Origin of the sequence: Oceanobacillus picturae, assembly GCF_000612865.1 — a bacterium.
Taxonomy (GTDB): Bacteria; Bacillota; Bacilli; order Bacillales; family Amphibacillaceae; genus Oceanobacillus_B; species Oceanobacillus_B jordanicus.
Window position 1 is genome coordinate 230687 of the sequence record NZ_CCAX010000003.1, and the last position, 57506, is coordinate 288192.

General features: G+C 39.5%; 60 protein-coding genes and 1 riboswitch (2 of these 61 running past the window's edge). Of the genes, 23 read left to right on the forward strand and 37 right to left on the reverse strand.

Going from position 1 to position 57506, the window contains the following annotated elements; all coding sequences use genetic code 11:
* The 4 genes in view from BN988_RS15585 to gnd are tightly spaced (at most 45 nt apart) and all read left to right on the forward strand, a layout consistent with a single transcriptional unit that may run on beyond the window.
* On the forward strand, positions 1–112 hold the 3' portion of the coding sequence (locus BN988_RS15585) for a GntR family transcriptional regulator (protein ID WP_036577894.1). 623 nt of this gene lie to the left of the window's left edge; the window shows 112 of its 735 coding nt (coding positions 624–735); its start codon lies beyond the left edge, outside the window; it ends in the stop codon at positions 110–112.
* A gap of 4 nt (positions 113–116) precedes the next feature.
* On the forward strand, positions 117–1643 hold the full coding sequence (gntK, locus tag BN988_RS15590) for a gluconokinase (RefSeq protein ID WP_036578289.1): 1527 nt from the start codon (positions 117–119) through the stop codon (positions 1641–1643).
* Positions 1644–1688: 45 nt separating this feature from the next.
* Positions 1689–3047 (forward strand): gluconate:H+ symporter, encoded by a 1359-nt coding sequence (locus BN988_RS15595; protein ID WP_036578291.1) that lies wholly within the window; start codon positions 1689–1691, stop codon positions 3045–3047.
* Between the two features lie 15 nt (positions 3048–3062).
* Positions 3063–4463, forward strand: coding sequence for a decarboxylating NADP(+)-dependent phosphogluconate dehydrogenase (gene gnd / locus BN988_RS15600; RefSeq protein WP_390620615.1), 1401 nt, complete (start codon positions 3063–3065; stop codon positions 4461–4463).
* A gap of 203 nt (positions 4464–4666) precedes the next feature.
* Here gnd and BN988_RS18970 read toward each other — a convergent pair whose 3' ends face one another.
* Complete coding sequence (locus BN988_RS18970; protein ID WP_155988317.1) at positions 4667–4831, reverse strand: hypothetical protein; 165 nt, start codon at positions 4829–4831, stop codon at positions 4667–4669.
* Positions 4832–5426: 595 nt separating this feature from the next.
* Positions 5427–5567 (reverse strand): hypothetical protein, encoded by a 141-nt coding sequence (locus BN988_RS19450; protein ID WP_390620616.1) that lies wholly within the window; start codon positions 5565–5567, stop codon positions 5427–5429.
* A gap of 523 nt (positions 5568–6090) precedes the next feature.
* Between BN988_RS19450 and BN988_RS15610 the strand changes: the two genes are divergently transcribed.
* On the forward strand, positions 6091–7155 hold the full coding sequence (locus BN988_RS15610; protein ID WP_036577898.1) for an aldo/keto reductase: 1065 nt from the start codon (positions 6091–6093) through the stop codon (positions 7153–7155).
* Positions 7156–7202: 47 nt separating this feature from the next.
* Here the strand turns inward: BN988_RS15610 and BN988_RS15615 are convergent, their stop codons facing one another.
* On the reverse strand, positions 7203–7415 hold the full coding sequence (locus BN988_RS15615; RefSeq protein WP_036577900.1) for a hypothetical protein: 213 nt from the start codon (positions 7413–7415) through the stop codon (positions 7203–7205).
* 92 nt (positions 7416–7507) lie between these two features.
* Here BN988_RS15615 and BN988_RS15620 point away from each other — a divergent pair, with 92 nt between their 5' ends.
* Positions 7508–8179 carry an SIMPL domain-containing protein gene (locus BN988_RS15620; RefSeq protein WP_036577903.1) on the forward strand — a complete coding sequence of 224 codons (672 nt, stop codon included), beginning with the start codon at positions 7508–7510 and terminating at the stop codon, positions 8177–8179.
* Positions 8180–8215: 36 nt separating this feature from the next.
* Here the strand turns inward: BN988_RS15620 and BN988_RS19350 are convergent, their stop codons facing one another.
* Positions 8216–8341, reverse strand: a complete 126-nt coding sequence (locus tag BN988_RS19350) for a hypothetical protein (protein ID WP_261796583.1) — start codon at positions 8339–8341, stop codon at positions 8216–8218.
* 10 nt (positions 8342–8351) lie between these two features.
* Positions 8352–8693, reverse strand: a complete 342-nt coding sequence (locus tag BN988_RS15625; RefSeq protein WP_036577905.1) for a YfzA family protein — start codon at positions 8691–8693, stop codon at positions 8352–8354.
* 113 nt (positions 8694–8806) lie between these two features.
* Here BN988_RS15625 and BN988_RS15630 point away from each other — a divergent pair, with 113 nt between their 5' ends.
* Complete coding sequence (locus BN988_RS15630; RefSeq protein WP_036577906.1) at positions 8807–9127, forward strand: hypothetical protein; 321 nt, start codon at positions 8807–8809, stop codon at positions 9125–9127.
* A 212-nt stretch (positions 9128–9339) separates the two neighbouring features.
* On the opposite strand, the gene BN988_RS15635 is transcribed toward BN988_RS15630, so the two are convergent.
* Together BN988_RS15635 and BN988_RS15640 are read right to left on the reverse strand one after the other, a co-directional pair.
* Positions 9340–9762 carry a hypothetical protein gene (locus BN988_RS15635; protein WP_051558042.1) on the reverse strand — a complete coding sequence of 141 codons (423 nt, stop codon included), beginning with the start codon at positions 9760–9762 and terminating at the stop codon, positions 9340–9342.
* Entirely contained in the window at positions 9759–9968 is a 210-nt protein-coding gene (locus BN988_RS15640; RefSeq protein WP_036577908.1) for a helix-turn-helix transcriptional regulator, read from the reverse strand. The genes BN988_RS15635 and BN988_RS15640 overlap by 4 nt, the downstream gene beginning before the upstream one ends.
* Before the next feature lie 175 nt (positions 9969–10143).
* Between BN988_RS15640 and BN988_RS15645 the strand changes: the two genes are divergently transcribed.
* Positions 10144–10914 carry an SDR family NAD(P)-dependent oxidoreductase gene (locus tag BN988_RS15645; RefSeq protein WP_036577910.1) on the forward strand — a complete coding sequence of 257 codons (771 nt, stop codon included), beginning with the start codon at positions 10144–10146 and terminating at the stop codon, positions 10912–10914.
* Positions 10915–11014: 100 nt separating this feature from the next.
* On the opposite strand, the gene BN988_RS15650 is transcribed toward BN988_RS15645, so the two are convergent.
* The 7 genes from BN988_RS15650 to BN988_RS15680 form a co-directional block, all read right to left on the reverse strand.
* Positions 11015–13000 (reverse strand): iron ABC transporter permease, encoded by a 1986-nt coding sequence (locus tag BN988_RS15650; protein ID WP_036577911.1) that lies wholly within the window; start codon positions 12998–13000, stop codon positions 11015–11017.
* Positions 13001–13004: 4 nt separating this feature from the next.
* Positions 13005–13982, reverse strand: coding sequence for an ABC transporter substrate-binding protein (locus BN988_RS15655; RefSeq protein WP_036577912.1), 978 nt, complete (start codon positions 13980–13982; stop codon positions 13005–13007).
* Positions 13983–13985: 3 nt separating this feature from the next.
* Positions 13986–14993 (reverse strand): NAD(P)/FAD-dependent oxidoreductase, encoded by a 1008-nt coding sequence (locus BN988_RS15660; protein ID WP_036577914.1) that lies wholly within the window; start codon positions 14991–14993, stop codon positions 13986–13988.
* A gap of 3 nt (positions 14994–14996) precedes the next feature.
* Positions 14997–15779 (reverse strand): ABC transporter ATP-binding protein, encoded by a 783-nt coding sequence (locus BN988_RS15665; protein WP_036577916.1) that lies wholly within the window; start codon positions 15777–15779, stop codon positions 14997–14999.
* A 334-nt stretch (positions 15780–16113) separates the two neighbouring features.
* A complete protein-coding gene (locus tag BN988_RS15670) occupies positions 16114–17508 on the reverse strand; it encodes a right-handed parallel beta-helix repeat-containing protein (protein ID WP_036577919.1) in 1395 nt (464 codons plus the stop codon).
* Positions 17509–17670: 162 nt separating this feature from the next.
* On the reverse strand, positions 17671–18651 hold the full coding sequence (locus BN988_RS15675) for a Gfo/Idh/MocA family protein (protein WP_036577921.1): 981 nt from the start codon (positions 18649–18651) through the stop codon (positions 17671–17673).
* 168 nt (positions 18652–18819) lie between these two features.
* Entirely contained in the window at positions 18820–19908 is a 1089-nt protein-coding gene (locus BN988_RS15680; protein WP_036577923.1) for an NAD(P)-dependent alcohol dehydrogenase, read from the reverse strand.
* Between the two features lie 217 nt (positions 19909–20125).
* Between BN988_RS15680 and BN988_RS15685 the strand changes: the two genes are divergently transcribed.
* From BN988_RS15685 to BN988_RS15705, 5 genes are all read left to right on the forward strand, one after another.
* Positions 20126–21412, forward strand: coding sequence for an MFS transporter (locus BN988_RS15685; protein ID WP_231495260.1), 1287 nt, complete (start codon positions 20126–20128; stop codon positions 21410–21412).
* Between the two features lie 391 nt (positions 21413–21803).
* Positions 21804–22346 (forward strand): NADPH-dependent FMN reductase, encoded by a 543-nt coding sequence (locus BN988_RS15690; protein ID WP_036578296.1) that lies wholly within the window; start codon positions 21804–21806, stop codon positions 22344–22346.
* A 205-nt stretch (positions 22347–22551) separates the two neighbouring features.
* Entirely contained in the window at positions 22552–23754 is a 1203-nt protein-coding gene (locus BN988_RS15695; RefSeq protein WP_036577928.1) for an MFS transporter, read from the forward strand.
* A 46-nt stretch (positions 23755–23800) separates the two neighbouring features.
* The gene (gene rbsK / locus BN988_RS15700) at positions 23801–24679 is read left to right on the forward strand and encodes a ribokinase (protein ID WP_036577930.1); all 879 of its coding nucleotides are present in this window, start codon (positions 23801–23803) and stop codon (positions 24677–24679) included.
* Positions 24680–24812: 133 nt separating this feature from the next.
* Entirely contained in the window at positions 24813–25937 is a 1125-nt protein-coding gene (locus BN988_RS15705) for an NADH-dependent flavin oxidoreductase (RefSeq protein WP_036577932.1), read from the forward strand.
* A 48-nt stretch (positions 25938–25985) separates the two neighbouring features.
* Here BN988_RS15705 and yeiL read toward each other — a convergent pair whose 3' ends face one another.
* Positions 25986–26657 (reverse strand): transcriptional regulator YeiL, encoded by a 672-nt coding sequence (gene yeiL, locus BN988_RS15710; protein WP_036577934.1) that lies wholly within the window; start codon positions 26655–26657, stop codon positions 25986–25988.
* Between the two features lie 80 nt (positions 26658–26737).
* Here yeiL and BN988_RS15715 point away from each other — a divergent pair, with 80 nt between their 5' ends.
* Entirely contained in the window at positions 26738–27913 is a 1176-nt protein-coding gene (locus BN988_RS15715; protein WP_036577937.1) for an MFS transporter, read from the forward strand.
* Between the two features lie 49 nt (positions 27914–27962).
* Here the strand turns inward: BN988_RS15715 and BN988_RS15720 are convergent, their stop codons facing one another.
* Together BN988_RS15720 and BN988_RS15725 are read right to left on the reverse strand one after the other, a co-directional pair.
* Positions 27963–28598: a FusB/FusC family EF-G-binding protein gene (locus tag BN988_RS15720; RefSeq protein ID WP_036578297.1), complete on the reverse strand. Its 636-nt coding sequence runs from the start codon at positions 28596–28598 to the stop codon at positions 27963–27965.
* Between the two features lie 197 nt (positions 28599–28795).
* The gene (locus BN988_RS15725; protein WP_036577939.1) at positions 28796–29059 is read right to left on the reverse strand and encodes a CD3324 family protein; all 264 of its coding nucleotides are present in this window, start codon (positions 29057–29059) and stop codon (positions 28796–28798) included.
* A gap of 368 nt (positions 29060–29427) precedes the next feature.
* Here BN988_RS15725 and BN988_RS15730 point away from each other — a divergent pair, with 368 nt between their 5' ends.
* Complete coding sequence (locus BN988_RS15730) at positions 29428–31005, forward strand: Na+/H+ antiporter (RefSeq protein WP_036577941.1); 1578 nt, start codon at positions 29428–29430, stop codon at positions 31003–31005.
* Positions 31006–31129: 124 nt separating this feature from the next.
* Here BN988_RS15730 and BN988_RS15735 read toward each other — a convergent pair whose 3' ends face one another.
* The 9 genes from BN988_RS15735 to BN988_RS15775 all read right to left on the reverse strand — a co-directional run bounded on the left by BN988_RS15735 (position 31130) and on the right by BN988_RS15775 (position 39231).
* On the reverse strand, positions 31130–31561 hold the full coding sequence (locus BN988_RS15735; protein ID WP_390620623.1) for an SRPBCC family protein: 432 nt from the start codon (positions 31559–31561) through the stop codon (positions 31130–31132).
* A 163-nt stretch (positions 31562–31724) separates the two neighbouring features.
* A complete protein-coding gene (locus BN988_RS15740; protein ID WP_036577945.1) occupies positions 31725–31928 on the reverse strand; it encodes a hypothetical protein in 204 nt (67 codons plus the stop codon).
* A 70-nt stretch (positions 31929–31998) separates the two neighbouring features.
* A complete protein-coding gene (locus tag BN988_RS15745) occupies positions 31999–33270 on the reverse strand; it encodes a cytosine deaminase (RefSeq protein WP_036577947.1) in 1272 nt (423 codons plus the stop codon).
* Between the two features lie 79 nt (positions 33271–33349).
* Positions 33350–34612, reverse strand: coding sequence for a cytosine permease (gene codB / locus BN988_RS15750; RefSeq protein WP_036577948.1), 1263 nt, complete (start codon positions 34610–34612; stop codon positions 33350–33352).
* A gap of 281 nt (positions 34613–34893) precedes the next feature.
* Entirely contained in the window at positions 34894–35559 is a 666-nt protein-coding gene (locus tag BN988_RS15755; protein WP_036577950.1) for a DUF6320 domain-containing protein, read from the reverse strand.
* The gene (locus BN988_RS15760; RefSeq protein ID WP_036577952.1) at positions 35556–36836 is read right to left on the reverse strand and encodes an alcohol acetyltransferase; all 1281 of its coding nucleotides are present in this window, start codon (positions 36834–36836) and stop codon (positions 35556–35558) included. The genes BN988_RS15755 and BN988_RS15760 overlap by 4 nt, the downstream gene beginning before the upstream one ends.
* Positions 36837–37022: 186 nt before the next feature.
* Positions 37023–37421 carry a cytidine deaminase gene (locus BN988_RS15765; RefSeq protein WP_036577954.1) on the reverse strand — a complete coding sequence of 133 codons (399 nt, stop codon included), beginning with the start codon at positions 37419–37421 and terminating at the stop codon, positions 37023–37025.
* Between the two features lie 57 nt (positions 37422–37478).
* Positions 37479–38369, reverse strand: a complete 891-nt coding sequence (locus BN988_RS15770) for a LysR family transcriptional regulator (protein WP_036577955.1) — start codon at positions 38367–38369, stop codon at positions 37479–37481.
* Between the two features lie 82 nt (positions 38370–38451).
* Positions 38452–39231, reverse strand: a complete 780-nt coding sequence (locus BN988_RS15775) for a sulfite exporter TauE/SafE family protein (protein ID WP_231495268.1) — start codon at positions 39229–39231, stop codon at positions 38452–38454.
* Between BN988_RS15775 and BN988_RS19245 the strand changes: the two genes are divergently transcribed.
* A complete protein-coding gene (locus tag BN988_RS19245) occupies positions 39113–39520 on the forward strand; it encodes a hypothetical protein (RefSeq protein ID WP_231495261.1) in 408 nt (135 codons plus the stop codon). The genes BN988_RS15775 and BN988_RS19245 overlap by 119 nt on opposite strands.
* Positions 39513–40958 carry a DEAD/DEAH box helicase gene (locus BN988_RS15785; RefSeq protein ID WP_036577962.1) on the forward strand — a complete coding sequence of 482 codons (1446 nt, stop codon included), beginning with the start codon at positions 39513–39515 and terminating at the stop codon, positions 40956–40958. The genes BN988_RS19245 and BN988_RS15785 overlap by 8 nt, the downstream gene beginning before the upstream one ends.
* Before the next feature lie 279 nt (positions 40959–41237).
* On the opposite strand, the gene BN988_RS15795 is transcribed toward BN988_RS15785, so the two are convergent.
* The 5 genes from BN988_RS15795 to BN988_RS15815 form a co-directional block, all read right to left on the reverse strand.
* Entirely contained in the window at positions 41238–42254 is a 1017-nt protein-coding gene (locus BN988_RS15795) for a Gfo/Idh/MocA family oxidoreductase (protein ID WP_036577966.1), read from the reverse strand.
* A gap of 130 nt (positions 42255–42384) precedes the next feature.
* Positions 42385–43296, reverse strand: a complete 912-nt coding sequence (locus BN988_RS15800; protein WP_036577968.1) for a PTS system mannose/fructose/sorbose family transporter subunit IID — start codon at positions 43294–43296, stop codon at positions 42385–42387.
* An 18-nt stretch (positions 43297–43314) separates the two neighbouring features.
* Positions 43315–44121 (reverse strand): PTS mannose/fructose/sorbose transporter subunit IIC, encoded by an 807-nt coding sequence (locus BN988_RS15805; RefSeq protein ID WP_036577970.1) that lies wholly within the window; start codon positions 44119–44121, stop codon positions 43315–43317.
* Between the two features lie 35 nt (positions 44122–44156).
* Complete coding sequence (locus BN988_RS15810) at positions 44157–45125, reverse strand: mannose/fructose/sorbose PTS transporter subunit IIA (RefSeq protein WP_036577971.1); 969 nt, start codon at positions 45123–45125, stop codon at positions 44157–44159.
* Positions 45126–45583: 458 nt separating this feature from the next.
* Positions 45584–45955: a DUF956 family protein gene (locus tag BN988_RS15815; RefSeq protein ID WP_036577973.1), complete on the reverse strand. Its 372-nt coding sequence runs from the start codon at positions 45953–45955 to the stop codon at positions 45584–45586.
* Positions 45956–46188: 233 nt separating this feature from the next.
* Here BN988_RS15815 and BN988_RS15820 point away from each other — a divergent pair, with 233 nt between their 5' ends.
* Positions 46189–47223 carry a hypothetical protein gene (locus BN988_RS15820; RefSeq protein WP_036577975.1) on the forward strand — a complete coding sequence of 345 codons (1035 nt, stop codon included), beginning with the start codon at positions 46189–46191 and terminating at the stop codon, positions 47221–47223.
* A 174-nt stretch (positions 47224–47397) separates the two neighbouring features.
* Here BN988_RS15820 and BN988_RS15825 read toward each other — a convergent pair whose 3' ends face one another.
* Both BN988_RS15825 and BN988_RS15830 read right to left on the reverse strand, forming a co-directional pair.
* A complete protein-coding gene (locus BN988_RS15825; protein WP_036577977.1) occupies positions 47398–47892 on the reverse strand; it encodes a hypothetical protein in 495 nt (164 codons plus the stop codon).
* Positions 47889–48359 (reverse strand): hypothetical protein, encoded by a 471-nt coding sequence (locus BN988_RS15830; protein ID WP_036577979.1) that lies wholly within the window; start codon positions 48357–48359, stop codon positions 47889–47891. Before BN988_RS15830 ends, BN988_RS15825 begins: the two co-directional genes overlap by 4 nt.
* A gap of 237 nt (positions 48360–48596) precedes the next feature.
* Here BN988_RS15830 and BN988_RS15835 point away from each other — a divergent pair, with 237 nt between their 5' ends.
* Positions 48597–49391: a serine/threonine protein kinase gene (locus tag BN988_RS15835; protein WP_036577981.1), complete on the forward strand. Its 795-nt coding sequence runs from the start codon at positions 48597–48599 to the stop codon at positions 49389–49391.
* Between the two features lie 49 nt (positions 49392–49440).
* On the opposite strand, the gene BN988_RS15840 is transcribed toward BN988_RS15835, so the two are convergent.
* Positions 49441–49659: a hypothetical protein gene (locus BN988_RS15840; RefSeq protein ID WP_036577982.1), complete on the reverse strand. Its 219-nt coding sequence runs from the start codon at positions 49657–49659 to the stop codon at positions 49441–49443.
* Between the two features lie 581 nt (positions 49660–50240).
* A riboswitch (purine riboswitch) is annotated at positions 50241–50339 on the forward strand.
* A gap of 53 nt (positions 50340–50392) precedes the next feature.
* Here BN988_RS15840 and BN988_RS15850 point away from each other — a divergent pair.
* Both BN988_RS15850 and BN988_RS15855 read left to right on the forward strand, forming a co-directional pair.
* Positions 50393–51595 (forward strand): MFS transporter, encoded by a 1203-nt coding sequence (locus BN988_RS15850; protein ID WP_051558043.1) that lies wholly within the window; start codon positions 50393–50395, stop codon positions 51593–51595.
* Positions 51596–51719: 124 nt separating this feature from the next.
* A complete protein-coding gene (locus BN988_RS15855; RefSeq protein ID WP_036577986.1) occupies positions 51720–52832 on the forward strand; it encodes a hypothetical protein in 1113 nt (370 codons plus the stop codon).
* Between the two features lie 103 nt (positions 52833–52935).
* Here the strand turns inward: BN988_RS15855 and BN988_RS15860 are convergent, their stop codons facing one another.
* Positions 52936–53883: an SDR family oxidoreductase gene (locus BN988_RS15860; protein WP_036577988.1), complete on the reverse strand. Its 948-nt coding sequence runs from the start codon at positions 53881–53883 to the stop codon at positions 52936–52938.
* 371 nt (positions 53884–54254) lie between these two features.
* Positions 54255–54773, reverse strand: a complete 519-nt coding sequence (locus tag BN988_RS15865; RefSeq protein ID WP_036577990.1) for a TetR/AcrR family transcriptional regulator — start codon at positions 54771–54773, stop codon at positions 54255–54257.
* A gap of 330 nt (positions 54774–55103) precedes the next feature.
* Here BN988_RS15865 and BN988_RS15870 point away from each other — a divergent pair, with 330 nt between their 5' ends.
* Both BN988_RS15870 and BN988_RS15875 read left to right on the forward strand, forming a co-directional pair.
* Positions 55104–55913 (forward strand): DeoR/GlpR family DNA-binding transcription regulator, encoded by an 810-nt coding sequence (locus BN988_RS15870; RefSeq protein WP_197027433.1) that lies wholly within the window; start codon positions 55104–55106, stop codon positions 55911–55913.
* 14 nt (positions 55914–55927) lie between these two features.
* Entirely contained in the window at positions 55928–57310 is a 1383-nt protein-coding gene (locus BN988_RS15875; RefSeq protein WP_036577992.1) for a M24 family metallopeptidase, read from the forward strand.
* 63 nt (positions 57311–57373) lie between these two features.
* Here the strand turns inward: BN988_RS15875 and BN988_RS15880 are convergent, their stop codons facing one another.
* A protein-coding gene (locus tag BN988_RS15880) for an LURP-one-related/scramblase family protein (protein ID WP_036577994.1) crosses the window boundary here: on the reverse strand, positions 57374–57506 show its 3' end. 362 nt of this gene lie beyond the right edge of the window; the window shows 133 of its 495 coding nt (coding positions 363–495); its start codon lies off the right edge, out of view; it ends in the stop codon at positions 57374–57376.

Here is a 57506-nt window from a genome sequence, read left to right on the forward strand (position 1 = left end):
GATTAATCAAGCATTTTATAAAAACTTTAATGATGTCCAGAATAAAGTAGAACAGTTATGGAGTAATGAAGAAATGATGAAGATTGCGAGGGAGAGTATTGAATTCAAATAAATATATGCTTGGGGTCGATATTGGGACAACCAGCACAAAAGCAGTATTGTATCGTGAGACGGGCGAAATTGTGGCACAGGAGAACAATGGTTATGAGCTAAGCACACCAGATGTTTCAACAGCTGAGCAAAGTCCGGAAGAAATATTTTTAGCTGTCCGCCTATCTATTAAAAATGTTATGAACCATTCAGGCATTGATCCTGATAACCTATCGTTTATATCGTTCAGCAGTGCGATGCATAGTGTGATTGCCATGGACGAAAAAAATCAGCCTCTGACCCGTTGTATTACATGGGCAGATAACCGTAGTGCCCATTGGGCTAAGAAAATCAAATCAGAGTTGAATGGGCATGACGCTTATTTAAGAACAGGCACACCAATTCATCCAATGTCGCCATTGAGTAAAATTACATGGATACAGCACGATAAGCCGGAAATTGCGCAGAAAGCCAAAAAATACATTGGCATTAAAGAATACGTCTTCTATCAATTGTTTGGCGACTATGTAGTAGATCACTCCATTGCATCAGCAACCGGGATGATGAATCTTAAGTCATTGGAGTGGGATAAGGAAGCCTTGGAAATTGCAGGGATTTCTGCAGACAAATTATCGCGTCTTGCTTCCACAACAGAGATAATAACTGGATGTGACCCTGATTTAGCTCGTGAGATGGGCATTAAAACGAATACGCGCTTTGTTATCGGTGCTAGTGACGGCGTTCTTTCTAACATTGGTGTAAACGCCATCAAGGAAGGGGAAGTTGCTGTCACCATTGGGACAAGTGGTGCCATTCGTACCGTGATCCCTGAGCCAAGAACAGATGCAAAGGGCAGAATTTTTTGCTATGCCTTAACTGAAGATCATTGGGTTATTGGTGGTCCAGTCAATAATGGTGGCATGGTGTTGCGCTGGATTCGTGATGAATTTGCAGCAAGTGAAGTGGAAACGGCAAAACGCTTAGGTGTCGATCCTTATGAGGTTCTAACGAGGATTGCTAGTCGTGTTGAACCAGGCGCAAACGGGTTACTCTTCCATCCATTCTTAGCTGGAGAGCGTGCACCGCTATGGAATGCAAATGTTCGCGGTTCCTTTATTGGATTAACCTTAAATCATAAAAAAGAACATATGGTACGTGCAGCATTAGAAGGTGTCATCTTTAATTTATACTCTGTCTTTCTAGCATTGGTAGAGGTCATGGATACCGATGTAACGGCCATAAAAGCAACAGGCGGATTTGCCAGATCAGAGTTATGGCGCCAAATGATGGCAGATATCTTTGATCAGGATGTTATCATCCCGAAAAGCCATGAGTCATCTTGTCTTGGTGCCTGTCTATTGGGCCTATATGCCGAAGGAAAAATTGACTCCTTTGACGTGGCAGAAGACTTAATCGGCTATACAAACAAACATGAGCCAGATAACGCACACGCAGAATCTTATCGTGAATTGATGGCTATTTTCATACGCATCTCTAGATCCTTGGAAGATGAGTACGAGCAAATCGCTAAGTATCAAGAAAAATTAAAATAACAATAACACTTACTAACTAGATTGGAGCTGAATGCTGTGTCTGTAATGGAAAATCTCACACCCCTTTTTATCGTAGCTTTAGGGGTTGTCGTCTTATTACTATTAATTATGAAATTAAATTTAAATACGTTTATTTCCCTAATCGTTGTCTCGTTTCTAGTGGCTTTAGCATTAGGGATGCCACTTCATGAAATTGTTGGTTCAATTGAAGGCGGGATGGGCAATACACTTGGAGACATTGCTCTAATCTTTGGGTTTGGTGCCATTTTAGGTAAACTTATTTCTGACGCGGGTGGCGCCCAACGTATCGCGCTTACATTAATTAATAAATTTGGAGAAAAAAATATCCAATGGGCCGTTGTAATTGCCTCCTTTATTATTGGTATTGCACTATTTTTCGAGGTTGGTCTAGTATTGCTAGTTCCAATCGTTTATCAAATTGCAAAACAGCTAAAAGTTTCTACCCTTTATTTAGGAATTCCGATGATTGCTGCGTTATCTGTGACTCATGGATTTTTACCACCACATCCAGGGCCAACAGTTATCGCCCAACAATACGGAGCAAATATTGGAATGGTCTTAATTTATGGTTTAATCATTGCACTCCCAACCGTGGTTATAGCGGGTCCGCTATTTACCATAGTTGCAAAAAAACTTGTGCCGGATGCCTTCCAGAAAACCGGGGATATTAAATCATTAGGTGAAGTAAAACAATTTGAAATAGAAGACACACCAGGTTTTGGGATCAGCGTATTTACGGCTATCTTCCCAGTTATTCTTATGGCGTTCGCGACGATTATTGATTTACTGCAAGATGTCTGGGGCGTTTCAGACAATCTATTTTTTGAAATTGTGCACCTGATTGGGGAACCAACGCCTGCATTGCTTTTATCAGTATTGCTAGCTATATACACAATGGGCATTGCACGAAGCATTCCAATGAAAGATGTCATGAAATCGGCAGAAGAATCCATTCGTTCCATTAGTATGATGCTACTCATTATTGGTGGTGGCGGTGTCCTTAAACAAGTGCTTATTGATGGTGGTGTTGGCGATTCTGTGGCAGAATTATTTGAGGGTAGTAGTATGTCACCAATTCTATTGGCATGGATCATCGCTGCTATCTTAAGAATTTCCCTAGGCTCAGCCACAGTAGCCGCATTAACAACAGCAGGACTCGTGATTCCGTTAATGGAAGGAACAGATGTCAATTTAGCATTAATGGTTTTAGCAACAGGGGCCGGTAGCGTAATCGCCTCACACGTTAATGATGCAGGATTTTGGATGTTTAAGGAATTCTTTGGTTTAACCATGAAAGAAACCTTTTCCACATGGACCTTACTAGAAACCGTGATTTCCGTTGTGGGTCTAGGCTTCATTTTACTACTAAGTATATTTGTTTAAAGGATGTGTCATAAATTGAATTCAATAGGTGTATTTGGGCTCGGTGTAATGGGAGCAAACCTTGCAAAAAATATGGTGAATCACCAAGAGAAGGTTGCTGTTTATAATTACACGCCGGATCTAACAGAAAATTTCATTGCCGAATTTCCAAATGAAAATGCGGAGGCACATTACGAGCTTGAAAGCTTTATCGCTTCTTTAGAGAAGCCAAGAAAAATTTTCATGATGGTGACAGCAGGTCCTGTTGTAGACTCTGTTATTAAATCAATGATCCCTTTACTCGAAAAAGGGGATATCATCATGGATGGTGGTAATTCCAACTTTCAAGATTCCAACAGAAGATACCATGAACTTAAACGTGCAGGACTTCACTTTTTAAGCGTTGGTGTTTCTGGCGGTGAAGAAGGTGCGCTTAACGGACCAGCGCTCATGCCAAGTGGCGACCCGGCAGCATACAAACAGGTTGCTCCAATCTTGGAGGGTATTGCTGCACAGGTTGATGGGAAGCCTTGTTGCACCTATTTAGGGAATGAAGGATCAGGTCACTACGTAAAAATGGTTCATAATGGGATTGAATATGCGGACATGCAATTAATTACCGAGGCCTACCAATTCTTACGAGAAAAGCTAGGACTTACAGTAAACGAAATTGCTGATGTATTTAAATCATGGAATGAATCAGAGCTGGAAAGCTATCTGATCGAGATTACAAGCGAAATCCTCACCCATGTGGATGAGGAGACGAAGCAGCCAATGATTGACGTCATTCTAGATAAATCCGGCTCAAAAGGTACTGGTAAATGGACAAGTCAAAATGCTTTAGATGTCGGTGTACCACTCTCCATCATCACAGAGTCTGTATTTGCTAGATACCTTTCCGGACTAAAAGACGAGCGCGTTTTAGCGGAATCTGAATTAACAGGTCCATCTATTATAGATGAGGAAATCGACAAAGAGACATGGCTCAACCTAGTCAAGGAAGCACTTTTCATGGGAAAAATTGCGGCATACGCGCAAGGCTTCCATCAATACAAACAAGCATCTGACCACTATGGATGGGAATTGAAACTCGATGAGATCGCGTTGATTTTCAGAGGCGGCTGTATTATTCGAGCTGATATCCTTAATCCGATTAGTGAAGCCTTTAAGGCAGATCCTAACTTACCAAACCTATTGCTTTCCCCTTACTTCAAGGAAAAAGCAGGTAAGTATCAAGCGTCACTTCGTCAGGTTACGATGAAGGGTATGGAAAACGGCATGTCCTTACCGTGCTTTAGCGCGGCGTTATCCTACTATGATGGCTATCGTTCCGCACAAAGTGGAGCCAATATGATTCAGGCACAGCGTGATTATTTTGGAGCCCATACGTACGAACGGAAAGACAAAGATGGAATTTTCCATACGGAATGGTATTAGGTGATTAAAAACTATACCTGATTGCTAGTAACCGCTAAGAATGTAAAGAGTAATAAAAAAAGCCAAGAGTCTATAATCAAACTAGCTCTTGGCTTTTTTGTACTCTTCATTTCCATGATTTTAGTAGTAAACTGAAATTTATATATAGGTTAAACCATACTCGTCTCCGAGAATGTAATATCCACCTCTTGCCTTTTGCTCAATTAGCCTTTCCCCGATTGAAAAAACAATATGAAAAGCATGTTTGTACTTATCCACCAATCGATAACTTCATTGTCATTCATTCTTCTATTTCCATTAGCTTCTTTTCTTAGATTTTCTAAACGGTCGTTTGTGATACTTCTATAAATATCTAAATGATAACACATGATGATTCCCCCCTTACGTTGTTTTACCTGTTTCTCAACAACTGGGAAGGCTTCAGGTCGGCATGGTGACAGACATATCCCCGAAATTAACTCACTTATAAAAGCAAGCATACTTTCAGGTGGTAATACCAATTATTTCAACTTCTGTTTATAGGGTGTGTGTTCAAAAAAATTTTACCGGACTTTTTGAACAACCTATACTAAAATCACCTTATTTAACGCATTCATCATAATGCAGCCTCCTTTCACCATTAGCTATCGCTTCATATTCATTAACTCACGAAACAACCTTACCAAACAAGGGAAAGAATGGTTATAACCATTCTTTACACCCTCTATCCTTTAGAAAAAATATGGGGTTACTATAAGCAACATGAAAAAGCGTGATGAAAAGATGCCACTTTTTCACCACGCTTTCCTTAATTCAACTCGGCTTTTCCTATGAACGCTTTTACGTTTCTCCGCAAATATTACGCGTTTTATATATGATCTTTCGAATACTGTCTATAGACAAATTGTACATCTGCTCTAGCTCTTCAAGGGAGGTTCCCTCTCTAGACATCTTAAAAATCTCTTCATTTCTCTGGGCAATAATCTACCGTGAACCGTTTACTTCTCCCCATCCCGCCCGTTGACTTTTTTTCTTGGGGATGTAAATCAGTTCTCCCTGAATATATTTCTGCATTTCTTTCAAAAGGTTAGGGGGAAGAACCTCTTTTCCATTTTTGTATTGCACGGTTTACGTCCTCCTTCAAAAGGTCTCCATTGCTACGGTGTTCAAACAGATTCCAATTAATCATCAAACTTCATCTCCTTTCTTCCAGTTTTTTTATTTCTACTTCTTTGTCTTTAAGTATAATCGACTTTTTCAGTTACGGAAAGATGCTAATTTTCCGAATAATAATGAGATAATAAATGGGGTCGCATAATGCGACCCCAAACGTTGAGATTCCCGCTATGCGGAAATCACCTCAAATTCTGCGTAAATCATAATCAGCCTCCTTTCACAAGAGTCTGTCGGTCCGACACCCTTATTAACTCATAGGATATGCTATATGGGCAAGGGAAAGAATGATTATAATTGTTTTTTGCCATCAATACTCATGGCGTAAAATAGAAATCTGAGATGTTTTTCTCAAACCTTGTTTGGTCATTTTATCATCTTTCATTTCCTTATGTTCACTGAACCCTAACGTTTACCCTCCCTTCCAATCAGCGTACTTCTATAATAAAGCGTCATAAATACATGGAGGGATACAATGGAATATATTAATCTAGGAAACTCCGGTCTTCGTGTACCGAAGTATATACTTGGGACCATTCCATTTAGTGGTACAAACGGTTTTGAACCTGCTGGAGATGTAAAAGAAGAAGAGGCCCGCAAGATGGTAGATATTGCATTGGATGCTGGCATCAATATGTTTGATACAGCAAACCTTTATTCTCGCGGTGATGCTGAACGGGTATTAGGTGCAGCAATCAAAGGGCGCCGAGATGAAGTGATATTAACCTCAAAAACAGGCTTCCCACTCAGCGATGATCCGAACGCTCGTGGTGCTTCCCGAATCAATCTAAAAAACTCCATTGATGAATCATTAGAGCGTCTTGGTACAGACTATATCGATCTTTATTTTGTTCATTTGTGGGATGGTCGTACACCGATTGAAGAAACGGTTGAAACCATGACAGAACTCGTAAAATCCGGAAAAATTCGCTACTGGGGTGTTTCCAACTATAGTGGTTGGGCGTTAGCAAGAACGCTATCAATTGCCGAAAAGCCTGGCTATATTGCGCCGGTTTGCCAGCAAATTTATTACACTCCAGAAGCGCGCGAGGCGGAATATGAGCTACTACCAGCAGCGAGTGAAATGGGCATTGGCTCGATGATTTGGAGCCCGCTTGGTGAAGGCCTGCTTACAGGCAAAATTGATCGCGATAACGATGCGCCGAAAAACACAAGACAGGGCGAGGGATGGCCAGAGCCTTGGGTAATGGATGACGAAAGATTATACAACGTCATTGACGCCTTAAAAGAAGTAGCCGAGAAACGTGGAGCGAGCGTTCCGCAAATCGCACTTTCTTGGGTGAAAGATCGACCTAATATTGGGCCCGTGGTCATCGCTGCACGGAATGAAGAACAATTAAAGGAGAATATCGACTCCTTTGAAATAAAATTAACAAAGGAAGAGCATGACAAGATTGAATCTGTCGCACGTCCGGCACCAATCTATCCTCTATGGCACCGTGTAATGGCTGCCATGGATCAAGGATCGCCTTCTGAAATTCCATATTTAGAAGAGTATAAAAAAACACTAGGTATTTAAAGGAAAAGGCATCGGGGCTCTTCCCAATGCCTTTTGTGTATTCTTCATTATTCATTTTTATTTCGAAGTGAATGGATATGAATACCTAAATAGACTAAACCGATAACTAAAGAAATATACGGAAAGTAGTAAACCGACATTTTCATATACGCTAGAGGCTTTTCAGGAAGTATCCATTCACCATACATGACGATAACCCTAATAATAAAAAACATTAGCAGTGACGTTGCAATATAGATCGCTGAAATAACATGGTTCATCAACTTCACTCCTCTCTATCCAAATAAACTACTCTAATCATTTCTCCTAAATCAGCATAGTATTTAAAAAAGGCCGGAGAGGGGAAATGAGAATGTATTATCCATATGTAAATGCTTATAGGCAAAACACGCCCAACGATCATAACGGATCAAACCAGGTTATGACAGTATTAGGAAATGGATCAGTTTCCGTACAGCCTGACGTTGCGAATGTAGAACTGGGAGTGATTACAGAAAACGTCTCCCTCCTAGAAGCTCAACAAGCAAACGCCACTACTATGAATCAAGTTATCGAGGCATTGTTACGATTCGGAGTCCCTCGAGAAAACATACAAACCACTAGTTATACAGTGAATCCTCGCTATGATTTCGTTGATGGCGAACAAATTTTTAAAGGTTACCAAGTATCAAATATGATTACAGTGGAGATAACAGCAATCGATCAAATTGGTAGCATTTTAGATGCAGCTGTAGAGAGTGGAGCAAACCAAGTCAACTCTATTCAATTCACCGTCCAAAATAGCGACACATACGAACAACAGGCACTCCAGGAGGCATTAGCCAACGCCTATGATAAAGCAAACGCGATTGCTACATCTATGCAGGTAAACTTGAACCCCATCCCTTTCAGAATCGAAGAAAGAACAGATACGATGCCAATCCCTTTTTCTAAACTAGCCTTGTCCGCAGAAGCTGGAGCAACACCTATCGAACCAGGACAGATTGTCATTCGTGCTACATTGGAAGTAAAGTTTCGCTATTAATTTTCTTAGCTACTATCGGCAAGTGAGAAGCTGTTATCACAAGTCATTCTTTTTCCTTTCTTGCTGATACAGCTTCTGCATTTTTACATACAGAAGAAAGAAAATGACACCAATACTTGTTAAAGACAATAAAATGAATTTTTCAATAGTCGTTCCAAACATGGTCTCCCCCCTAATTAGATGACCTCTTCGGAACGCTAATTAGGACCAAATCTTTCGTTCCATGAAAAATAATATGAAGTACAGCGAGCAATGTAATAATATTGAAAATCGGGCTTACATACAATATCAACCAATCATAAAAGAACTTCGAATCTACTATACTATATGCCACATCACCCAGTTTATTGCTGTTTGCTTCAAGGAATGTTCCATCAGTCAGTTTATTGCTGTTTGCTTCAAGGAATGTTCCATCAGTCAGAATGAATACAATTTGCATCACAACAAAGCCACCTATTGTAATGACCCACTTTCGGATAAGATTCTTTGATCCTTTCTCTCTCTTTTTCCCCATTTGCGCCCTCCTCTCTACTTGATTAAAAATCAGATGAAGCTTATCACTCATATAATTCTATGCTAAAGTTAATAGTAACGAATGAACAACCAGCAATACTTGGAGGCTACCCCATGAAAGAGACCGTTTCATTAAGAGAACTAAAAGCATACGTTGAAAAGAAAACAAGCAAGAAAACGATTCTAAAAGTAATGTGGAATGATCAGGAGAAGATTACGTTGCTGATCACACCAAATATGAAAATTAACTCTTTTATTCTAGATGAAAAAGAAGGTTATGTGTTTTATGACCTTGAAGGGAAACCCATTCAGCAGTCCATTCCCTGTGTGTTACCTGAAGCTGCTGTCCATGGAGCTAAGGTAACCCTTACGAAGCAGATTAAAATGATGAATCAAGCATTATCCAAGGAAGATATGGCGGAGCTATTACAATAATAGCTCTATCTAAAGAGAGGCATGATCACTCCACTGTCTCTCTACTTAAATCTTCATAATGTGAAACTTCAATCAGTTTTATAGTTACTTTCCATTAATGTAGCACATTAATTAGGAAAGATGGATACTTTGAAGACTTCTGATAAGATTAAGTCCCTAATCTGATCTAGTAGAACCTCGTAAACAAAACTTCTGCTACACCATTAAATGCATCATCTCCTTTTAGCAATGAATGCCCCTATCCCGGAGATCCAAATGAACAAAAAGAAAAAGATCCATAAGTAAAGCAGTGGCACTTCTTCATTTCCTAAAAGCGTAAAGAGCGTCATCCCAATGAATAAGACAGCTAGGAAGATATGCGAGGTGAATGCAAAAAAGCGAAATACATTGCGCGCTACTCGTTCATCGGCTTCCGGTACATTGTCCTTTTTGCGTTTTTTCTTGATCACTTCTATTACTGTTAGAATGACTGCCGCAACTAAACTACCAATTACAACCTCATAAGGGAATTCTCCATTAAAAAGATAAACCAGAGATGCTCCTAAACTAGCCCCAATTGCAGTACATACAATAATAAAAATCCCTCTCCATTTCTCGAAAAACGCTACCCATTTTTTCCTTTCATTTGTTTTCAAGTTTCATCCTCCTCTAAGATAAAGATTTCTTCTATAGGAACATCAAAATAATCTACTAGCTTTAAAGCTAATTCTAGGCTCGGATTATATTTGTTTTTTTCAATAGCATTAATCGTTTGGCGTGTAACTTGAAGATCCTCCGCCATTCGAATTTGCGTGATCCCTTTTTCAATCCGGATCTTTTTAATATGATTGACCACTCCCATATGTTCGACCTCCATGCGACGGTAAAGATATCTTTACATATAGAGTAGCAAAGATCTCCGTATACGTAAAGATATCTTTACATCATGTTTGGTTGTCTTTATTTCGGGAACAGAAATATTATAGGCGATATGAACCATATATATTAAAGAAAACAACAGAAAGGATGGTATCTTTATGACTAGATTAGAAGGTAAAGCAGCAGTTATTACAGGTGGTGCCGGCGGTATCGGGAAGAAAACAGCCGAAACCTTTTTAAAAGAAGGTGCTAAAGTACTATTAGTAGATATGAACCAGGATGCGTTAGATGAAGTAAAATCTGACCTAGATCAGTTTGGTGAAGTTGCCACAGTGAAGGCCAACGTAACCAATGAGGAAGAAGTAAAAGGGTATGTGAATAAAGCGAAAGAAGAATTCGGATCTATTGATATCTTTTTCAATAACGCAGGGATTGAAGGCGAAGTTGCCCCAATTGCGGAACAAAAACTAGAAGACTATCAAAAGGTTATGGCCGTGAATGGCGAAGGAGTATTCCTTGGGCTGAAACACGTGCTTCCCGTCATGTCTGAGCAAGAAAGTGGTAGCATTATCAATACTTCTTCTGTTGCCGGACTTGGTGGCTTTCCAGGGCTTGCTCCATATGTAGCATCTAAACACGCGATTGTTGGTTTAACCAAATCAGCTGCAGTGGAAATCGCTGATAAAGGGGTCCGCGTCAACTCTATTCATCCATCACCAGTTAATACAAGGATGATGCGGTCCATCGAGAAAGGCCAAAACCCGGACGACCCAAGCAGCTCAAAAGAGGAGCAAACGAAAGCAATCCCACTAGCACGTTACGGGGAAGCAGAGGACATTGCCAATTTAGTACTCTTCCTTGCTTCTGACGAAAGTAAGTTTATCACCGGTTCAGAATATCGTGTTGATGGTGGCTTAACAGCAAATTAATTAGTAAGAAACGCATTGAAGCGTAGGGGGAGTTATCCGTCTCCTAGCAAAAAAGCATCCATTCCCTCTAAATAAAGGGGGAGGATGCTTTTTGCTATTTTTATTTACCCTTCACCGTATTGGTTTTCTTCAATAAATAAAGTAGATATGGTGCGCCGATTAAGGAAACGATAATCCCAGCTGGAATTTCTTTAGGTGCCAGAATAAAACGACCAAGAAAATCAGCAGATAACAGGAGTATGCCACCGACCGCTAAGGTTAACGGCAATAACCGCAGCAATTTAGGGCCGACAAGCTGCCTTGCAATATGAGGAGATAACAGTCCAACAAAGCTAATCGCACCAACAATTGAAACACAGATAGCCGATAAAACCACACCAAGCACAATCATTAATAATCTTATTCGATCTGTTTTAACCCCAAGGCCAATCGAAACGGCATCCCCAAAGGACATGATCTCAAACGTTGTAGCCAAGGAAACCACAATCGGAAAAATAATAATCATCGCTATGATGAAGATGATAAAGTGACCCCAACCCACGCCATATGTGCTACCAGCTAGCCATGTTAGAGCCTGGGTAGCATGCACGTTGGCCTTTACGAGTAAAATCTGAATGATGGCAGCACCAACCGCAGAAATCGCAATCCCCATTAAAAGGAGAATCATAGGCTGGAACCCACTCCGTGCACTAATTGCAAGTACAATTCCCATGGTAATAAGAGCACCAAGTAATGCACCGATTGGAACGAATATAAAAGGAGCCTGTGGGAAAACGATGATAAACAACATGGCAAACACACTAGCCCCAGACGTTATTCCAAGTACAGAAGCATCAGCAAGCGGGTTTCTCAACACCGTTTGCATCAAAAGACCACTTATTGCCATCATCATTCCGACACCGAAGCTAACAAATACACGCGGCACGCGGATGTCCCAAACAAATGTGTTGTACATGATTTCCTGCGGTAATTCTAGCAACTTCGTGAAACTGGTTCCACCGAAAGATAGACTCGTCATCACAATTAGTAATGTTACAACGGCAAGAATGGGATAAAACAGTTTGTAGCGCGTGATACGTATTTTACCTTCTAAGGCATTCCCTGCCGCACGTGACTGGGAGCTCATTTTCAATGCTAAGTAAACAAGCCATGGAGCTCCAACAATTGCGGTCATTGCGCCGACAGGCAGTTCAGAAGTTTGCGAGATGATACGTACTAAAATGTCTGCCGCAATTAACAAGCTGGCCCCCACAACAATGTTGCCAAAGATCATGGTGCGGTGCATTCTGAAGCCCATTAGGCGGACTAAATGTGGCGCAATAATACCAACAAATCCAATTGGCCCTACAACAGTTACCGTAACCGCCGCAAGCAAAATAGCAATTGCCCAGCCTAGAAGCTTGCTTAATGTAATATTTTGTCCCAGCCCAATCGCTGTTTCATCACCTAATAGTAAAATATCAAATCGTCGACTCACAATAAGTGCTACGACAAGGGTAATCAGGATCCATGGTGCGGCAAATTGCACTCCACCCCAGTCAAGTTGTAAAAGGGTACCTGCTCCCCAAAGGAAAAGCCCTGAAACTTCATTTTGAAACAATAGCTGCAGTGCACTCGTAAACGAGGAAAACAACATCGTGACAATCATCCCTGTTAATGCAATACGCACAGGGTCTAGCGACTTTCCTACGAGAAACGTTACACAGAGAGCAGCTAATATACCACCTGCCATGGTAACAGCAATTGGGGAAGCCCCACTAATACCCGGAAAGAAAATCGTGAAAAAAACGACGAAAAAGTAAGCACCTGCATGGATACCTAGCGTACTTGCACTTGCAAGTGGATTTTTCGTCATCGTTTGCAATAGCATTCCAGCTACCGCTAATGCAGCTCCCGCCAAACAACCAACCACAAAACGGGGCATACGACTATGTAATAAGAAATTCATTTGTTGCTCATCGTGCCAAACCTCTGTCCAAAATGCAAAAAATCCACCTGAAGCTTGTCCCTGGCTCACGTGAATGAGGCCAAGGACAAGAAACAATAGGATACTTCCAATAGAATATAGCGTAGCTTTTACATTCATAGCATTAGTTCACGAGCGCTTCTTCTAGCTGCTCAATTAATGTCTCCATTGATAAGACACTACCGAATGTCCAAACTCCTGGCCCTACGTCATACATGTTGCCTTCTTCAACAAAGGTTAAGCCGTTCCATGCACTGTTTCCTGACAAATTGTCAAACAACGGATCATCCTCTTGCACCGTATGGATAAAGAGCGCCTCATCATAATTGGATACACCTTCTACATTCGCTTCAATAAACCCACTTGATTGCGGTTCCTGATCTTGGATTTTGTTTGTTAGTCCTAGACCTTCTAACACATGGCTCACCGTAGAGTTTTCAGTAAATAGACGGAAGGTAGGAGCTTCATTTACCGTATAGGCTTGTGTGAATACAAACTCCTTCGTTGGCAATTCAGCCGCTTCAATTTTCTCAGCACCTTCAGCCATTCGCTCCTCTAAATGCGTAATATGTTCTTCGGCTTCCTGCTCTTTTCCTACTAACTTAGCAGTTTGCTTAAATGTTTTTAACATATCGGCATATAAATCCTCAATTGCTTCATCAGATGTGTTTTCATACATCACAACAGGTGCGATCTTCTCTAACTCTTCTTTTAGCTCACCTTGATACCCTTTCATGCCGATAATGACATCTGGCTCAAGCTTCGCGATTTCTTCAATATTCGGCTCTGTTCTCAGCCCGACCTCTGTTACACTATCATCTAACTTCTCATCAATGGTTACCCATTTATTAAAGCCTTCAATATCGGTAACGCCGACTGGTTGTACCCCAACAGCTAGTAATTCCTCAACAATACTCCACTCGATTGCCACAACTTTTTGTGGTGCCTCATCAAACTCCTGTTCACCAAAACCATCTTCAATTACAATCTTTTCACTTGCTGTATCTTCTGACTCGGAGGAGCTAGTATCCGCTTCATCTTGTTGCATACATCCTGCTAAAACAAGAACCCCAACTAATAATATAAATAAGATCTTTTTCATTTCTTATAACTCCAATTCTGCGTATATTTTTTTGTTTTTATTTTTAAATGACTCATGATGGGAAGAAACCATGGCTGTTTTAACAGCAGTAGGCTCAATAAATTGCTTTGCACGGTTTACAGCATTCGCTGCATCATGAAACGCACCGGCAATTAAATGAACTTTTCCATCATAATTAACCGCATCTCCTGCTGCAAAAATCCCCGGAACAGAGGTCTCTGCCATACTAGTTCCTTGAATCCCGAACTCAGGATGCATTTTAATATCCACTTCACTTTGCTCCTGTAAATCGTTTTGACTATCGTAACCGTGATTAATAATCACTTCCTCAACTGGAAGCTGTTCTGTCCCATTCAAGGTTACACTTTCAATATAATCGTTACCATTCAACCCTGTAATAACAGATTGATAGATTACCTCTACGGAACTGTTCAAGAGTCTTTCAATTTCTGCTTCGTGGCCTGATAGGTGATCCTTACGGTATGTGACATACACCTTTTTCGCAATTGGCTCTAAGGTATTTGCCCAGTCAACGGCAGAATTTCCGCCACCAGAAATCAACACGACTTTATCTTTAAAACGGGCTAAAGATTTTACCGTATAATGTAAATTTGTTTGAATGAATTTCTCCTCACCTGCTAGGCCAATTTTTTTCGGTGTAAGAATTCCACTACCTGTTGCGAGAATAACCGTTTTACTGGTATGAGTCTCTCCTGTTTCAGTAGATAAAAGGAACCCACCATCTTGTTGTGAAATCCCTTCCACTTTTGAATTAAGCACAACAGTTGGGTCGAAAAGAATAGCCTGTTCAGAAAGTCGCGTAATAAGTTGCTCACCTAAAAGTGGTGGCATTCCTCCGACGTCCCAAATCATTTTTTCTGGATACGCATGTATTTTTCCACCTAGCACAGCCTGGCTGTCAATGAGTTTCGTCTTCATGCCACGCAACCCGCTATAAAAAGATGCGTATAAACCTGCTGGACCAGTACCTATTATGGTTACATCATACATGGGCTACGCCTCCTTCATGCCGTACGAAAGACATATCGGATTTTGGCTAAATGGACAGACAGTCAGCATCGCCTGAATTTGGAACACGTCCTGCAGGTTTGGTGCGGTCATCACTTCATGCGGTGCACCTTGTTGTAAGACTTTTCCGTCTCGCATCGCAATAAGGTTATGTGAAAATCTTGAAGCATGGTTCAAATCATGTAATACCATCACAATGGTTTTGTTCTGTTCTTTATTAAGCTTATCCAACAGCTGTAAAATATCAAGCTGATGGGCCATATCTAAGTATGTTGTCGGTTCATCCAGAATGACGACTTCGGTATCCTGAGCAAGTGCCATGGCAATCCAGACACGTTGGCGTTGACCGCCAGATAGCGCTTCAACTGGACGGGATTCTAACTCCGTTAACCCGGTTGCTTCAAGAGCCCAGTCAATCGCATCCAAGTCTTCCTGCTTTTGTTTACCAAACTTGGACTGATGAGGAAAACGACCATATGTGATCAGTTCTCTCACTGTTAAACCAGCCGGCGCCTCCGCTGATTGTGGCAAAATAGCCATTTTACGAGCTATATCTTTTGTAGAGGTTCGACTAATGGCTTTTCCATCTAAGTAAATCGCACCACTATTCGCTTTTAAAATTCGGGCAATGGTCTTGATTAATGTAGACTTCCCACATCCATTCGGGCCGATTACTGTCGTGATTTTCCCTTTTGGAATAGTAAGGTTTAATGAATCTATAATAAGTGCATCACCGTATCCGACTTGCACATCTTCTACCTGTATCATGTGTTCACCTCAATTGATAATGATTATCATTACTACTGATACTATAGGTATATGTTTAATTTGTCAATTGAATTCGCAAAGTTTTCACTGTTTTGTAGGAGTTTTCTCACAAGTTCGGAAATGTTCGCTCACTCTCAAGCGATGTTCTCTCTTCCTCGGCTGATGTTTCCTCGCTCTCAGACGATGTTCTCACTTTCTCGGCCGATGTTTCCTCGCTCTCGGACGATGTTCTCACTTTCTCCGCCGATGTTTTCTTGCTCTCGGGCGATATACCCACACCACAGGCCACGAATCAAATGGAGACATAAAAAAATCTAGCAAGCTGCTAGATTTTTCATTCGATAATCTCTGTCGCAGGAGAATTCTCTTCCAATTGAAAGTCTCCTTCTTCAGGATTAATATAATTCACTTCCAGATAGTCTGACTCCTCATCACTTTCAGAAGCTGCTTTGAACGCTGGGAACGAAGTATATTCTTCGTCTTTCCACACCCATATAGCTCCTTTGCCTTCTTCCTTATCAAAGACGTTCCGGGATAACGTATTGTTTTGGTTTGTTGTAAAATAGTTGGCGATAAACAGACGGGAAGATCCTGCAGTGAGAATGTTTTTTTCAATGACGTTATTTCTCGTGTCATGCTGAATTAAAAGTTGCCCACCATCTAGTCCCACCGTGTCATTACGATACATTGTATTTTGTGAGATGGTAGAATTGATTGTTCCTCCGCGTTCCTCGTCATATCCTCCTATTGAAATGCCGGTATAGAAGTTCTCATACACTGTATTGTTCAGCACTTCAATGTTCTCGGCATACTTCCCAGCATGTTCCGAGGTTACTTCTATTCCAATATCACTTTTATAAATGGTGTTCTCTTCTATGATTATATCTTTCCCACCATCCACATAAATGCCACCAGCACTATAATCTTCCCCATAAGCTGGATTGCCAAATGAAGAGATGTTGTGTATTTCATTGTTTTTAACAATGCCGTTTCTCACATAATCATCATCAGGTGAAACCCCTTCGTATCCAATTAAATCAATTCCAATATTGTCATTTCGACGAACGAGATTATCTTCAACTCTGAAACCGTCAATATCACCATTTAGCACGAGAGCTTCACTTGCACCAAGCTTTAAATCTTCTACCGTATTATGCAAAATATTGATGTCGCTCATGGGGCCTGTGCCGTAAACTGCAATACCATGGGCATTTCCATCATCTGAATGGGTCTCCACAGAGCGCACATGGTTATCTTCCAATGTAATATGACTGCTCGTTCCTGTGACATACATTCCCATTACTGTTTCGTCAGCTAAGTCCGTTGTCAAATCTTCAATGGTTAAGCCACGTATGGTCACATGATCTTGATTTTCTATTGTGACAAGGGCAGTATCTCCCTCTTCATCTAGTAGATTCTCACCGCTGAGCACCACTTTTTCTTGCTTATATGGCTGAAAAACAATGGGGCTTGATTTCGTACCACTGTGCTGTACGACAAGCTTTTCCTTATACGTTCCTTCTCGTAGATAAACCATTGTTCCTGCTTTCGCCTCTGATGCAGCTTTGTTTAATGTACGATAAGGCTGTGATTTGGTGCCATTCTGCTCGTCATTTCCATCTGTTGCTACGTAGATAACGCTATCTTTCTCGGCGGTCAAACTAATTGTTATACCTATTCCAATAATAATTACTGCTGTAAGTACTAGGATAATTATGGTCTTTTTCATGATGTCGCTCCTTAACGCATACCTCTCTTAAATGTAGAACTTGCCTGTTTTTTACTGCCAGTATAAACCTAGCCTGTTTGTACGGCTTCCACACATCAGCTTTATCAGCTGACACGCGATTAAAGCCCCTATAAAAAGACATAATTGCTTAAAAATATACCCTTAATGCTTCCCCAATTTATCTAATACCCAGTTGGCTCTCGCACCGTTCTCACCTGTACTTGGGGATTTAGTATCTTCTCCAGTTAATTCTTCTACCATCATGGTTACAAGAGGCTGTTGAATATGCTGGGGGCGCTCAAATTTCCATTGCTGCTCTCCAGCTGCAGTTGTTAATACAACTGGATCATCCCCAAACGTAGAGAAGGTAATTTTTCCTTCACTGCCTACAATTTCGTTTACATCCACATTCTCAAAAGCTGCAAAGCACCAATTTCCTACACCATGTACACCAGAATCAAAACGGTACGTACCTGTCACGATATCCTCAGCCTGGTAATAACCAGCCTGGTTTGACGCAATTCCATGAACGTCTTTGATTGGTCCGAGTAGAAAATCTAAGATATCTAGTGTGTGACTAGCTAAATCGTAGAATAGCCCCCCACCTGACATTGCAGGCTGCAGTCTCCATGGGAGTTCTTCTCCCTTTTTTACTTCATCGGCTGTTTTTTGATACTGCGTACTCGAAACAAAACGCACATCTCCAATCGCCTTACGATTCAATAATTCTTTTATTTTTAGAAAACGTGGCTGCGCTCGTCGATAATAGGCAACATATAATGGTACCCCAGCTGCTTTGCAGGCGGCGATCATGTCATTGCATTCCTCGAAATCAATGGCCATAGGCTTTTCCACATAAACCGGCTTCCCTGCCGCGGCAACTTTTAACGTGTATTCCTTGTGTGACCCAGGTGGTGTTGCAATATAGACTGCATCTACCTCAGGATCCTGTATAAGCGCATCCGCGTCATCATACCATTTCGGGACATTGTGTCGCTCAGCGTAGTCCTTCGCTAGTTCGCCATTACGTCGCATCACAGCAACCAACTCAGAATTCTTAACCTTTTGAAAGGCTGGCCCACTCTTCACTTCGGTCACATTTCCACAACCAATTATTCCCCAACGAACTTTTTCTAATTTCATGTACTTTCCCTCCCTTTTTATGGTGCTAAATAGCCTTTATTACCAAACAGGTTTCATTCTACCTTTATAAAATTAGCAAATCCTAATTCATTAGCTCTCATCAGTATAACAAAAAAAGACGGTTACCCAGGTAACCGCCTCGTAAAAGCTATTAATTATATGGACCAATTAAATTTTCAAAATTGGTTTAATGGTCGTTCCTTTACCAGAATCCTCAAATGCTTGGTTAATTTCTTCAAGCTCATAGAATTTTACTAACTTATCAAATGGGAATTGGCCATTTTTATAGTACTCAATTAGTTTTGGAATGAACAATTGTGGAATAGAATCTCCTTCTACAACAGACACAATAGATCTTCCTTCATTTAATAGGTCTAGTTGTACATTAAGGGTAACTTCTCCAGTAGCACCAACTACAGCTACGGTACCTAAGCTACGTAGGGATTGTACAGATTGAACAACTACTGGTGATACACCTGTTGTTTCAACAGCGTAATTAACCCCTCCATCGGTAATTTTTCTAATCTCTTCTAGTGTCTCTACTTCAGAGCCATTGATAACATGAGTTGCTCCTAGCTCTTTAGCTAATTCTAATCTACTATCATGAATATCTACTGCAATAATTTTAGAACAGCCAATCAATTTTGCACCCATAATAGCACTTAGTCCCACAGCACCACAACCGAATATCGCAATGGTTGAACCGAACTCTGGCTGTAATTTATTAATTACGGTACCAGCACCAGTCTGAATGCCACATCCTAGTGGTCCTAAAAGGTTTAGATCTACATCTTTATCTACTTTCACGACATTTCGTTCATGAGAAACGGCATACGTACCAAAGGTAGACTGACCAAAGAAGGTAGAAACTTCTTGATCTCCTTGATAAAGTCTATTTGTGCCATCAGGCATTTTTCCGCCAAAGTTAAACTCCGTTAAATGTATACATGCAGCTGGATGTCCTGTCAAGCAGTTTTCACAATTTCCACAGGATGAGAAAGATAATACAACATGATCGCCAGGCTCAACCGTTTTAACACCAGCTCCAACTTTTTCAATAATCCCTGAACCTTCATGGCCAAGCACAGCTGGAAGTTGTACTGGAATCATTTGGTCACGTGCAACAGCATCCGTATGACAAACGCCTGCTGCTACGACTTTTACGAGAACCTCATTTTCCTTCGGTTCAGAGAGTTCCAATTCTTCTATCTGAAATTCCTGTCCTTTTCCGTGTACGACAGCGCCTTTTATTTTCATTTACTTTCCCTCCTAAAATTATTTACCTAAGTAATTATACCTAATTATTTTTTAAAAAGGTAGATTGTTGCTCATCGTGCAATTTGTAGTCTACTTCTTGGTCTTATCTAATACTCTCCGCGTATACTTCTATAAATAATATAAAATTTCTGTATTTTTTTACCCCATCGCCTTCTTTATCTTGTAAATTTTAGTAAAATAGAACCAAGGGGGAGAGTTGATGAAAAAGTTTACGAAGCAAGAAACGAGTTGGATGTACTATGATTGGGCAAATAGTGCTTACTCTATCATTATTACGACTGCCATTTTTCCAATTTTTTATAAAGCACAAGCAACAGCTGCTGGGGTAGAAGCAGCAGATTCTACGGCCTACCTTGGATACACGATTGCTATCTTTACCTTTATTCTGGCCATGATCGGACCAATCTTAGGAACTTTCGCTGACTATGAAGGATACAAGAAAAAGTTTTTCTTAGGCTTTTTATTAATGGGTCTTGTTTCGACTTTTTCACTAATCTTTGTGCCCGAAGGAGAATGGTTGCTATTACTAATTATCTTTACCATATCTTCGCTAGGGTTAAGAGGGGCAAACCTCTTTTATGACGCGTTTCTTGTTGACGTGACAGAGGATAAACGGATGAATAAAGTATCCGCACGCGGCTTTGCTCTAGGCTATATTGGAAGCGCAATCCCTTTTATAATCAGTATTGGGATTATTTTGATGGCCCAGCAAGAAATTATCCCCATCTCCAGTACGACAGCTAGTAAAATCGCCTTTGTTATCACCTTCATCTGGTGGGGTGTATTCTCGATACCAATGTTAAAAAACGTAAAACAAATCCATGGAATCAAACGTGGCCCTAAACCGATTCGCACAAGCTTTTTACGCCTTAAAAACACGGTAAAAAATATTAGCCAATATAAATACTTAACTATTTTTCTCATCGCATACTTTTTCTATATAGACGGTGTGGGGACAATTATTTCCATGTCTACTGCATATGGGACAGATGTTGGTGTTAGCTCCACCATATTACTCGTCGTACTTTTGGTTACTCAAATTGTAGCAGCTCCTTTTGCTGTCTTATATGGAAAACTAGCGGATCGCTTTTCCGCTAAAGCCATGTTAAACGTAGGAATCATTGTGTATACGATCGTGTGTATTTATGGTTATTTCCTTGAAACAGCATTTGACTTCTGGGTTCTTGCGATGCTCGTTGCCACCTCTCAAGGCGGCATTCAAGCATTAAGCAGATCTTATTTTGCGAAGCTCGTTCCAAAGGCTAATGCCAATGAATTCTTTGGTTTTTATAATATCTTTGGTAAATTTGCATCTGTTGCAGGACCTATACTAGTAGGTGCCACAGCGCAAATTACCGGGAAAACCAATGCTGGTATTTTAAGTCTTATCATTCTTTTCATTATTGGCATGATCATCTTAAACTTCGTACCATCTGATAAGAAGATGGAAGGCGTAAAAACTCCTGAAGTAAATATTTCTTAGTTCAATAGAATTTTCGTTAGAGATAAACCGTTTATCCGTGAGGGTAGGCGGTTTTTTGTTTGTGCTGGAATGTGCGTCAGGCGAGTAGCGGAGTTTAGCATGCGTCTTTTAATAGTTCTCACGCGAGTTGTGAAAGTGGGCACGCGACTTTTAACATTTCCCGTGCGACTTGAGTGTGTTCTCCCGCGACTTTAAAACTAAAAGGTTGACGTTACTAAAAGTAAGTGCTATATTATATTTAATTCAAGATAGTTTAATTAAATCTAAATGAATTAATAAAACACAATTTCATAGGACATCAGGTTGCCTAGTGAGAATAGTGATTAAGGTAGGGGAAGAAATGGGTTTACTCAATAGATTTTTTGGAAGAGAAAAAGAGGAGGAAACAACAATGGAAAAATTAAACATTGGTATTATTCTAGGTTCAACACGTGAAGGACGCTTAAGTCCACAGGTAGGAAATTGGGTACAAGAATTGGCAGACCAACGCGGGGATGCAAACTATACGGTTATTGATCTTGCAGACTACAAATTGCCACTACTTGGTGAAAATGGCGGAGACACTTCAGGTGCAGCTGCATGGGCAGAAGCAATTGCGAAACAAGATGGGTTTGTTTTCGTTGTACAAGAATACAATCATTCTATTACAGCATCACTTAAAAACGCATTAGATTATCTACGCGTAGAATGGAACAACAAAGCTGCAGGTATCGTATCCTACGGTTCTGTTGGTGGAGCACGTGCTGCGGAACATTTACGTGGTATCCTAGGTGAATTGCTAGTAGCAGATGTTCGTGTTCACCCAGCTCTTTCTTTATTCACAGACTTTGAAAATGGAGTAGACTTCAAGCCAGCTGCGGTTCAAGCAGATTCCGTTAACCAAATGCTTGACCAGCTTATCCCTTGGTCTACTGCATTGAAAACAATTCGTTAAGTATAGAAAGAAACTATCAAAAACCTCTACCCTTTATGGATAGAGGTTTTTTTACGTAACATTTTTCACTCTCCTATACTACCGAATGGCCAATTCACCAACAAAATCTCCTCCTTTACAAATCACTATATGGAGGTTATGATTTTAACTACCGAACGTTCGTCAGTTTAATCTGGTGTCATAGTCGGTGAAAGGAGTTTGCACAATGGTACAGCAATCTTTGTTTAAAAATCGGACTTTCTCTATATTACTCCTCGCTGGGATCTTTGCAATTGTGGGATTCAGTATGTTTCTAACCACAACGACCTGGTATGTTACAACATCACTTAGCGCCAGCTCCTTGGGTCTAGTCTTAATTTCTGCCACGGTCCCCCGTTTAATTATGATGGTTTTCGGTGGGGTTATAGCTGATAAATATAAAAAATCGCTGATCATGTTCTGGACTAACTTAATCCAAAGCATGCTTTTATTTAGTATTTTTCTTTTGGTCTCCAGCGATAACATGAGTCTTATGCTATTACTTATTTTATCTGGTGTGTTTGGTATGCTTGATGCATTTTTCGGCCCTGCTAGCTCCTCTATGATTCCCAAAATTGTGGAGAAGTGGCAATTACAACAGGCAAACGCCTATTTTCAAGGTATCGACCAGATTTCCTTCATTTTAGGCCCCATCCTGGCCGGAGTTATTATGGAAGTATCCAGTGTGGCAACAAGCTATTTCGTAGCATCTATTTTCGTGTTTCTCTCAGCTGTTATTATCTTTCCACCATTTGTGAAGGAAGGAAATGTAGAAAAGACGGACCAAACTAAACCTTTACACGATTTAAAAGAAGGAATCTCTTATATTCGCCGTTCATCCTTCTTATTAACAGGTATTCTTGTCCTAATAACACTTAACTTTTTCATTTTTGGTACACTGAATATTGCCTTCCCCCTTGTCGTTGACCTGCATGGTGGTAGCCCGATTAATTTAAGTGCCATGGAAGTTAGCTTAGGCGTGGGAATGATATTCAGTACGATTATCCTTAGTAAAGTTCATATTAAGCGAAAAGGAAAGGCATCTATTATTGGGCTACTTGCTGCCATCCTTAGCTTTTTGATTTTTAGTCAGGCACCTAGCCTTATCTTACTGACAGTGCTTGTCTTCTTTATTGGCTTTTCCATGTCCTTTGTCTATATTCCGTTTTTCACAGCAGTACAGGAAACAACGGATAATCGTTTAATGGGAAGAGTCATGAGCATTATTTTTCTTGCCATGAATGGTTTTGACCCGATTGCATATGGGGTAGTCAGTGCCCTAATAACGGTAGGGATTTCGGTAAAAGTGACGCTGCTCACATTTGGTATTGCGGGATTAATTGTAGCGCTTATCATATACTTTAGGGCGCGGAATTATGTGAAAGCATAATCTAGTAAATCTTGAGACACCTTTCACATCGATAGGAGTGGTAAACATGATTACAGTAGCTGGAAGTATAAATATGGATCTTGTCGTCACAACAGATCGAACACCCAACAAAGGTGAAACACTGTTAGGAAGAGACTTTCAAACAAACCCGGGTGGCAAGGGGGCAAATCAAGCAGTTGCTGCCGCTCGCCTTGGTAACACGACGAACATGATTGGACACGTGGGGAAAGACGCATTTGGTGTTTCATTAATAGAAAACTTAACCCAACAAAACGTCGGAACCGAATATGTAAAAACAAAGGATGGCTCATCAGGCATTGCAACGATAACGGTGGCAGAAGGTGACAACTCTATTATCGTCATACCAGGCGCTAACTTCTCGTGGGAATTGGAGGAGTGGAAGCAATACGCGTCCATCATTCAAAAGAGCGATGTGTTAATCCTTCAGCTCGAAATCCCACTCAACGTGGTAGAGGCATTTGCAAATATGGCGAACAAGGTAGGAACCACGGTCATCTTAAATCCTGCACCAGCGCAAGCCTTACCAGCTACCCTAATTACATTAGCTGATTACCTCACACCTAATGAAACAGAATGTAAGGAACTCTTTGGTATGGAAGCTGAAGATGCTGTCGCTCAATTCCCTAACAAATTAATCGTCACAGAAGGAGAAAAAGGGGCACTTTACCATGACGGTACATCCCTTATGCGCATTCCAGGATTCCGTGTCAAAGCAGTGGATACCACAGGTGCGGGAGATACGTTTAACGGTGCATTAGCTTCGGCTATTGCTGAGGGCCTAGCTTTAAAGGAAGCTGTCTCCTTTGCAAATGCGGCAGCATCCTTATCTGTTCAGCACCACGGAGCACAAAAAGGAATGCCGCTGAGAGAAGCAGTTTTAGAGCGATTAGGTGAATTGGAGTAAAGGCATATTAACGCTGATTCCATGTCCTTTTTTGGCAAATTCAAACTCAGCTCAATGAAAGCGATTAGCGAGCATAATATTATACAAACCCACCTTGATCTATTATCATATCGAGAACAAGGAGGAGTAAAAAATGAACCCAGAATATCAAGATTTGTTTTCTCCATTAACGTTAAAAAATGGTGTTGAATTAAAGAACCGCTTAGTGATGGCGCCAATGACAAACTCTTCATCCAATCCCGATGGAACCGTAACGGATGCAGAGGTGGACTACTATGCTCGCCGTTCTAAAGGCGTAAGCATGGTCATCACGGCTACAACATATGTTATTCCAAGTGGAAAAGGATTTCCTAATGAATTTGCGGCCGATCGTGATGCCATGATCCCGAGCTTAAGCAAACTAGCAAAAGCAATACAAGCACAAGGCGCTAAAGCCATCTTACAAATTTTCCATGCTGGAAAAATGAGTCCCACAGATCTTGTTCCAGGTGGCGATGTTGTGAGCGCAAGTGACGTTCCAGCGGATCGAGAAGGTGCTGCCAAGCCACGTCCTTTACGCGAAGAAGAGGTAGAAGAGATTATTGAAGCTTTTGGTGAAACAACTCGTCGTGCCATTGAAGCAGGTTATGATGGTGTGGAAATACATGGAGCGAACGGCTACTTAATCCAGCAATTCTTTTCTCCACATTCCAACCTACGTGAGGACCGGTTTGGTGGAAGCCTGGAAAAACGCATGACTTTCCCACTTGCTATTGTTGATAAAGTACAAAGCGTCGTTGCGGAACATGCAGATGACTCCTTTATCGTGGGATATCGTTTTTCTCCGGAAGAGCCTGAAACACCAGGAATTACGATGGAAGAGACACTTCATTTAGTAGACGTGTTAGCAGATAAAAGCCTAGATTACTTACATGTTTCCTTGTTCGACTTCTTCTCTAAGCCAAGACGAGGTGTAGAGGATTTAGAGAAAACTCGTATCGCACACCTGCTTGAAACAATTGGCGAGCGTGTACCTTTAATCGGTGTAGGTTCTATTTATACTGCAGAAGATGCGAAACTAGCATTCAATACAGGTGTCCCACTTCTTGCCCTAGGTAGAGAGCTCATTATTGATCCTGATTGGGTTCAAAAGATAGCCGAAGGAAGAGAAAGTGAAATTATTACGGAAATTAATAAAGAGAAGCAAGAAGAATTAGTAGTACCAGACCCACTTTGGAAAAATATCATAAACACACCCGGTTGGTTCCCAGGAGTGTAATAAGAAAAGGCCAGGCCACTGCACCAAACTGTAGGGCCTGGCTTTTTCTTATTTATTCTTTAACGCTTGGGACAGACCTTTCAAAGCATCATATTGCTCAATATGATATTTCCGGCCATCCTTTTGTAAGTAATGCTTTTCAGTGAATTGAGTTAGCACATGTAATAAATGTCTGTAAGAAACACCCAGATAATCACAAACTGTAACATGTTTCTCTTTATAAATCCCGTTATCTGCCGTTTGCAGGATGAAATCAGCAAGTCTGTTTTCAAGTGGGAAGGCAAGACTTTGCGTATATTTCATTGCCATCTGGGTTGCCTTTACGCTTAAAAACCGCGTTAGTTCGCGCAAGAATTTCGCATCTTCCATCAGTTGCCTTCGGTAGTAATGCATCGGCAGAGCGAAACAAATGGTCTTTGTTGAGGCTTGAATCCCCTTTGTGTAATACACATCATGCAGTAATTCCATTTCCCCAATAAATTCATTGGCATTGATAAAATTAATTAGCGATACTTTCCCATTTTGATGGGTGATATAGATCTTTGCTTTTCCCTCTACCACGTAATATAGAAAGTCAGGCCTCGTTCCTTCTTGAATAATCCAATCATCACGCTGATATTCATGTACCTCCAAATACGCTTCTACCGAGGCAGAAAACAAATGTTCAATTGAGTGGTTTTCTACATATTGGTGTTTTTTGCTCGCTTTATAAATTTCCATAATTCACCTCAAAATAGGAGATATCTCATATTTTCTCTTTTCTTTCCATGATATCATGCAATCAATGAGGGGGATATAGAATGAATACACAACGTTGGATGGGCATACGATTTTTTAGTTTTTTTATGACATGGGGCATTTTTCTACCCTATTGGGCCGGGTGGATGATTTATACAAAAGGCATCTCTGTTTCAGAAGCTAGTTTAATCATGAGTGTAGGCTTGGTCGCAAGAGGACTCTCTACCTTATTTGCTTTTCCGTACCTTTCCGATAAGGTGAGCAGTAAGCGATTATTAAACATAGCAGGGATTGGGACATTCATTGCCCTTATCGCTTACATTCCGGCAAGCTCCTTTACGAGTTTAATGGGAGCCACCATCCTTCTGCACCTTTTCTATCCTGCACTTATGCCTGCATTAGATAGTGCTGCTGGTGTACTGGTACAAAACAAACAATTAAAACATTATGGGAGAAGCCGCCAGTGGGGATCGATTGGGTTTGTTTCCATTGGCATGGTACTTACCATTTTCACAGCAAAGTTTGGCGATGAGATCATTTTTTGGGCGCTATTACTAGGAATAGTAGCTTTTGTGGTGCTTAGTCTGTTGCAAGCACCCGCTGTCTTATCTGTAAAACCACCAGCCGATCAAACACAAAAGATTGGGCTTTTCTCTGTATTCAAAATCAAACATTTTAGCCTCGTACTTTTCATTGTTATATTACTACAGGCAGCACATGCGAGTTACTACAATTATGGTTATATTTTTTTACAGGATATCAACGCACCAACATACTTAATCGGTCTTATTATTAACATTGGGGTTATAGCTGAAATCATCTTTTTCTCTATTGCCGATAGAAGGTTTGGTAATTTTTCAGTGGGAGCATTACTAACACTGTCAGCAATTGGTTCCTCTGTACGTTGGATTGCCGTATTTGCCTTTCCAAGTGTCGTTATCTTTAGTATTGCGCAAGTTCTCCATGCATTTTCCTTTGCGATGGCGCATTATGCCTTTATGAAATACTTAATTAACAATATTCCGCAAGTACAGATACCAAAGGCACAGGGCATCTACTCTGCATTAGCGCTTAGCTGGAGCACAGCAGTATTCACCATATTCGGTGGCTTTTTATATGAGATCGAACCACGGTTTGCTTTTATTGGCATGGTCGTTTGTACCATTCCAGCCATGTTGTTAGCGTTGGTTTATCGAAACGTGGAAGCTAAGAAAGGGAATGTGTTGGAAACCATCTAAAAAAACAGGCTTGTCCCCAGCGGATAAGCCTGTTACTTTTCTCACCTTTTTAAGCTTTTAACCGATGTACAAAGTCATGTAAATAATCGAGTGAGGTAATGTTCTGGTTACATGTTTCATTGTCTCGGCAGATATAATTCCCTTTCTTGGTAAACGTCCCTTGTACTTTTCCCTTTTTATGTGCAAGGAACAAACCTACCTCTTCATGTTTATGACAAATGGAACATATCCCTTTCTGTTTTATCATCTCGAAGGAACCGTGTAACCCCGTTAATTTCCCATTATGTTTCAGCACAATAAACTTTTTATTCGTACTGTAATCAATCCAGCTCAAATAACATAATTGCTGCAAGTCTAATTCTTGTAAAGCTGGTATTTTTAACTTTTTAACTTTAGGAAACAATTTTTTGATTCCTTGCTCTGTCACTTGAAACGGAATGACGTATGGTTTCAACTGTGATAAAAACCTTTCCGCTTTATCTTTATCATCCACCAATGTAATAGGTTGAAGTAACTGTGCCTGTTCTTCTGTAATTGCAGGTATTAATGCTAATACTCTTTCTCTAGCCATTGATTCTAATGCGCCCAATACGGCTTTTTCATTAGAGGTTGAGTGGCCATTAACTAAATCTTGTGCTTGCCGTGCAATGAAATTGAATTGGTCCACCCGAATAAAAGGCTCCATTTCTATCTCTCCAATCTTTAAACGTAACTCAGATTCCTTACCCATTATAGAAAAGAAACCCTCTTATTCCTATGCAGAAAACAATTAAAAAACGTTTTGTACATAGGCAGAGCCTTTCTATTCGTTGTATGCATATACGAAAGCACCGGAAATCATCCTTTCAGAAAGACTTCCCGTGCTTCATGATCTCCTTATGTCTAGCTAGAATAGATAATCTTCTTAATGGTATCTACTGACAGATAATATTCTTCCGCTAAATCATCTATTGAAAACCCATCTTTATAGGCGTTTTTAATGGAAGCGTTTCTTTCAGCAATCGCCTTTCTTGCTCCAGAAGACGATCCCCACTTTTGATAGCTTGACTTCTCTTTCGGTATATATATCGTTTCACCTTGAATGTACTGCTGAATTTCTTTTATTAACTCTTCTGGTAAAATGGAATTCGCTTTAACATAGCTCATCATAGACAGCTCCTTATCCGTAATATGGAAAATAAGGGGCAAAGCCTATAATTACTTTAGACGAATATATTTTTTAATGGTAACTCATGCAAAGATTCGCCTATTCATTATTAGACTTTGCATGAGAAGCTACAATATCAGACATGATAAATGCCATATCTATCACCTACTCTTTATAACGCATTTTATATGACTCTCCTCCTTACTGTAATGAAATTTCTTCTCCTTTTCAATACAGGAATTAGGTTCCATTGTTTTTTATAGTGTATTCATTGATTCTAAATCAACATAGTAAGAAATGTTTTTCCTTTAATAGGGAAGTATGAATTATATCGAAAAGAAAACCGTATTAACAGGAGGAACGAATCATGTATGACTTGGATTTACATCATATTTTTGAACTTGGTCTTATTTTAGTTATGATTGCAGCAGGAATTACGGCGATTGCAAAGAAATTTAAACAGCCCTACCCCATTGCGTTAGTCATTGTCGGGGCTATCATTGGGCTGGTGAACATTCCTGTATTAGAGCCATTAAAAGACTTTATTACAGAAGGAGAGGTTTTTAACTTTGTTATTATCACATTGTTCTTACCTGCTTTATTAGGGGAAGCAGCGTTAAAGCTCCCTTTTTCCCATTTAAATGAAAACAAAAAACCCATTTTGGCACTTGCGTTTGGTGGGACCTTTTTATCCTTTCTAATCATTGGTTTTTCATCCTTATGGCTACTTGGACTTTCCATCCCTGCAGCCTTTGTATTTGCAGCGTTAATGAGTGCTACAGACCCTGTTAGTGTTTTATCCCTCTTCAAGAGTGTCGGTGTGAAAAAGAGACTTTCTACAGTAATTGAAGGGGAAAGTCTGTTTAATGATGGATTAGCGGTTGTCTTATTCAATATTTCCGCTTTCTCCCTGATCTCCTACCTCGACATGGGGATAATAGGTGCTGGACATGGTGTATGGGAATTTATTAAAGTTATCTCCTTAGGATTACTTATTGGTGGATTACTTGGCTATGGCTTTTCGCGTCTCACTCGATACTTTGATGATTACCCATTAGAAATTATATTTAGCATTATTCTTTTCTATGGTGCCTTCTTACTTGCGGAAAGCTTCGAGGCTTCTGGAGTTATTGCCGTTGTGGTTGCCGCTCTTATTTTTGGAAATTATGGTTCAAAGATTGGTATGAGCCCTGCCACCAAACTAAACATCAGTAACTTTTGGGATGTCGTAACACTGCTAGCCAATTCTCTCGTCTTTTTAATGGTGGGATTAGAAATAACACGGATTAATGTAGCTGAGCATTGGGGGCTTATTTTCACTGCCATTTTAATCGTGCTAATCGCTAGAAGCTTCGCAGTCTATGGCAGCCTTCTGTTCAATAGAAACATCCCACTCTCCTGGAAGCATATTTTAAATTGGGGCGGTCTAAAAGGATCCCTATCCATCGCACTTGTCCTTAGTCTTCCGAGGGATTTTGAAGGTCGCGAGGAGATCTTAATTCTTGCCTTTAGTGTCGTCTTGTACTCGCTTGTCGTGCAGGGCCTTTCCATTAAACCGCTGATAACATGGCTTGGCGTGAATAAAAAAGAAGAAGGTTACCAAAAGTATGAAGCCCTTATCGCCCGTGCGCATCGTTATGAGACGGGAATTGAAGAAATCAATAAGGTAAAAAAGAACTTGTTTATAACCGAATTGGTTTCAGAATCTGTTGTCGATGAGTATAAAAAGCAACGTACTAAATTGCACAATGATATCAATGCGCTTTTCCATAAACACCCTGAACTTAGAAAAAAACAAGAAATCGCCCTCTTAAAACATTCGCTATACGCGCAACACGAAGCCGTTGGGCATTTGTTAAAGGAAGATATCATTTCGAGTGAAGTTGCTCAACAGGAACAGGATTTGATTACCAACAAAATCGTGGAATTAGAGGAAGAGTCATAAAGTGAAACTTCATTTGGTGGGGGTGTTACTGCCAGTTGAGGCGGGATAAAGCGAGAAAAACAAAAATGGTGTATCTGTCATTACATAGTCAGATACGCCATTATTCTTTTAATGACTTATAAATTTAGTGTTCATTTTGTTCTACATAGTTTTTGAAATTGTTCAGGATTGCCTGCCAACCTTGTTGCTGAAACTCTGCTGGATGTGAAGCGTCTGCATCAAACGTCTCCACGACCTCTGTTTCCTTGTCATCACCTTTAAAAACGATTTTTACTTTTCTTCCATCCGCCATGGTGTAAGCAATAACCTCATGTAATGTTACTTCATCATAGATTCCACCAAAGTCGAAACCAGTACTGCCATCTTTGGCTTCCATTCTTGAAACAAATGTCCCACCTACTCTAAGATCATTTTCTGCAAATGGCGTGTGCCAATCATCTGAAGCATTGTTCCATTGTTTAATGTGGTCTGGCTCTGTCCAATACTTCCAAACCTTGCCTATTGGTGCTTGCACAGTTGCTTCTACTCTGATTTCTTTTGATGTTCCCACTTTAATACCCTCCTAATAAATACATGTTTTTTTATCGGAGTTGGTTACATGAGATGTCTTCATATATATTATAAAAGATCAATAGTTATTTTACTACTTAGAATTGTTAAAAAGTTAATTACCCGGGAAATAATCCTAAACTATCCATAACCAATTACAATCACCTGTTTTAATGTTCTAACGCTTCCTTTTCTCCCTCTTTCCATTCAACGGGGATGTGTCCAAACCGCCAAATTAAACTTCTTTCATAGAAGTCATACCATAAATTTATCTTGTCAGAAATTTGGTCGACTTGTTCTTCCGACACAATAGGGTCTATATGTGTAAGAGGGATATCATTATTCAATACGTACGAACGGCAAAATTGTTTCAACTCTCATAAATATCCTAGTTACCTCCAAAAAAAGAGCACACCAACAAAAGGTGTGCCCTCATCTCTTCTATTATCGATCAAATGTAACTCTCTCTGTTGCATTTCCCAAGGTAATCGCTGTTTCACTTGGTTTTGTTTGGGAAATCAGCTTGCCATTTCGGAAGGAGTACCGTACTGCAGCCTGCTTGCGAATCACTTCATATTCATTCTCTGCTGTCATGACGATGAAGTTTGCTGGCTTTCCTTCTTCAATTCCGTATTTGTCTTCAATATGCAAAGTCTTCGCACTGTTTTTCGTGATCAAATCAATCGAGTTTACAATCTGCTCATAGCCCATTAATTGTGATGCATGAATTCCCATATGCAATACCTGAAGCATATTTCCTGTTCCGAGAGGATACCATGGATCAAAGATATCATCATGGCCGAAGCAAATGTTTAATCCAGCTTCTTGTAATTCTTTTACCCGCGTTAATCCACGGCGCTTCGGATACGTATCAAATCTTCCCTGCAAATGAATGTTCACCAGTGGATTGGATACAAAGTTAATGTTCGAGAGCTTCAATAGGCGGAATAATTTCGTTGTATAGGCATCATTGTAAGAGCCCATTGCTGTGGTATGGCTCGCAGTTGTTCGCTCGCCCATGCCACGTTCGTATGCTTCTTTGGCTACCACTTCCACAAATCGAGACTGCTCGTCATCGATTTCATCACAGTGGATATCTACTAGAAGATCATATTTCTCAGCTAGATCAAAGGCTGTCTTCATCGACTCCACACCATATTCTCTTGTGAATTCAAAGTGAGGAATACCACCCACAACATCCGCACCCAATTTCAATGCCTCTTCAAGTAATTCGACACCATTTGGGAAAGATTGAATCCCCTCTTGCGGAAACGCGACAAGCTGAATGTCAACAAAGTCCGCCATTTCTTTCTTCACTTCGAGCATCGCTTTTAATGCAGTCAGACTAGGGTCCGTTACATCAACATGTGTCCGAACATGTTGGATTCCTTGTGCAATTTGCCATTTTAGTGCCTTTTTCGCTCTTGTCTTCACATCTTCCTGTGTTAACGACTCCTTGCGCTGAGACCAACGTTGGATTCCTTCAAAAAGGGTGCCGCTTTGATTCCATTCCGGCTCTCCAGCAGTTAAGGTTGTATCTAAATGAATATGTGGCTCAATGAATGGCGGTAAAACAAGTGCGCCCTTTGCGTCAATTACCTCTTCTATACCCGAAACTTCCTCAAGATTTTGTGTAATAGCAGCAAACTTGCCATCTTCAATCAATATATGCCAATGTCCTTCTTTTCCACGTAATGTTGCATTTTTTATGAGCATGTGAAATCTCCCTTTTTCTAAAATAAGAATGTATAAAGTGAACCTTCAAACAGTGGGGTTTCCCCCAAGCCAGCCTTTCCTAGTCGGCCTTCCTTAAAACGGGTGCTTCTTCTTTTTTCATTTTTATTGATGCGAGATACATAAATACGATATAAACAGTTGCTGTTCCAATTAAGGCATTTAATGGAGTAATTCCTGGTGCTAGCTGTGCAATTACAACACCACTTGCCCATGCCCCAATCGCAACCCAGTTTACTGGTTTAAACGTCATTTCTTTAAACGTACCATACTTCCTTTTTCTAACAAAGAAATAGTCCGCGATAATGATTGCCCCAATAGAAGGGATAGCTGCGCCCAGTATGTTTAAGAAGCCGACAAAGTTGTTGTACATCCACATGGCGAGCAATGTCCCAACGAGCCCATTTACGACAACAAATACCTTTTTAGGAAGCTTGGTGATATTCGCAAACCCTAGACCTGATGCATAGAGGGCATTGTCATTGGTTGTCCAAATATTTAACCCTAACACGATAATCGCCGGAATCATTAATCCTTGTAAAAACATCACTTCTGAAATATCTGGTAGTCCGTAAGACATTGCTCCGACTGCGCCAAATAGGAACATCAGAGAGTTTCCTAAGAAAAACGCGATAACCGTTGCTACTACTGCAGAACGTGATGTCTTGGCAAACCGCGCAAAATCTGGTGTTAACGTTCCGCCACTAATAAAGGAGCCAACGCAAATCGTAAGAGCTGCCGCTACCGTCAAGGTTTCTGTAGGTTCATAGCTCCACAGTGTATCAAAACCCCCCATGTACTCTGTTGCTTCAAATACAGAATAGCTTCCTAAAATTGCAATCGCAGGTACAGCAATAAATCCTAAGACGACTAAAGCTTTCATGCCAAAGATAGCTGATGCTGTAATGGCAACTCCAAAGATAAAGATTAAAGCATAGACATTCCAATCCATGGCGGTTGCGACAGGCACAGCAAACATCGCCACTCCAACACCAAACCAGCCAACCTGCGTAAATCCTAGTAAAAAGGATGGCAAATACGATCCCTTTTCACCAAACGCGTATTTAGCCAGAAGATGTGTAGACAAGCCTGTCTTTGCCGCAATATAAGCAAGCGATCCTGTATACATACCAAGCGCTATATTTCCGATTAACATGATTAAAATAAATTGTGAGAATGATAGGCCAGCCCCCAATTCCCCACCAGCTAGCATACTTGCAGAGAAGAACGTAAATCCGAGCATAACGGATAATGTCTTCCAAAAATTATTTCGTTCTGACTGTGGTACTGCTTGTAATGAATACTCAACATCTATTTTTTTCATCATTATTCCCCCAACTATGATTTTTCCGGCACCAAAAATCACAGCAAAAAAAGAGGCTAATTACCAGTTAACCTGACAATTAGCCTCTTTTTTTATACAATACACCAGCATAGGGTAAAGCACACCTACTCCTCGTGTATTGTAAAAATCCGCTGTCCTTGTCAGCCTCTCTGGACTGAATTAAAGGTACCATATGCAATTAAGTAGATTATGACAGGAAAACTAGTTCGTGTCAATTGGTTACATTGGCAGAAGTAGATTTCCTTTTACAAAAAGCTCGCTCATAGATGAAACCGTCGAATGAACTCCTCTTTAAATGTTTTGGATGAAAATAACAGCATGCCAATAAGTGTTAGCAGTGCATAGAGAGAAGTTCCTGCGCATGCCCAGAGGATTGTAGCAATCCCGGTAATATACAAGCCAATGGGAACAAAACCGATCCCAATCATGGCTAATATATAGCCCACATATTCCCGCCAGCGCATTCGTTTTTTTAAAATAATGATGGTTATCATAAGCGTAGCGATAATAATTATCAAAGGGATGGCAAAATTTACTGACCACCGCTGGAAAACTGATGTTATGTCCATGATTACCAGCACACTAGATAGGCTTATTACCTGTAAAACAATTTTCGAGCCTGTATGTGCTGATGAAAGGATTGTATGGTTCATTGTTACGAAAAGATAAAGCGCCCCGCCTACTACATACAGCGACCAAAGATAGTCTGGATTTATTAAAAGGTTTATAACAAAACATGTACTTGCCGTAACAATAGATAGAAAGGTCACTAACTTTGCGATAAATGTCCTTCTTTTTTTCAGTGTCATATCTGGATAGTCTGGATATAACTTTACCTCATTATCTATTGATTCAGCTACTTTACGATGACATAAGGGACATGTCACGTGATCGACCGACACCCCACAATGATTGCAGTAATTCATTTCGTCTCCCCCCAATTATTGGAGTAAACTTCCACATTAAGGCCTGTTAAACGAGACAGTTGATTGAAGAACGACTTAATTATTTCCGATTCTACAATCGAGCGCGTAAACGTTATGGTCATTTGGTCATTAACAGAAGAGATTCCACAATTAATGGGACTATTTTTGGTGGGATACAGGACAACTTCCATTCTTTCAATATAACTTTTCATCGAGTCAGGCAGATTAATGCTTCCTAGATTAGTTAGTGTGAGCGTTTTCGCTAATTCCCCATAATGTCTAAACCCGTAGCGCATCGCATGATACTTTATGGACAATGGTACAATTCTTGTTTTTAAGCTCTTTTGTAGCTGCACGTGTCGATTGATCCCATCCTGTAAGTGCTGTCTATCCGTCTTACTTCTTAGTTGCTCCGATACTGTTTTAATAATATCCTCTAATGTAATTTCACCCGAGACATCCACCCTTACATTGACTACAGAAAAGAAGTTTCTTAATGTTATGGAAGGAAATTTGCGACGGAGATTAGCAGGCAGCGCTATTGTAATATTTTCATTGTATACGCCGTACTTCATTGTTTCGGAATAAATCGCATGGATGAGCACTGCGGTAATAAATTCCGTTACAGACATGCCCTTTTGCTTTGCAACATGATTTAAAGCCGAAGCACGGATTACGCCATGAATAACATTTACGCCTGAAGGGTCAAATGGCGTTCCTTTAATCTGAAAAGCTCGCTGTACTTTATCCTGAAGATAATTTCGAGTCGACTTCTGATAATACTTTTCAAAACTATCTTCTGTTTCATACTTACTTGGCACTTGATCCGAAAATAATAACGCATCCCCGTCTACTGCTATGTCTTCTCCTTGCAATGTTAAATATTGATAAATTAATGTTTTAAGAAACTCAACTGCTCCTGTACCGTCTGTAAGGGAATGAAAAATTTCCACCGCTATTCGTTTGTTAAAATATAAGACTTTGAACAAATAGCCATTATTCTCCTTTGGATGAATGGGGTGACAGGGGTAGGTCGTTTCCTGCTGAACGCTAAGTTTTTCTTCATTACTCTCCATAAAGTCCCAAAAGATCCCTTTGCGTACTTTGACAGCTAGTGTCGGGAATCGTTTGATGACGTGATCGAGCGCCTCTTGCAATATCTCCTCGTCTATCATGTCTTTCATTAGTACAGAAACACGGTATACGGAGGAATTAGAGGCTTCTGTTACTGCGTGAAACACCTTACCTGCATTATCAACTTTATACCATTTACTCATAAACGTACCTTCTTTATCTATGATAAAAATTTCTGCCATTTTAGTTGGTAAATCCGTGGTTCTTATCGTATCATCTTTGCCACTTTTTTAGTAACAAAGTCAATATAAGAATCCTATGCTCTTAAATAAAGGATGAGGGTTGCTATGAACCCAGCCCTTTAAAAAAGGGAAGTAGGGGAATATTCATTACTTATAAGCTTTATACCAATGATACGGCTGAATTTCCTTTAATGTTTTAAATTGAATTTCATTAGAATGATTGGTTACTGCTGCTTTAACATCTTCTCCCCAGTAAAAAAGCCTTTCTTGACATACACCACATGGAGTTAAAATCGTAAACGGAGCATTTTCATCCTCCCGTACGACACAGATAGTATGCGTTACTTTCGTATTAAGCTTATGCGCTTCTAGAATAGCGCCTGTTTCTATACATAACTCTGTGGAAGCAACAATAACATCTGGTGCTACACTGGTGAGGATTTGCCCGCTTTCCGTATACATTGCAGCGGCGCCTCCCCATCCAGAAGGGTATCTATCTTCTATTAATTCGATTGCTGATTGGTAAAGCTGTTGTTCTATGTCCATCTTATCCTCCCTAAATGAATGTTGCTTATATGTAATTCACAACTATAAAATGGTACTCTACAACCTGTTTTCCTTTATAAACGCTTCAAAAGTACCAACACTATTTTTACTAAAGCGTTGTTTTTTCTTTACAAGCCATAGGTTTCGTTTAAGTTGAACCTCGTCAAGCTTCGTTGCACACAATATCCCCTGTTCAAGCTCCCTTGCAACCGCTAGTTTCGAGACAATACTAACACCAAGCCCTGCTTCTACCGCACTTTTAATGGCTTGGGTGCTACCTAGGTCCATATAGCTTTGTATCTTATCCAATACTTGATACTTTCTGAGGAAATTCTCAATAATTAATCTTGTACCAGAGGCTGGTTCTCGCCACAGCATTTGCTCGTGCGCTAATTCGGCTATGTGGATTGCGTTGCGCTCTGCCCATGGGTGTTCTGGGGAATGAATCAGTACTAACTCGTCCTCGGTAATAGCTTCCACGAGAACATTGTCATTCAATACCTCCCCTTCTACCAAGGCAAGGTCAATTACATCATCTAGCAATGCTTCGATTACGCGTGGCGTATTCTCTACCAATAGCGATACGTTAACAGTTGGATAGTTCTTTTTCAATTGCCCTAACATCCCTGGGAGAAGGTACTCCCCAATCGTTAAACTCGCCCCAACATTAAGGGAATCGTGATACCCCTTTAAATTGTCGGAAACAGCCGCTTTTGAACGATTAAAATCGGCTACAATAGCTTTTGCAAACGGGTACAGGGTCTGTCCACTCTCTGTTAACGTTAATCTGCCGTCTGTTCGGTCAAATAACAATGCATTATATGTTGTTTCCAACTGGTGGATCTGCTTGGTAACAGCAGGTTGGGAAACGTAAGATAACTTAGCTGCTTGACTAATACTACCTGTATCTACAACGAGACAAAAGATACTTAATGTATCTATATTCATGTTTATGTCTCCTTCTTATAACGTCTTTTCTTTAAGTATAAAGTGATAAACGAAAAAAACATACTACCTTTAGTATGTTTTATTAGAGGAAAGTGACCTCCACAATATTATATAGGTTAATAAAAATAATAACCAAAATCGTAACACTAAATATCTTGTCTATTTGGTTATCTGTCAGTTTAACGCTAAAATTTGAGCCAATAATCCCACCCAAAATACCTCCAGGGATCATGTAAAGTAACATGGACAAATCATATTCCGCATATCCAGTGGTAAAGGCAATGAGCAGCAGTGCAGATAATTGAGAGAAAAATATAATAAAAATAGAATTAACAGCCGCACTCTTTGTATTCATAGCAAACAATAAAATCAACACCGTAACATTTAATGGACCTCCCCCAATTCCCAGAAATGCCGATAAAAAACCTAATGCAAGGCCGATGGAAAAAATACCAGCTTTATTTTTAAAAGCTAACGATTTTACTTTATCTTTCTTAAGAAAATAAATAAAGACAAGCGTTAACAGCGCCGCTAAGACAGAGGATTGGATAATTGCCGTGATGGTTGGAATGTTCATAGACACCGCAATAACGTTAAAGATACTCTTCCCTACAACCCCGCCAAGAATAGAGCCTCCAGCAAGAATGGAACTAACTGCTTTATCAACTTGTACTTCCTTGTTCTTAAGTTTGATTAACGACATGGTTGCCATTGCTAGAACGGTGGCAGCGGATAAGACACCTATGGTCGGTAAATCAAAATCACCAAAAAAATCTAACACTGGTTTGATAATGACCCCACCACCTAAACCAGCAATAGCCCCAAGCGTTGAGGCGAGTAAACCAATAATAAAATATAAAATGAATATATCGACCAGCTCCCAAAAACAAATACCTTACTACTTTAAAAGCTTAGCAAACAAACCTTCATTATCAAAATACCAATATGTCATAGGGTATAACCAATTGGTATGGGGTGCTGATCAAAAGTATAAAATTGGTCATTTAATATTAAATTTAGTAGAAAAGCCAATATCTTTCGTATTTTTCAAGTATAATGAAGCATATTCAGATCATGCATATGATATTTCTTGGAGAGAATCCTATACATATGACGAAAAAAAACAATTAAAGAGGTTATATAATGAGTAAAAGAAGTTTTGCGGATTATCAAGTAAGCGACGAAATAAAAAGAGCACTTGCTGTGTTAAAATACGAAACGCCAACAGAAGTTCAAAGTAAAGTCATCCCATTAGCAATGGAGAACCAAGACCTTGTCGTAAAAGCTCAAACTGGTAGCGGAAAGACGGCTTCCTTTGGTATTCCTGTTTGCAATATGATTGAATGGGAGGAAAAGAAACCACAGGCTCTCATCCTTACCCCAACAAGGGAGCTTGCCGTTCAAGTCCGCGAAGATATCACGAATATCGGCAGGTTTAAACGTATGAAGGCAGTAGCCGTCTATGGAAAAGAACCTTTTACAAAACAAAAGGATGAATTGAAACAAACAACGCATGTAGTCGTTGGGACACCTGGCCGGGTCAAGGACCACATTGATCGAGAAACCCTAGATTTGGATCAAATAAAGTATCTTATTATAGACGAAGCTGATGAGATGCTTAATAGAGGTTTCATTGATGAAGTGGAAGCGATTATCCAAGCATTACCTTCAAACCGCGTAACCATGGTCTTTTCTGCTACCTTGCCTAAAGATGTTGAAAATCTTTGCTATAAATATATGAAAAATCCTACTCAGATTGAGATTGAATCTACTGGGGTAACGGCCGAGTCCATTGAACATTTCTTAATTAAAGTGAGAGAAGAAGAAAAGATTTCACTTCTTAAAGATATCACCGTTGTAGAAAATCCAGATAGCTGCCTGATTTTCTGCCGAACGAAAGAACATGTAGATACAGTGTACAGCGAACTAGATAAAGCTGGTTATCCTTGTGAGAGACTCCACGGGGGACTGGAACAAGAAGACCGTTTCGCTGTTATGGAAGGGTTCAAAATGGGGAACTTCCGCTATCTCGTGGCCACTGATGTAGCTGCTAGAGGGATTGATATTGATAATGTAACACTCGTCATCAACTACGACGTTCCTATGGAAAAAGAGAGCTATGTACACCGAACCGGAAGAACCGGCCGTGCCGGAAATAAAGGAAAAGCCATGACGTTTTCTACACCTTTTGAAGGGAAATTCCTTAAAGCAATTGAAAAATACATCGGCTTTGAAATACCTACTATAGAAGCTCCCAGCCCACAGGAAGTGGCTAGTGGAAAAGCTGCCTTCGAAGAAAAACTTAGCAGCAGACGCATTGTAAGAAATAATAAAACCGCCCGAATTAATCAGGACATTATGAAACTTCATTTCAATGGTGGCAAAAAGAAGAAGATTCGTGCTGTTGACTTTGTTGGAACAATTGCCAAAATCCCAGGCGTCTCAGCAGAGGACATCGGCATTATCACCATCCATGACCAAATGTCTTATGTCGATATCCTAAATGGAAAAGGCTCCGTCGTAATACAAGCCATGGAGAATACAACAGTCAAAGGAAAGAAATTAAAAATAAACAAAGCAATTAAGTAATAACTTAAAAAGAGTGGGTACAATTAATTAAATAATATAAGCAAAGCAACAGCCGGACCATTTGAATTATTTCTGCAAAATACTTCGATGGCCCGGCTGTTTTTTTCTGTTTTGAATCTAGATCACGCTTAAGCGAAGGAAAATGCGAAGACTCCTGTGGGAACAGCACGAGTCCGAAGAACCCGGAAGAAGCGTTCTTTGCTTCTGAGGATTCTGAGGCCGTGCCCAAGGAAAGCGTAGTATTTTCCATAGCGGCGATTAAGCAGTCCTCTTACCTTTTTACTTTAAGTTCTTAACACCGGTTTCTAATATCTCCATTTGTAACAATGTCTGTTCATCAGTGATGGTTTTATCTTTACCATGTAGGATCGCTTCGTATATGTCATCATATACTCTTCCATAATCCCCATCTACGGACTTCACTTTTTCCTCGTGAACGGTACCTTCTTCATCAACATATGTCAGAACCCCATAGTGCTGCAATGTATCAACACCAAAATCTTTGTTATCAGGCATGTAGAATAATTTCAAATGTTCTTCCTGACGATCTTTCGTTTCTTTGACAAAAGCCCCTTTTTTACCATGAACGACGAAGCTTGGTCTCTCTTTCACTCTGAAATAACTAGATTTCACCGATACTTTGACTCCGCCATAATATAAATCCAAATCGAAGTAATCATTTTTTCTTCCCTGTCCTAAAATCTGCCTTACGTCATAATGAATATCATCTGGCTTTCCGAAATAGCTAATAACCTGATCTAGCGTGTGGCAGCCATGTTCATATAAAAAGGACGAAGCAGGGTCAAAAGAATGCACAGACTCAGGTACTTCAGGACGGTAGTAATCATAATGCATTTCTACTTCTAACAAGTCGCCTGTTTTCCCTTCTTCAATGACCTTTTGAACGGTTAAGAAGTCACTATCAAAACGCCTGTTTTGGTATGCCTGCACAATTAAGTCCTTCTCTTTTGCCAATGCAAATATTTCTTTTGCTTGTTCTGAGGTTTCCATAAACGGCTTTTCAACCAAACAGTGTTTATTATGCTCTAATACTAGTTTAGCGTAATCATAATGGCTGTCATATCTTGTGCAAACCACAATGAGTTGAATGTCCTCATCATTTAATAACGCATCTAAATCAGAGGTGTAATTTACCCCTGCAATTTTATCCCAATTATCATTCTCAGGTGTTCTTCGATAAATTGTTTTCACTTTAATATTGTCTCTTTGCAGTACGAATGGAAGATGATATCTGTTCGTGCTTTTCCCATTTCCTATATAACCGATCGTAAGCATAACTGCCTCCTAAAACATATTTTTATTGTTGAGCTCTTCAATTATGAAAAAGTACCTCCTTAGGTTGATACGTTATCAACCCAGGAGGTACTTCTCTATTGTATTTTTCGAATAAGGTTCTATCGAAAAATTACATTAAACCAATTACGTGGAAGACAATACCTAGAACGAACAATCCAAGGATCATAATAATTGGAGAAACTTTCTTTCTAAGTAACCACATACAAAGAAGGGTTAACGCCAATCCAGCTAAACCAGGAATTAAGCTATCAAAGTTGTCTTGTAAGGTCGTGACATTATACTCACTTAACGACCGCCCTGCGGCTTGCTGTTCTAACGCCGTTTTAATCCCTTCGGCACCAGAAGGTAAGTTTTCCCAATCGATATACGCACCTTCATCAAGTTTAACTTCAGAGACGGTTGGCGCAAAGGATACGGCTACCCACCGATTAACCAAGGCACCGAGTATAAACATACCGAGTATCGAGGCGCCCTTCGTAATATCTTGAAGCAATCCGCCAGATAAGTCATCCGTGATTTTAGAGCCGGCTTTGTAACCAAGTTCTTGTGAATACCACATGAAGCCCATACGAATCAGATTCCATAAAACGAAGTAAAGAATTGGACCAAGTATATTACCGCTCATTGCAAGCGAAGCCGCCAATGCACCAAGGATCGGTTTTACCGTGAACCAGAACAGTGGATCACCAATACCAGCTAAAGGTCCCATCATACCGACTTTAACCCCTTGAATGGCCTTGTCGTCTACCGGAGCACCATTTGCTCGTTCTTCTTCAAGCGCAAGCGTTACACCAATAATTGGTGACGCTACATATGGGTGTGTATTAAAAAACTCTAAGTGACGCTGCAATGCAGCAGAACGATCTTCTTTTGTTTTATATAATCGTTTGATTGCCGGGATCATCGAGAATGCCCAACCACCGTTTTGCATCCGTTCATAGTTCCAAGAACCTTGAATGAACATGGAACGGAACCAAATAGCTATACGATCTCTTTTTGATAATTTCAATCCTTTTTCCATTTTTTAAGCCTCCTCCTTTTAGTAGTTATCAATAATGTCGCCTAACGGATCACCAGTGTTACCGCCTCCGCCATTACCAGAGCCACCTTGTTTTGTTAATGCAATATAAATTAGTGCGAGTGCTACACCGATACCACCAAGACCTAAAAGGGTAAGAGATGGAATTGTTGCTATTACGAAACCAATTGCCAAGAATGGCCATACTTCTTTGGTAGCCATCATGTTAATAACCATCGCAAAACCAACCGCTACTACCATTCCTCCACCGACTGCTATGCCGTCTGTCAACCAAGCAGGCATCGCTTCAAGCAGATCTCTAACTGGACGTGCTCCAATTGCTACAATTAATGCAGCCGGGATGGCAATACGCAAACCTTGCATAATGATCGCGATAATATGCCACATTTCAACTTTTCGGAAGTTACCCTCTTTCGCTGCGGCATCCATAAAGTGGACAAATGCTGTTGCAATCGTACGAACAATAATTGTCAAAAGTAATCCAGCTACTGCAAGTGGTACTGCAATCGCGATTGCTGAGGAAACACCAGATTCCCCTTGTCCACCTAAAACTAAAATAATTGCTGATGCAACCGATGCTAATGCAGCATCCGGTGCTACGGCAGCCCCAATGTTTGCCCAACCTAAAGCAATCAATTGAAGGGTACCACCTAAGATAAGACATGGTATTAATTCTCCTGTAACTAAACCGATTAACGTACAAGCAATAATTGGCTGATGGAAGTGGAATTCATCCAAAATCCCTTCCACACCAGCTAAGAATGCTACGATAATAACGAGTATTATCTGAATAATAGTCAAATCCATGATTATTCATCCTCCTTTTTGTCTGGTAATTAAGATTATCTTTGTTTATCTAACTCTGCTTGAGCTCTTTTTAGAATTTCATCCATGTTGCCATATTGATCAGCTGGAACTTTACGTACATCAAAGTCCACGCCAAACTCTTTCAATTTGCGGAACGTATCGATATCATTTTGATCAAAAGCCAACACTTTATTCGGCTGTACTTTTCCAGGTGAGTGGGACATCGAACCAACATTAATGGTTTCTAATGGAACGCCACCTTCCACTGCTCTAAGCACATCCTGCGGGTTTTCGAAAAGCAGTAACGCGCGCTGACCGCCAAAGTGCTGATCATCTTTTGCAAGCTCGATCATTTTTTTAATTGGCACAACATGGGCCTTCACACCTGATGGTGCAGCCTGCTGGATCAATTTCTTACGAAGTTCATCCTCCGCTACCACATCGGATACGACAATAATTCGCGTAGGCTGTGTATTTCGTGTCCAGGCTGTTGCTACTTGTCCATGCAGCAAACGTGTGTCAATACGCGCTAACACGTATTCAAATGAACCAGGTGCGCCTGTACTAGCTGTTCCGGCATCAGCCTTCGCGGTGTCCGCTGGTTCTAACTCTTCAGGTTTTATTTTAACTGCTTCTTTAGCCGTTCCCAGAATCTGTTCAGCAACCTCATACGCTGTGTCCTTAGACATGCGCGCTGCATAAGATTCGATGACCATTGCTAAATTTAAACCAGTAACGATCGCCCATTTACCCTCTTGTTCATCAATCAAGCTGCTGGCTTGGTTGAAAGGAGTTCCACCCCAAAGATCAATTAAGAATAATACTTCGTCTTGATTGTCAAAAGAGGAGATTGCTTCTTTCATTTTTGCCTTTACGTCATTAGGCCCTTCGCTCGGCATCAATGTAACAGCTTTTACATTTTCTTGTTCTCCAAAGATCATCGCTCCAGATTGCAAGATACCAGTGGCAAATTCGCCGTGACTAGCAATGACAATTCCTACCATCACTTTACCTCCTATTAATTTGATCTGTTAAATCCTAAATATGATAAACTCCTAAAGTGTATTATTTCCCAGCCCAACTAAAACGATTACATTAGAAACAAAAAAATAAAAAAGACATAAGTAAAAAGTAGATTAAAGGAAGGTATAGGTATAGTAGGACCCTAGTTCTTCATGTTTAATCAATACTTTTCACTCATGCCTGATCGAATCAGTAACACGTAAAAAATATACGATGGCTATTAAGTTTTAGTTGCAAACGCTTCAATTATACCTCAAATAATAAGTATATTAATACTTTAATGAGTTTATCTAAGAGTATTATAGCACTCCATTTTACCCATTTCAAGAAGTAAGTTATTATTTTTCATGCAGTTCCTTTTCACTAGGAACCCTATTTAACGATATAGTCAAATTACCCTGGCAAAAATAGAATCGTTCAAGCTTACCTAGTAAAATGACTACTTATTAAATTTCCCTTTAAACCCACGTTTGATAACGTCAAAGAAACCTAATGATTGAACCAAGCGATCCTCATCCACGTACTCACGAATGGTTCGCAACACTTTCTTTGGATCCTTTGAAGAAAAGGTATATGTCCCGTCACTTTTTGTTTTAATTGCATAACGCGGGATCCACTTTCCTTTAAACATGACAGAAGCGATCACTGTATCCACTTCTTTCCACGGAATTTGAATAAACTTCCGAGCATCACGGGTGTTGTAGAATTCAAACCCTTTATCACCAATCATGATCTTACCATAATCAGTCATTCTTATATGTGAGGTTCCGTTAATAACTAAATCAACTTTTGTGTTGATAGATTGGACCATTTGACCTACCTCATTTCTTTCTATTACTAAAAATCATTATACACGTTTTATAGCTCTAAGCCAAAAATGCTTTGAGGAAGAGGATGCTAGCAAGACTTATTTATTTCATTGGTCAATTCTTCATTATAATAAAAAGCCATTACATTCACCCAAAAGACAGATTGGGCATAGGCTATTTAAAATGAGACTGATTAAGTGAAACACAAAATTTAACCCGTTAAGGAAGTGACTCCTTGAAAAATTATTATTATGTAACGGCCAATACAGCCAAGGGATTTCTGAACTTACTACCTTCCAATATAGAAGGCCTGCAGCAAGTCATTAGTCTAAAACACCCTTCCCAAAAGGTAAAAGCAAAGATTCTCCGTCAATTGGTCCTAAAATATGAATCTTCTACTAATACAGTGGAAGTGTTGAAGAGTGCATTAGGTGAGGATTACTTGGATGGTGTTGTTATTCGTAAAAAAGGCATCGCATTTTTAAATGATTCCATTGTGCCAAGTGATATGGATGGGGTTATCGAACTGGATTTAAGTCACTTTACACTGAAGACTTCGGTAAAAAACACAATTCAAAATGAAAACTTTAAGCATCACACCGAAAAGGCATATAAAGATTTTGAAACAGGATTACGCATCCATGATGACCTGGAAGAAATCTATATTAAAGAAATGCATTTTGAAAAGGCAGATGAAATGGCCGATAGATTTATTCAAGAAAGATTACAAGGACAACCAAAGAAGACCCGTGATGCCCATGAATACCATCGCCTTTTTGGAACGACAACCGTGGATGGGCCTGTCAATATCATCCCCCATATTACGGAAAACCTCTCCCATGTCTTTTATGTAAAAGGGCGTGCTGGAACAGGCAAATCTACCTTTATGAAGAAAGTAGTAAGTGCTTGTATAGAACATGGTTATGATACGGAAATTTATCATTGTAGTTTTGATCCAAACAGTCTTGATATGGTATTGGTTCCAGATTTACATTTTTGTCTCTTTGACAGCACGGATCCCCATGAATTTTTTCCAACAAAGGAAAACGAAGAAGTCATTGATTTATACGAAGGGGCTGTCACTCCTGGAACAGATGAAAAATATGCGGATGAAATTAACAAAGTAAATGACCACTACAAATCGTATATGAAAAAAGGCGTTGTAGAACTGAAAAAGGCCGGAGAATACTTGGAAGAATTGGAGCAGCAGTATTCCGTTACGGAACAAGAACAGAAGGAAATACTCAAATTTATTGGGGAGAAAGTTTAACCGTTTTGTCGGTTTGAGATTTAATCCAGTATCTAGCTTAAGAAGTAACAAAACTATTATGCAATATTTTTCCATACATCAAATGCCATAAAAACAATCCACTATTGTTTTTATGGCATTTTTTTCGTGGTTATACATTTAGAAGATGTTCCATAGTGAATAAATTGCTCTGTATTAGGTGATGTTTGTAGTTTCTTTCTTGATTAATTCATAATACAAAGCTAAAGTCGTTTGAACCAATAAAATCACAAGCAATGAAAAGTACATATTATATCCATGTTGATAATGGATAACTCCCATATATACTGATAATTTTTCCATGGTTAAACTAACAATAACCCAACCTAAAATATAAAAAATAAAACGTTTGTTATTGATGTTTAGCACTTTATAAAAATAGATGAAAAAGTAACTGAATATCGGGAATTGGAGATAGGTTAATAAATCTGCAAACTCATAACTGTTAGTATCATTAATTTTATAAAAATTGAGCATTCCTCCACCAATAGTAAAGTCGACTAACATTGCTGTAGTTAAACCCCAAGTTAAAAACAAGACGGTAATAGGAAGAGGCAACTTTTTAGGGAAAACAATGATTGCAGCATAACCCACGAGCAGTAAAACTAACGTATATATTTCGTTTTTATCAAAAGAATCCCATAGCATCATTTATTTTCTTGAACCCCCTTTATTTTATTAAACAAGGTGTAAGAAATAAGCCCAATAAGATTTAGGCATAGAAGGTAAATGGCCTCTAACCAAAGGTTCCATTCTTTGAATTCTATCATGTTTAATCGGGTTGAAATAAAACTAATCATGAGCAAAATTATTATGGAAGAAACCATGATAATTCCTTTCTTGATATATGAATTAGTTTTTATAAAAAGGTTTACTTGTAACAAGACAAGAACAGGTATAAGGATACTGCGATTCAACAAGTATGCTGTGTATGGCACCCACTTTTCTTTTAAGGTAATTAATTTCAATTCATCGTTAATGACCCATGAAAAATTTATACTTACGATAAGTATAATTAAAAAAATAAAAGTGTTTTTTACAATATTTAAATCTTTATTTATAACTGTAAATATTGATATTGCTAACCAGGATAGGAAAAAGAAAACAGCAAGTTCCATAAGACCTCCATATTTGATTTTCTTTCTAGTATGTCAACTGAACAATAATTTATCCCCTGTATTGCATTTAGATCGAATTTTAATATTTGAGAAGAAAGATTATACTTACAGTGGCTTCCTTTGAAGAGGAAAAACTAAAGTCCTATGTTGCCATCAGTCTTAAAAATATTAGGGGTTCTTGGCATTATTCTCACTCAAGCTCTATAATACAAACAAACGTTGAACGAAGAGGGGCGCATGGAAATTATACATTGGCTGATAAAGAAAGCGCGACAGAGGATCATGGATCAGCAATATTCGATCGATCAAACACTGGCTGGACGATACAAAATAGAGAATGTGTTACAGAATGGGAGTTACGGCATTATCTACTTGTGCTGGGACTTGAGCGCAAACCAAAGATGTGTGGTTAAACAGATGCGTAAAAGCAAAAAGAAAGAAAACACGGAAAACTATAAGCAAGAGACAACCATTTTGCAGTTGTTAGATCATGCTGGCATTCCCAAATTAATAGAGACATTTGAGTATGAGGGTGAGCAGTTCTTTACCATGGAGTTTGTCGAGGGGAAAAACGTAGAAGACACGTTATTCGACACAAAGCAGAAATACAGTGAAAAGGAATGTCTAGAAATTGTTAAAAAGCTAACTGCTATCATTTGCTATATTCACGAAAAGAGCGTGTTCCATGGTGATATCCGAATTCCAAATGTGCTCCTTCATCAAGATGAACTTCATCTAATAGACTTTGGTTTAGCACACAATTTGCATACAGACGACAAAGCAAAAGAACATCAAGAACAATTAGCACGCGATGACTTTTTTGATATAGGGGATTTCCTGCTATTTCTTCTCTACTCTTCCTATGATGGGGAAACGAAAAGGAGTAGGCCCTGGACTGAAGAGCTAAGCCTCCATCCGAAAACAACCCACATTCTGAAAAGATTGTTACAGATTGAATCGCCGTATCACCAGTGTGAAGCTATTCTTGCAGATATCGGGGAAGCGATCAGTCTTCTATCAGCAAGCCATTAGAAGGTAATGACGTGATAGCAGAACATAGTTGGACTTAAAAAAACTCCATTTAGCAGGAAATGTATTCTTCCCACCAAATGGAGTCTTTTTGTAATTTATTCAAATAACGATCAGCTACTAGAGTAACGGCCTTTTTTTCTGTAATGGCTTGAGCCACGATAGGCATTACGTCCACGTCGTCCGCTGCTGCTACTTCCGTAATATCTCCGTTTTTTTCCACTGCTAGAGCCATGACGACGGTATTTCGACCGACCACTGCTGCTACCACGTTTTTTCATCTCTTTGGAAATGCCTTTTAGGAACTTTTTAAACATTGAGTTCCCTCCTTTAGTGTATATACGAATGACCTTTTAGGTAGGTTTCATATATTCGGCTTACTCTTTAAGTCTACCCATAAGGTAGGTAGTAGTAAACCGAACCAATTCACTTAGCTTTTTAAAGTCTTTAATAACCCACAACCAAATGTTAAAGTATTATAGAAATGGAAAATGAATGAATTTTTTAAGAGGTGAGCTTTATGTCTCATAGAAACAAAAAAATTAAATTATCAACGTACATAGGTATATACCTGTGTATATTTATTATTATTTATTTAGGTGTTATGTTTTTAAAACACATAACCGGCGGGGAACTAACTTGGTTTAAGACTTTCGGGTTTATGTTTGGAATTACTGCTATATATTTATTCTTAAGAGCAACAACAAAGCACTTACACAAGTAATTGGCCCCCCTTACACGAATAACTCCTTGTAGACCTGCCACTGGCCTCATGGTAATATCACAGCTAAAAATTGCTACTTGATAAACTAGATGAAAGCTAGTAAACTATCTAAAGTGCTCGCTTATACTAAATACTAAATTAATATAACCTGTATAACCTCAGAATATGGCTTGAGGGTGTCTACCAGGAACCTTAAAATCCTGATTACAGAAAATGAGTTAAATCATTTTTTGTAATCAGGATTTTTTTATTATTTTTTAATTCGAAAGGAAGTAAGAAGATGAATTTAAAAGTTTTTATACTCGCATTATCTACTGTAGCGGTTGGCCTTGTTGAATTAGTCGTTGGAGGAATTCTTCCAACAATTGCGAACGATTTAAACATCTCCTTAAGCTCTGCTGGACAACTAATCACGGTGTTCGCCCTTATTTATGCGATATCCGGACCTGTGTTACTAGTTCTAACGAGTAAAATGGAGCGAAAAAAGTTATACCTCATATCCTTGTCTGTTTTCTTTATCGGGAATATCATGACCTATTTCAGTCCGAATTTTACCTTTATGATGATTGCAAGGGTCATTACCGCCATGAGTACAGCACTCATTGTAGTACTTTCGTTAACCATCGCTTCAAAAGTGGTTTCACCAGCACATCGAGCAAAAGCTCTAGGCCTTGTTTACATGGGAATTAGTTCATCGCTTGTTATGGGAGTGCCACTGGGAATTTTAATTTCCGATCAATTCGGCTGGCGCGTTATTTTCCTAGGAATTGCGTTGTTATCGATCGGTTCTTTTGTGCTTATTTCCATCTTTTTAGATCGATTCCCTGGCGAAAAAACGATCCCACTATCAAAACAACTAAAAGCTGTGAGCAGCGGAAAATTAGGTAGTGCACATCTTGCGACCATGTTTATGCTTGCAGGACATTACACGCTTTATGCTTACTTCACGCCATTTTTAGAAACAGAACTTCATTTGAATTCTAGTTGGCTCAGCATCTGTTATCTATTATTTGGGATTGCAGCGGTAAGCGGTGGCGCATTCGGAGGATTTCTTTCCGATTCGATTGGAGCCCCTAAAAGTATTATTACCGTAATCATCTCATTTGCAGTGGTGTTATTCATACTGCCATTTACTACTTTTTCACTTATTGTATTCCTACCAATTATGATGATTTGGGCAGCATTAAGCTGGAGTCTAGCTCCACCACAACAAAGCTATTTAATTCAAACAGATCCTGCTACATCTGATATCCAGCAAAGTTTTAATAATTCCGCATTACAAATTGGGATTTCGCTTGGTTCAGGATTTGGTGGTATCGTTTTAAATCAAACTGGAAATGTTTCCAGTACAGCTTGGTTTGGCGGCGTGATTGTGATCATCTCCCTAGCATGCGCAGTCTTTTCTTTAACAAGAAAAACGAAAGGAAGCGAAAAGACAAAGGAGAGTTTTGTAGTAGAGCGTCCTTTACAGGAACAAAACTAAACTGATTGGAGAGTTCGCTAGCTGAACTCTCCATTTTTTAAATCTCTCTGTTAACTTCATTGAAAATAGGGTATATATCTAGAATAATAGATAGTAGAAATTAATACATAAGGAAGTGAACAACATGAAAAAATCAGCATTGTTATTCTCAGGAGTGCTTATCCTGTTTTTCCTGATCGCTTGTTCGGAAAACACCACTACCCAAGAGAATGAAAAAAGTGAAGAAGAACCAGCACAGGAAGAGGGAGCTTCAGATGAGCAGGAAGATAAGAAAGAAGAAGCGGAAGAAGAGAAGCCCACTCAACCTTACAAAGCAATGGAACCAAGAGAAGATGCTTCTCCTCTAAAAGAAACGTTATCTGAAGAGGAGATTGAAAAGATGCCTAGTGAAGAAGCTCGCGGAGGGGATCGTACTAGAATGGTTCCAGTCGGAGAAACATTGGTAAAAGGAGCCGATGATCAAACCGATGGTCCATTAAAGAATCATAGACTCGTAGCTTATTACGGACATCCGAACTCTAGCAATATGGGGATATTGGGAGAAATGGAACCAGATGAATTAATGGAGAAATTAAAAGAGCAGACCCAAGCATATTCAGATGCAGATCCTTCGCGCCCTGCTGTACCAATGATTGAACTCATTTCTACCGTAGCACAGCGTGACCCGGGGACTGAAGGGACATACGTCCATCCAACCCCACCAGAGAAAATTGACGAATATGCCAAACTAGCTGAAGAAAATGATGCGCTACTTATGCTGGATGTCCAGCTCGGAACAGATTCCGTCATCAATCAAGTTAAATCACTTGAGAAATGGTTGAAGCTTCCCCATGTTCACCTAGCTATTGATACGGAATTCCATGTAAAAGAAGGTCAAACACCGGGTATCGATCTTGGCCAAGTAGACGGTGCTGAAGTACAAGAAGCGGTGGATTACTTAACGGAAATGGTGGAGGAAAATAATCTACCAGACAAAATTGTGCTGGTCCATCAGTTTATGGACGAAGCATTAACGAACAAAGAAGCCATCCAGCCAACCGAAAACGTTGAAGTGGCCTTAAACTATGACGGTTGGGGCGATTCTGCCACCAAAATGTCACTCTATCGTAAATTCGTGCGAAACGAAGCAGTCCAATACGGAGGATTTAAAATCTTTTATAACAAGGATGAGCCTGTGTTAAGTCCGGAAGAGGTCTTGAAGCTAGATCCCAATCCGGCGATAATTAATTATCAATAAGTTAATGTAATTCCATAATTAGTGTCCGAAAATGATAACAAAGCATGGGGCGGTTTAACCACTTCTACCAATAACCGCCCCTGTTTTCACCTTAACCCAAATTTTATTTATACATCAAAAGCTGTAATGTCTCTTCCATGCCTTGTTTAAAAGGAGTTTTTGGAATGGCACCAATTCGCTTTTCATATTTTTCACCACTTAAAACAAACCCTTCTTTAGTAAGGTACATAATTTCCACAACTTCCCTCATAAATTCATCGAACAATCCAATAAAACGAATGGCATTTTTAGAAAGTGGTATCACCATTTTATTACTCCCAGTTATGTGACGAGCCATTTTTATAATCTCTTTTCCCGAAATCAACCCTGCTCCTGGTATATTCCAATTCTCTCCATAAGAATCGTCTTTCTCTGCTATATTTACAATCATCTTCGCCGCATCTGGCAAATAGACATACTCACGAGGAGTTTTTAGATTTCCAATAAATATAGAAAGCTTTCCTGCAGCTATCCCTTCTAGAGTAGGCTGTAAATAAGAATTTTGTGAGGTAGGGCCATAATAATCTGGCAGCCTGACAATTAATGCTTTAGCACTTTTCCATTTAGGACTGAAAATCAGTTGCTCGAATTCCACTCTAATCTTACCTTTTTTTGTATGGGGCTGGTGTGGATGGTTTTCATCCCCTTTTGCAACTTGGTGTCCATATACGTAAATACCATCTACAAACACAATCTTTTTACCCAAAGCATCGGCTGCCTTCATGACACTCTCTCCAAGTAATAAGAGTTTACTCTCCATCTCTTGATACTTAACATTCGCACACTGAAAAATAACATCCACATCTTTGGCAGATTCTAACATTGTCTTATACTTAAATATATTTCCTAGTGCATAGGTTAATTTTGGGTGATAAGCATGTTCTTTCATTAATGCCTCCAATTTCTCTTTAGATCGCCCGAATGCAATAACCTCTACGTCTCTACTTAATAATTCTGCAACGATAACCTGTCCCGTTCCCCCTGTTGCTCCTAATACAACTGCTTTTTTCATTTTTAACACCTCTTTTTTATTGATTCATCAATAAATAACTGTACTAAAAAATTGGCCCTTATTTATCCGATTATCGCATACATAGCATGCTGTTATTAATCCCAAAACGTGAATAAGACGGTCAAAACTGCAATAATCCCCAATCCAATAGATAAATACGAAACAGAATTCTTCTCATTATTCATCATTTCACCTCCCCGATTATGTTTGATTTTAGTAGACTTAACCCCACCAACTTATAATACATACCACAATAATTCCTATTGATAGGAAGTCTATTTTACTTAGCTTCATATTTTCACCTCCTTTTCACATTAGTTATTGATCAATCAATAACTAATGTGAAAAATAAATAACTCGCTTAGGCTACATTATTTATTTTTTGTATCTATAAGCTCTGGGAGATCTAAGAAATAAGATATATTGCACAATATCCCTCTGGCCAAAAATGTAGTAGCTTCTCTTTCCACATTTTCTATACCCGCATTTCTAAATCGCTCTAAAGTGTAACTGCGAATATTGGATAGTCCTTTCTGCGTTGCAATTCGGATAGCACTTTCTGTAACAGAGATGCCTATAACCTGTAGGGAAATTTCATTAGGATGACGTTCAGAAAGTTTATCATAAGCGTCAATCATTTTCTCAACAAGTTGTTCTGCACTAGCCTCTACATTTTTAAAGGTATCGAGAATTCTATCAAATGCGCGGTCTAGCGCGGCAATAAACAATTCCTCTTTTGTTTTATAAAACCGAAAGACATATGGTTGCGATATCCCCGCTTTTTCTGCTATATGTGCGGTAGTTGTATTATAATAACCTTTCTTTGCAAATACTTCTAATCCCGCTTCAAGTATTTCTTCTTTACGGTTTCCCCCACTTGGCCGACCCATATTAAACACCTGCTTGTTATTAGTTATTTATTGATCAATTACATTATAAGAAACAGTACGCTTTAATTCAAGTATAAAATTTTATTAGCTGTACTGTTTATACCTTAAACGGCTGGATCTCGCCATTAAGAATGCTAATGGCAATGACTCAAAGTCGAATAGTTATAATATTCCTAGTTACCTTTTAAACTCTATCTTCCTTAAATTTCAAAACTCAATTATTAACATTATATAACATATATATTAACATAGTGTTAATTATTTTCTTTAATGTTGATTGTTTTGTTAATAAATGTTATGGTGTTTCCGAATGAAAAATAGGAGCGAAAGATGAGGTTAATCAACAAAGAAATTTATGCTATGGAGTGGAAAAGCTTGAATCAAACAAAAAGACATGTGTTTATTTTAGAAAAAGTAAAGGTAAATGGTGAGGTTAATTCTAAGGACTTAGCCGAAGAACTCAACGTATCTTTAATGACCATTAATCGAGACTTGAAAGCATTATCCGAAAATGGTGAGCTAGAGTTGGTTTATGGAGGTGCTGTTTACAAAAAAACGAATTTATCCGAATATCCGATGACGATTAAAAGAGAAGTTAATGCCTATGGCAAGAAACTAATCGGGGAATACTGTAAGCGCCTTGTAAAACCCTATTCTTCGATATTTATTGAAACCGGCACAACCACTTTAGCTGTGGCTCACGAAATATTTAGAACAAGGAACTGCACCTTTTATAGCAACTCCTTAATGGTCCTTTCCACTTTATCAAAACATAAAGACATCTCTTTGTTTAGCGTTCCGGGAGAGTACAGAGATTTATCTCAAGGTTTTTTGGGAGTGCAAACAATTGATTATATAAAAGACTTTCAGTTCGATTTAGTGTTTGTAGGTACGGAAGGGATTACACTTGAACACGGTGTAACATTACCAGACGAAGTAGACGCATTTACAAAAAAGGCGATTATCAACCAGGCCAAGCAAGTAGTGCTAGTTGCCGATAAGACAAAGTTTGGCCTTTCTCACCTTTATAAGGCAGGGGAAGTGAAGGATTTTGATATAATTATAACCGACTTACCAAAGGATCACGAGAGCTTTAAAGAAATGAGTCACGTGACCAACATCATCTCAGTTGCAGAATAGAAGGAGAAATTATAATGGATATACAATTAACACAGATTACGCCACCGAAAATTCACCAGAATATGCAATCTGTTATCTTAACAGACGAAACATTAGCCCAACGTCATACGAATTTCTTGGAAAAAATGAAAGAACATCAAGTGGATACAGCAATTATATATGCTGACCGTGAACATGGTGCCAACTTCGAATATTTCACAGGGTTTATTCCCCGCTTTGAAGAGGCTTGTCTTGTTTTGCACAATAACGGAAAAAGCTATTTATTGTTAGGAAATGAAAATTTAAAGCTAGCGAGTAAATCGCGGGTGAAGGCAGAAGCCATTCATGTTCCTTTCTTTTCCCTGCCTAACCAACCGATGGAAAATGAAAAGGAACTAGCTCAATATTTTAAAGAAGCCGATATTGCTCCAGACTCCAAAGTTGGGTTAATTGGTTGGAAGATGTTTACGAGCACGGTTTATGAGAATAGCGACCTTTTTGACATTCCTTATTTTGTTGTAAATGAATTGAAAAAATATGTGGCACAAGGAAAAGTGTTCAACTTTTCGCCAGCTCTCCTCTCTCCTCTTGAGGGTATTCGCACTATTAATAATGCGAATGAAATTACACATTATGAATACGGAGCATCATTAGCTGGGTCTCGTTTATATCAAGCGCTACAAAACATTGAGGTGGGGAAAACAGAAAAAGAAATTGCTTCCATACTAGCGGCGGATGGACAGCCGAATTCTGTAACGACCATTACTGCTGCAGGTGCTAGATTTACCAACGCTATAATCTATCCAAGAGATAAAGCAATCAATTACAGAGATAACTTTTCCATAACAGTAGGCTACAAAGGTGGATTAAGCAGTCGAGCGGGCTATGTAGTGAAAGATCCCGAGCAATTACCGGAAGAGCAAAAGGACTATCTTGAGCGACTAGCAAAGCCTTACTTTACTGCTTATGCGACTTGGTTAGAATCCATCAAAGTCGGTCAATCAGGCAAAGATATGTATGCGATTATAGAAGAGGTGTTGCCTAAAGAGGACTATGGCTGGTCTTTAAACCCAGGCCACTTCACCAGTGATGAAGAATGGCTATCCTCGCCCTTCACGAAAGCTTCAACAGCTGTCGTTAAAAGTGGTCAAATGTATCAGATTGACATTATTCCAAGTGTGCCAGGCTATGCAGGAGCATCATGTGAAGAACCAATTGCCATTGCAGATGAAGCATTGCAGGCAGAAATTAAAAACACTTATCCAGAAGTATGGGAAAGAATTCAAACGAGAAGAAGCTATTTACAAGATGTTTTGAATCTATCCATTAGCGACGAGCTACTTCCATTAAGCGATACAGTCGCCTTTTATACCCCGCTCCTGTTAAATAAAACATTGGCATTTAGTAAAAAACAATAACTTTTTTAAGCCAGGTTCTGTAACGATGTCATACAGATCCTGGCTTAAATGCTAAATAAGAAGTTATGTCGTAGCTGGCGGAGATGATGCTTGGTCAGCCTTCACACAGTCTATGGCTATGACGAGCGCAATTATGATCGTCTCCATCTCTTCGTTCAGTACTTGAACCTTGTAGCTATCTCCCCATGTAAACCAT

What these genes read in the sequence shown, in the direction of transcription:
- gntK (WP_036578289.1), top strand. Translation starts at nt 117, where the DNA reads ATGCTTGGGGTCGATATTGGGACAACCAGCACAAAAGCAGTATTGTAT.
- BN988_RS15595 (WP_036578291.1), top strand. Translation starts at nt 1,689, where the DNA reads ATGGAAAATCTCACACCCCTTTTTATCGTAGCTTTAGGGGTTGTCGTC.
- BN988_RS18970 (WP_155988317.1), bottom strand. Translation starts at nt 4,831, where the DNA reads ATGTGTTATCATTTAGATATTTATAGAAGTATCACAAACGACCGTTTA.
- BN988_RS15610 (WP_036577898.1), top strand. Translation starts at nt 6,091, where the DNA reads ATGGAATATATTAATCTAGGAAACTCCGGTCTTCGTGTACCGAAGTAT.
- BN988_RS15615 (WP_036577900.1), bottom strand. Translation starts at nt 7,415, where the DNA reads ATGAACCATGTTATTTCAGCGATCTATATTGCAACGTCACTGCTAATG.
- BN988_RS15620 (WP_036577903.1), top strand. Translation starts at nt 7,508, where the DNA reads ATGTATTATCCATATGTAAATGCTTATAGGCAAAACACGCCCAACGAT.
- BN988_RS19350 (WP_261796583.1), bottom strand. Translation starts at nt 8,341, where the DNA reads ATGTTTGGAACGACTATTGAAAAATTCATTTTATTGTCTTTAACAAGT.
- BN988_RS15625 (WP_036577905.1), bottom strand. Translation starts at nt 8,693, where the DNA reads ATGGGGAAAAAGAGAGAGAAAGGATCAAAGAATCTTATCCGAAAGTGG.
- BN988_RS15630 (WP_036577906.1), top strand. Translation starts at nt 8,807, where the DNA reads ATGAAAGAGACCGTTTCATTAAGAGAACTAAAAGCATACGTTGAAAAG.
- BN988_RS15640 (WP_036577908.1), bottom strand. Translation starts at nt 9,968, where the DNA reads ATGGGAGTGGTCAATCATATTAAAAAGATCCGGATTGAAAAAGGGATC.
- BN988_RS15645 (WP_036577910.1), top strand. Translation starts at nt 10,144, where the DNA reads ATGACTAGATTAGAAGGTAAAGCAGCAGTTATTACAGGTGGTGCCGGC.
- BN988_RS15650 (WP_036577911.1), bottom strand. Translation starts at nt 13,000, where the DNA reads ATGAATGTAAAAGCTACGCTATATTCTATTGGAAGTATCCTATTGTTT.
- BN988_RS15655 (WP_036577912.1), bottom strand. Translation starts at nt 13,982, where the DNA reads ATGAAAAAGATCTTATTTATATTATTAGTTGGGGTTCTTGTTTTAGCA.
- BN988_RS15660 (WP_036577914.1), bottom strand. Translation starts at nt 14,993, where the DNA reads ATGTATGATGTAACCATAATAGGTACTGGTCCAGCAGGTTTATACGCA.
- BN988_RS15665 (WP_036577916.1), bottom strand. Translation starts at nt 15,779, where the DNA reads ATGATACAGGTAGAAGATGTGCAAGTCGGATACGGTGATGCACTTATT.
- BN988_RS15670 (WP_036577919.1), bottom strand. Translation starts at nt 17,508, where the DNA reads ATGAAAAAGACCATAATTATCCTAGTACTTACAGCAGTAATTATTATT.
- BN988_RS15675 (WP_036577921.1), bottom strand. Translation starts at nt 18,651, where the DNA reads ATGAAATTAGAAAAAGTTCGTTGGGGAATAATTGGTTGTGGAAATGTG.
- BN988_RS15680 (WP_036577923.1), bottom strand. Translation starts at nt 19,908, where the DNA reads ATGAAAATAAAAGGCGCTGTCGTACACGGAAAAGGACAGGAATTTCAG.
- BN988_RS15690 (WP_036578296.1), top strand. Translation starts at nt 21,804, where the DNA reads ATGGAAAAATTAAACATTGGTATTATTCTAGGTTCAACACGTGAAGGA.
- BN988_RS15695 (WP_036577928.1), top strand. Translation starts at nt 22,552, where the DNA reads ATGGTACAGCAATCTTTGTTTAAAAATCGGACTTTCTCTATATTACTC.
- rbsK (WP_036577930.1), top strand. Translation starts at nt 23,801, where the DNA reads ATGATTACAGTAGCTGGAAGTATAAATATGGATCTTGTCGTCACAACA.
- BN988_RS15705 (WP_036577932.1), top strand. Translation starts at nt 24,813, where the DNA reads ATGAACCCAGAATATCAAGATTTGTTTTCTCCATTAACGTTAAAAAAT.
- yeiL (WP_036577934.1), bottom strand. Translation starts at nt 26,657, where the DNA reads ATGGAAATTTATAAAGCGAGCAAAAAACACCAATATGTAGAAAACCAC.
- BN988_RS15715 (WP_036577937.1), top strand. Translation starts at nt 26,738, where the DNA reads ATGAATACACAACGTTGGATGGGCATACGATTTTTTAGTTTTTTTATG.
- BN988_RS15720 (WP_036578297.1), bottom strand. Translation starts at nt 28,598, where the DNA reads ATGGAGCCTTTTATTCGGGTGGACCAATTCAATTTCATTGCACGGCAA.
- BN988_RS15725 (WP_036577939.1), bottom strand. Translation starts at nt 29,059, where the DNA reads ATGAGCTATGTTAAAGCGAATTCCATTTTACCAGAAGAGTTAATAAAA.
- BN988_RS15730 (WP_036577941.1), top strand. Translation starts at nt 29,428, where the DNA reads ATGTATGACTTGGATTTACATCATATTTTTGAACTTGGTCTTATTTTA.
- BN988_RS15745 (WP_036577947.1), bottom strand. Translation starts at nt 33,270, where the DNA reads ATGCTCATAAAAAATGCAACATTACGTGGAAAAGAAGGACATTGGCAT.
- codB (WP_036577948.1), bottom strand. Translation starts at nt 34,612, where the DNA reads ATGAAAAAAATAGATGTTGAGTATTCATTACAAGCAGTACCACAGTCA.
- BN988_RS15755 (WP_036577950.1), bottom strand. Translation starts at nt 35,559, where the DNA reads ATGAATTACTGCAATCATTGTGGGGTGTCGGTCGATCACGTGACATGT.
- BN988_RS15760 (WP_036577952.1), bottom strand. Translation starts at nt 36,836, where the DNA reads ATGAGTAAATGGTATAAAGTTGATAATGCAGGTAAGGTGTTTCACGCA.
- BN988_RS15765 (WP_036577954.1), bottom strand. Translation starts at nt 37,421, where the DNA reads ATGGACATAGAACAACAGCTTTACCAATCAGCAATCGAATTAATAGAA.
- BN988_RS15770 (WP_036577955.1), bottom strand. Translation starts at nt 38,369, where the DNA reads ATGAATATAGATACATTAAGTATCTTTTGTCTCGTTGTAGATACAGGT.
- BN988_RS19245 (WP_231495261.1), top strand. Translation starts at nt 39,113, where the DNA reads ATGGTCGGTAAATCAAAATCACCAAAAAAATCTAACACTGGTTTGATA.
- BN988_RS15785 (WP_036577962.1), top strand. Translation starts at nt 39,513, where the DNA reads ATGAGTAAAAGAAGTTTTGCGGATTATCAAGTAAGCGACGAAATAAAA.
- BN988_RS15795 (WP_036577966.1), bottom strand. Translation starts at nt 42,254, where the DNA reads ATGCTTACGATCGGTTATATAGGAAATGGGAAAAGCACGAACAGATAT.
- BN988_RS15800 (WP_036577968.1), bottom strand. Translation starts at nt 43,296, where the DNA reads ATGGAAAAAGGATTGAAATTATCAAAAAGAGATCGTATAGCTATTTGG.
- BN988_RS15805 (WP_036577970.1), bottom strand. Translation starts at nt 44,121, where the DNA reads ATGGATTTGACTATTATTCAGATAATACTCGTTATTATCGTAGCATTC.
- BN988_RS15810 (WP_036577971.1), bottom strand. Translation starts at nt 45,125, where the DNA reads ATGGTAGGAATTGTCATTGCTAGTCACGGCGAATTTGCCACTGGTATC.
- BN988_RS15815 (WP_036577973.1), bottom strand. Translation starts at nt 45,955, where the DNA reads ATGGTCCAATCTATCAACACAAAAGTTGATTTAGTTATTAACGGAACC.
- BN988_RS15825 (WP_036577977.1), bottom strand. Translation starts at nt 47,892, where the DNA reads ATGATGCTATGGGATTCTTTTGATAAAAACGAAATATATACGTTAGTT.
- BN988_RS15830 (WP_036577979.1), bottom strand. Translation starts at nt 48,359, where the DNA reads ATGGAACTTGCTGTTTTCTTTTTCCTATCCTGGTTAGCAATATCAATA.
- BN988_RS15835 (WP_036577981.1), top strand. Translation starts at nt 48,597, where the DNA reads ATGGAAATTATACATTGGCTGATAAAGAAAGCGCGACAGAGGATCATG.
- BN988_RS15850 (WP_051558043.1), top strand. Translation starts at nt 50,393, where the DNA reads ATGAATTTAAAAGTTTTTATACTCGCATTATCTACTGTAGCGGTTGGC.
- BN988_RS15855 (WP_036577986.1), top strand. Translation starts at nt 51,720, where the DNA reads ATGAAAAAATCAGCATTGTTATTCTCAGGAGTGCTTATCCTGTTTTTC.
- BN988_RS15860 (WP_036577988.1), bottom strand. Translation starts at nt 53,883, where the DNA reads ATGAAAAAAGCAGTTGTATTAGGAGCAACAGGGGGAACGGGACAGGTT.
- BN988_RS15865 (WP_036577990.1), bottom strand. Translation starts at nt 54,773, where the DNA reads ATGGGTCGGCCAAGTGGGGGAAACCGTAAAGAAGAAATACTTGAAGCG.
- BN988_RS15870 (WP_197027433.1), top strand. Translation starts at nt 55,104, where the DNA reads ATGAGGTTAATCAACAAAGAAATTTATGCTATGGAGTGGAAAAGCTTG.
- BN988_RS15875 (WP_036577992.1), top strand. Translation starts at nt 55,928, where the DNA reads ATGGATATACAATTAACACAGATTACGCCACCGAAAATTCACCAGAAT.